This is a genomic window from Lelliottia sp. WB101 (assembly GCF_003051885.1).
GTDB lineage: Bacteria > Pseudomonadota > Gammaproteobacteria > Enterobacterales > Enterobacteriaceae > Enterobacter > Enterobacter nimipressuralis.
Genome location: NZ_CP028520.1, coordinates 2,874,608 through 2,931,669, shown reverse-complemented (window position 1 = coordinate 2,931,669; position 57,062 = coordinate 2,874,608). Strand labels below are relative to the sequence as shown.

Here is a 57,062-nt window from a genome sequence, read left to right as displayed (position 1 = left end):
TGATTTTATTCTGGAAGCGAACGCCAAATTTGCCGACGTAGCGCTGATTTATGGCCTCGACGAGGGGCTGAAGTATCGCGATAAACAGCAGACGCTGGGTGAGATTGTGCAGCAGCTGCTGGGTGCCGCGCCGGTCGTAGGCGACCAGGTGGAGTTTGCCGGGATGATCTGGACGGTGGCCGAGAAAGAGGATAACGCGGTGCGCAAGGTGGGCGTGCGTCCGATGGAGGACGAGGGGGCAGAATGATGTTTTGCCGGGTGGCAGCAATGCCACCCGGTATTTTAACGTTACACTGTCACTATTGGCACTCTCGGGGCCAGTGCAGTTAACATTTCATAGCCTACCGTTCCCGCTGCCGACGCCACGTCATCGACTTTCACCTCGTTCCCCCACAGCTCTACGGGCGAACCGATGCCTGCCTGCGGGCATGGGGTTAAGTCCACCGCCATCATATCCATTGAAATGGTGCCAACGGTACCGGTACGCACGCCATCGACCCACACCGGCGTGCCGGTTGGCGCAAGACGTGGATAACCGTCAGCATAACCGCCTGCCACGATACCAATACGCTGTTCGCCTGAGGCACGATAGCGGCTGCCATAGCCCACCGTATCGCCCGCTTTCAGCGTTTGAATGCCGATGATTTCACTGCGCAGGGACATAACCGGTTTCAGCCCGCTGTTGGCGATGTCCTGCCACTGACCGGACGGTGACGCGCCGTAGAGAATAATGCCTGGACGTACCCAGTCGTAATGGGCTTCCGGGTGCCAGAGCGTGGCGGCGGAGTTCGACAGCGAACGGGCGCACTCCAGCCCTTCTGCCGCCTGATTGATACGCACCATCGCCTCGGCAATGCCGTCCGGTTTTTCGGCATCGGCAAAGTGCGCCATCAGCGTCATCTCGCCGACATTTTTCAGGGCGCGCAGCTGCTGCCACATCGTGTGCACGCGCTCGGGCTGGAAGCCTAAGCGGTTCATACCGCTGTTGACCTTGAGATAGATATCCAGCGGTGCATGCAGTTTTGCGTTTTGCAGCGCTTTGATTTGCCAGTTGCTGTGGACGCTGGTGGTGAGTCGGTACTTGTCCAAAAGCGGCAGTTCGTCGGCGTGGAAGAAGCCTTCGAGCAGCAGAATCGGCCCTTTCCAGCCGCGTTCGCGCAGCAGGATCGCCTCTTCCAGATTCAACAGCGCAAAACCATCGGTGGCGCTCAGCGCGCTCCAGATGGACTCAATTCCGTGGCCGTAGCCGTTGGCTTTCACCACCGACCATACGCGAGAGCCCGGCGCAGCACGGCGGACAATCTGCAGGTTATTTTTTAACGCCTGCAGATCCAGCTGAGCCAGAATAGGACGGGACATGACAGCTCCTTGTTAATTATGCGCGCCATGCAGATGCTGCGGGCGAGATGGCGTAAATCCGGATTGATAGCGCGCGGCGCTTAAATCATCAAACGGAATTGCCGGGGTGCGGCCCGAGATCAAATCGCTCAGCAGTTGCCCTGAACCGCAGGCCATGGTCCAGCCCAGCGTGCCGTGGCCGGTGTTAGTCCATAAATTCTTGAACGGCGTACGGCCGACAATCGGCGTGCCGTCCGGCGTCATAGGACGTAATCCGGTCCAGAAGGTGGCCTGTTCGACAAAGCCCCCGCGCGGGAACAGATCGCGAACCACCATCTCAAGCGTTTCGCGGCGCGGTTGCAGCAATTCCGTGTTAAAGCCGACAATTTCCGCCATTCCGCCGACGCGGATCCGGTTATCAAAGCGGGTGATGGCGATTTTGTAGGTTTCATCAAGAATAGTTGAAACAGGGGCACCGTTGTCCTCTTTCACCGGAATGGTGAGGGAGTAGCCTTTCAGCGGATAGACCGGAATATCGAGCAGGCCCTTCAGCATCGCCGTGGAGTAGGAGCCAAACGCCATTACATAGGCATCGGCTTTGATCACTTCGTCGCCGCACTTCACGCCGTAGATTTTTTCGCCTTCTGACAGCAGTTTATCGACCGAGGTGTTGTAGCGGAACGTCACGCCCGCCTGTTCACACATCTTCGCCAGACGCTGAGTAAAGAGCTGGCAGTCGCCCGTTTCGTCATTTGGCAGGCGCAGCCCACCCGTCAGTTTGTGTGCCACTTCCGCCAGCGCCGGTTCAACCTGCGCCAGCTGGCTGGCTTCGAGCAGCTGATACGGCACGCCTGCATCTTCCAGCACGGCGATGTCGCGGGTGGCGTTTTCATACTGCTGCGCGGTGCGGAACAGCTGCAATGTGCCGCCCTGCCGCCCTTCGTATTCGATGCCGGTGGTGTTGCGCAGTTCTTTCAGGCAGTCGCGGCTGTACTCTGCCAGGCGCACCATACGGCCTTTGTTTTCCATGTAGTGGCGAGTGTCGCAGTTGCGCAGCATCTGCCACATCCACTTGAGCTGGAATTGCGTGCCGTCGAGGCTAATCGCCAGCGGCGCGTGACGCTGGAACATCCATTTGATGGCCTTCAGCGGTACGCCCGGTGCCGCCCACGGCGCCGCATAGCCTGGGGAGATCTGCCCGGCGTTGGCCGCGCTGGTCTCCAGTGCCGATCCCGGTTCGCGATCGATGACCGTCACCTCGTGTCCCGCCTGACTTAAATACCAGGCGCTGGTGACGCCGACAACCCCACTTCCCAGTATGACAACACGCATAGCCACTCCGTTATGTGCAAAAGAACAATCTTCTAATTACAGATTGATAACCTAGTTGAAAATATTATTCAACATACGACTTTTTTATGGTGACTTAACTCACATCTTCCCCAGCCAGCGGGGATGGCGCTTATTTAGGATCTTTTACTGCGCGCTCTTTTTAACCAGCAGAAAATTCTGCGAGACAGCCGTTTTCTCCGGGATCAAAATCGGAAATCGCAAAGAAAAAATTTCTGCGTCAGCACGCTTTTCAACGCGTTGTTCTATGCTTGAAAAGAGGTTCTCCAGACTAGAGAGAGCTATCAACAACGAGGGCGCGCTAATGGCTACACTTGACTCAATGAACAAGGACAGCACTCGTCTCAGCGATGGACCCGACTGGACCTTCGAGCTGCTGGATGTCTATCTGGCCGAAATCGACCGGGTGGCGAAGCTGTATCGACTGGACACCTACCCGCACCAGATCGAAGTCATTACCTCCGAACAGATGATGGACGCCTACTCGAGCGTCGGGATGCCGATCAACTATCCGCACTGGTCGTTCGGTAAAAAATTCATTGAAACCGAGCGACTCTACAAGCACGGCCAGCAAGGGCTGGCGTATGAGATCGTCATTAACTCCAATCCCTGCATCGCCTATCTGATGGAAGAGAACACCATTACCATGCAGGCGCTGGTGATGGCGCACGCCTGCTACGGGCACAACTCGTTCTTCAAAAATAACTACCTGTTCCGCAGCTGGACCGATGCCAGTTCGATTGTCGATTACCTGATTTTCGCCCGTAAATACATCACCGAATGCGAAGAGCGCTACGGGGTGGACGAGGTGGAAAAACTGCTCGACTCCTGTCACGCGCTGATGAATTACGGGGTGGATCGCTACAAACGCCCGCAAAAAATCTCCCTCCAGGAGGAGAAAGCGCGGCAGAAAAGTCGCGAAGAGTATCTGCAAAGCCAGGTGAATATGCTGTGGCGTACCCTGCCGAAACGCGAAGAGGAGAAAACGATCGCCGAAGCGCGGCGTTATCCGTCTGAGCCGCAGGAGAACTTACTCTACTTTATGGAAAAAAATGCGCCGCTACTGGAGCCGTGGCAGCGTGAAATCTTACGCATCGTGCGTAAGGTGAGTCAGTATTTTTATCCGCAAAAACAGACGCAGGTGATGAACGAAGGCTGGGCGACGTTCTGGCATTACACCATCCTGAACCACCTGTATGACGAAGGCAAAGTGACCGAGCGGTTTATGCTCGAGTTCCTGCACAGCCACACTAACGTGGTCTTCCAGCCGCCGTATAACAGCCCGTGGTACAGCGGGATTAACCCCTATGCCCTCGGCTTTGCGATGTTCCAGGATATTAAACGCATCTGTCAGTCCCCGACGGAAGAGGATAAATACTGGTTCCCGGACATCGCCGGTTCCGACTGGCTGGAGACGCTGCATTTCGCGATGCGCGACTTTAAAGACGAGAGCTTTATCAGCCAGTTCATGTCACCGAAAATCATGCGAGATTTCCGCTTCTTTACCGTTCTGGATGACGATCGTAATAATTATCTGGAGATATCGGCGATTCACAACGAGGAAGGCTACCGTGAGATCCGCTCGCGCCTCTCCTCTCAGTACAACCTGAGCAATCTTGAACCGAATATCCAGGTCTGGAACGTGGATTTACGCGGCGATCGCTCTCTGACGCTGCGCTATATTCCGCACAACCGTGCGCCGCTGGATAAAGGCCGCAAAGAGGTGCTCAAGCATGTGCATCGCCTGTGGGGCTTTGACGTGTTGATGGAGCAGCAAAACGAGGACGGGAGCGTGGAACTGCTGGAGCGCTGCCCGGCGCGGGGAAACACGCTGTAATCGCATTACCGGGTGGCGACGCATCTTCCCCGGCATTTGTATGACTCAGCTTCAGGCCCTTTTAAACGGGCAAAAAAAAGCCTCTCAATCGAGAGGCTTTTTCTGTTAATGACCGTGAATGGCTAAATCGCCCGGCAGATTTTTCTGCATCCGGTGCCAGATCTCGCCGCTGTCATGGCCGTAACGACGCACCGTTTCATAGACCTGATCGTGCTGGCCTTCGGTGCAAAGCTGGCTTAACTTGTGGTAGAAACCGAGCGCCAGGCTGCGCGCTTCCGGATTGGCGAAATAGTGGCGACCAATGCGGGTGTACAGCCCTTTCATGCCGTTAAGGATCAATCCATAAATCGGATTTCCCGACGCAAACGCCAGGCCACGGAAGATGTTGTAATCGAGGGTCGCAAACGCATCCGCGTGATCGTCAACCGCCGTCGCCGTCGCCAGCACTTCCAGCGCCTTTTCAGGATGCTGACGGAAGGCAGTACGGATAAAGATGGTAGAAATATTGGTGCGCACCGACAGCAAATTATCGATCAGCTGTGGAACGCTCTCGTGATCGAGACGGGCGAGCGTTTCAAGAATGTTCAGACCCGACGTTTCCCAGAAGTTATTCACTTTGGTCGGTTTGCCGTGCTGAATCGTCAACCAGCCATCACGCGCCAGACGCTGAAGAACTTCGCGTAAAGTGGTACGTGTTACGCCAATCAGTTCAGACAATTCACGTTCAGCGGGAAGAATCGTTCCAGGAGCGAAACGGTTATTCCAGATGCTTTCAATGATGTACTCTTCAGCGAAACCCGCCGGGCTTTGCGCCTTTATGACCATAGTGAGATTTCCATTACACAGCTTTAACTAATTCACTCATCATACCAGAGGCTGACAGTGGCAGATAGCGCAGCGACGCGGGAAAAAAGGGATCACCGTTTCATTTTTATCAAATACAGCATCCTGGTCGACAGCCGTTATTCATGCAAATTGTGCGTATAATAATGTTTTGCTTAACTTTGGCGAGGAAGGAACTCTCTGGTGGAAATGTCTTACGGACGCGCCCTGTGGCGCAATTTTTTAGGTCAGTCACCCGACTGGTACAAGCTGACGCTGCTCATTTTTCTGATCGCTAACCCGGTGGTGTTTATCTTCTCGCCTTTTGTGGCCGGCTGGCTGCTGGTGGCCGAGTTTATCTTTGCCCTGGCGATGGCGCTGAAATGCTATCCCCTGCTCCCCGGCGGGCTGCTGGCGATTGAAGCGGTGTTTATCGGCATGACCAGCGCAGAGCGCGTGAAAGACGAGCTGGCCACTAACCTGGAAGTGCTCCTGCTGCTGATGTTTATGGTGGCCGGTATCTACTTCATGAAGCAACTGCTGCTGTTTATCTTCACGCGGCTGCTGCTGAGTATTAGCTCCAAAACGGTGCTTTCCCTCTCCTTCTGTCTGGCTGCCGCGTTTCTTTCCGCATTCCTCGATGCGCTGACGGTTGTTGCGGTGGTGATAAGCGTCGCCGTCGGTTTTTACGGCATTTATCATCGAGTGGCCTCAACGAAGACTGAGAGCGATTTGCAGGATGACAGTCAGATTGACGTGCCGAAGCGCGACGTTCTGGAACAATTTCGTGCGTTCCTGCGCAGCCTGATGATGCACGCGGGCGTCGGCACGGCGCTCGGCGGGGTGATGACGATGGTCGGCGAGCCGCAAAACCTCATTATTGCAAAAGCCGCAGGCTGGAACTTTACCGAATTCTTCCTGCGCGTGGCGCCGGTGAGCGTCCCGGTCTTTGTCTGTGGGCTGCTGACCTGTGTGTTGCTCGAGAAAACCAAAAGCTTCGGCTATGGCGCCCAGTTGCCCGGCCCGGTTCGCGATGTGCTGCACGAATTTGATCTGAAAAGCCGCAGCCAGCGCACCCGTCAGGAAAAACTGGCGCTGATCGCCCAGGGTATCATCGGCGTGTGGCTTATCGTCGCGCTGGCATTCCACCTGGCGGAAGTGGGGCTTATTGGCCTGTCGGTGATTATTCTGGCGACGTCGTTTACCGGTGTGACCGACGAACATGCGATCGGCAAGGCATTTACCGAAGCGCTGCCCTTTACTGCCCTGCTGGCGGTGTTTTTTGCCATTGTAGCGGTGATTATCGACCAGCAACTGTTCTCGCCGATTATCGACTTTGTCCTGCAGGCATCACCCGACTCGCAGCTTTCGCTCTTTTATCTGTTTAACGGCCTGCTCTCTTCTATTTCCGATAACGTGTTTGTCGGATCGGTGTATATCAATGAGGCCAAAGCGGCGCTTGAACACGGGGCCATTAATATTAACCAGTTTGAGCTGCTGGCCGTGGCGATTAATACCGGCACCAATTTGCCGTCGGTGGCGACGCCAAACGGACAGGCGGCGTTTCTGTTCCTGCTGACCTCGGCGCTGGCTCCCCTGATTCGTTTGTCTTACGGTCGGATGGTGTGGATGGCGCTGCCGTATACGCTGGTATTAACCGTTGTCGGCTTGCTGTGCGTCAAATTTACCCTCATTCCTTATACGCAATGGTTGTTGCAAATAGGTATACTGGCCGCGCATTAAGTCCCTGAAATCGGGTGGTTCGCTGCCCGGTTTGACTTTCTGCATTATAAACATCCAATTACGTTTTATTTTGCCAGGAGCATCTGGCGCTAAAATCGTTTTGGTTTACACTGCGCTTTCTAAGCCTGTTCCAGGGAAATGATTATGTTGCGATTTTTGAACCAATGCTCTCGCGGTCGCGGAGCGTGGTTATTGATGGCCCTGACCGCCTTTGCGCTGGAAATGGTAGCGCTCTGGTTCCAGCATGTGATGTTGCTGAAACCCTGTGTGCTGTGTATTTACGAACGTTGTGCGCTGTTCGGTATTATGGGTGCAGGGCTGGTGGGTGCGATTGCGCCAAAATCCCCGCTGCGTTATGCCGGGATCGCCCTCTGGTTGTACAGTGCCTGGAAAGGCATTGAGCTGGCGTGGCAGCACACCATGATGCAGCTGCATCCCTCCCCGTTCCAGACCTGTGATTTTGCCGCCCGCTTCCCAGGCTGGCTGCCGCTGGACAAGTGGCTGCCGCAGGTGTTTGTGGCCTCCGGTGATTGCTCTGTTCGTCAGTGGGAATTCCTGACGCTGGAGATGCCGCAGTGGCTGGTCGGTATTTTCGTCGCCTACTTCGTGGTGGCGCTGCTGGTACTGATTGCCCAGCCGTTCAAACCGAAAAAACGCGATTTGTTCGGTCGATAAGCACAAACAGCACCCAACAAAAAACCCGCCTCGGCGGGTTTTTTTTATGCGTGTTTGGGATGGTTGAGAATATGGTCTTCCCAGTCCTGCACTTCGGATTCTTTCACCGCGATATGTCGCACCGAAATGCGCTCGCCGTGCATCGCCGCTTTTGAGCCAGTCAGCAGCGGATGCCAGTCCGGCAGCCCTTTCCCTTCCGCCAGCAGGCGATAGGCGCAGGTGTGAGGCAGCCATTCAAACGTCGGGAGATTGTCGCGGGTCAGCTTGATGCAGTCCGGCTCGTACTCGAAACGGCGCTCGTAGTTGCGGCACTGGCAGGTTTTGATGTTCAGCTGCTTGCAGGCGACGTTGGTGAAGTAGATTTCGTCAGTGTCTTCGTCCATCAGCTTATGCAGGCAGCACTGCCCGCAGCCGTCGCACAGCGATTCCCACTCCACGTCGGTCATTTCGTCGAGAGTCTTGCTTTGCCAGAAAGGGGTTTCGCTCATAAGGATGTCCACACGTCAAAAGAAAGCGCACCTTATAACCAGTCTGGCACGTGGATGCAAGTTTTGCCGCCGATTAACAGCGGCAAGGGCATTTTACAGCACGCGCGTCTTAACGGATTGTCCGTTAAAACCGATTTCCAGTTCGTCACCGCTCAGCAGTGGCCCAACGCCTTCTGGCGTACCGGTGAGGATCACATCGCCCGGCTTGAGGGTGAAGTAGCGGCTCATGTAGGCGATAAGCGGCAGGATCTTGTGGATCATGTCAGAGGTATTCCCCTGCTGGCGAATTTCGCCGTTCACCTTCAGGCTCAACGGGGTATTTTGCGGATCGGCGTGGAATTCGGCGGCCGGAATAAAACCGGAGAGCGGGCAGGAATTATCAAAGCCTTTGGCTTTTTCCCACGGCTGGCCGGCTTTTTTCATTTTGCCCTGCACATCGCGCAGCGTCAGATCCAGCGCAACTCCGTAGCCTGCGATGGCTTTCTGCACGTGATCCTCGGATGCCTGACGCAGCGTGCCGCCAATTAGCACCGCCAGTTCGACTTCATGGTGTACCGAACCCAGCCCCTGCGGTAGCGCCAGCGGCTGGCGAATATCGCAAATAGCGGTTTCCGGCTTGATAAACAACACAGGCTCTTCTGGCACGGCACTGCCCATTTCCTGAATGTGCTTCGCATAATTGCTGCCTACGCAGACCACTTTGCTTACAGGGTAATCCAGTAATGCGCCTTGCCAGTTGTGATGTTGATACATGCTCGTCCCCTACACGGTTGATATGTCACCCACGGAGTTGGCCGGGGTTATTTTTTTCCGTCACCTGCGAGATGCTGTTTTAATAAATTCTCAGGAGGTGGCGGAAGCTGTAAATAATAGCCTTGTTCTTTCAGGGCGGTTTTCACTTTATCCAGATCGGCATTCACCAGTTTTTTACGACCATCCAGCGGCAATAGCATCGCCAGCTGCGGAGTACCGAAGCCTTTCATTAATTCTTCCGGTACGCGGGAAAAATCGTCTTTTTTCTCGACATAAAGATAGGTCTGGTCGCGTTTAGTACTTCTGTAGATCACACAAAACATGTTTTTACTCTGAATTATCGGTGGTTGCTTGCCTCAATATACCAGTGACTATAACATGCCTGATACTCTTCGGAATATCGCAACGAATGTGCTGCGATTAACAGCAAATTGAGTAAGGCCAGGATGTCAAACACGCCCATCGAGCTTAAAGGCAGTAGCTTCACCTTATCAGTGGTTCATTTGCATGATGCAAAACCCGAGGTTATTCGTCAGGCGTTAGAAGACAAAATCGCGCAGGCACCCGCTTTTCTGAAACACGCCCCAGTGGTGGTGAATGTCAGCGGTCTCGACGCGCCTGTGAACTGGCAGCATCTTCAGCAGGCGGTCGCCTCGACCGGGCTGCGTATTGTTGGCATTAGCGGCTGCAAAGATGCCCGTCTTAAAGATGAAATCGAGCGTGCCGGTCTGCCCCTTCTGACTGAAGGCAAAGAAAAAACCGTCCGTTCTCCGGCGAAAGCCGCCCCGACGCCTCCACCGCCCGTGCAAACTGTTACTCCTATCACAAAAACGCGAATGATTGATGTGCCGGTTCGTTCCGGTCAGCGCATTTATGCACCAAACTGTGATCTGATTGTGACAAGCCACGTCAGCGCTGGCGCTGAGCTGATTGCCGATGGCAATATTCACGTCTACGGTATGATGAGAGGACGCGCGCTGGCCGGTGCCAGTGGCGATCGGGAAGCACAAATATTTTGTACCCATCTGACGGCGGAACTGGTTTCCATCGCAGGTGAATATTGGCTGAGTGACAAGATCCCAGCCGAATTTTATGGCAAAGCGGCACGCCTGCGACTCGCAGAGAACGCTTTGACTGTTCAACCGTTGAATTGATCCCTTTTTAACAAGGAATTTCTATGGCACGCATTATTGTTGTGACTTCGGGTAAAGGAGGCGTTGGCAAGACCACCTCCAGCGCGGCCATCGCTACTGGTTTGGCCCAGAAGGGAAAGAAGACAGTTGTTATCGATTTCGATATCGGCCTGCGTAACCTCGACCTGATCATGGGCTGTGAGCGTCGCGTTGTGTATGACTTTGTTAACGTCATTCAGGGCGATGCCACCCTTAACCAGGCGCTGATTAAAGATAAGCGCACGGAAAACCTCTTTATTCTTCCTGCTTCTCAGACGCGCGACAAAGATGCGCTGACCCGCGAAGGCGTGGAGAAAGTGCTCGACGAACTGAAAAAGATGGAGTTCGACTTTGTGGTCTGCGACTCCCCTGCCGGTATCGAAACGGGCGCGCTGATGGCGCTGTATTTCGCTGACGAAGCCATCATCACCACCAACCCGGAAGTCTCCTCTGTACGTGACTCTGACCGTATTCTGGGCATTCTGGCGTCTAAATCTCGTCGCGCGGAAAATGGTCAGGACCCGATTAAAGAGCACCTGCTACTGACCCGTTACAATCCGGGTCGCGTCAACAAGGGTGACATGCTGAGCATGGAAGACGTGCTGGAGATCCTGCGCATCAAACTGGTTGGCGTCATTCCGGAAGATCAGTCCGTGCTGCGCGCCTCTAACCAGGGCGAGCCGGTGATCCTCGATACGATGGCAGACGCGGGTAAAGCCTACGCTGATACCGTTGACCGTCTGCTGGGAGAAGAACGTCCTTTCCGCTTCATTGAAGAAGAGAAGAAAGGTTTCCTCAAACGCCTGTTCGGAGGATAAGTTATGGCATTACTGGACTTTTTTCTCTCGCGGAAAAAAAGCACCGCCAACATCGCGAAAGAGCGACTGCAAATTATCGTTGCGGAACGTCGCCGCAGCGATGCTGAACCACACTATTTGCCGCAGCTGCGCAAAGACATCCTGGAAGTGATTTGTAAGTACGTGCAGATCGACCCGGAGATGGTCACCGTGCAGCTGGAGCAGAAGGATGGGGATATTTCGATTCTGGAGCTGAACGTGACGCTGCCAGAAGCGGAAGAGTCACGTCCATAGCATTATGAACGTATCAATGCCGGGTAGCGCTTCGCTTACCCGGCAATTTTCTTACTGTGGATAGTCTGCCAGCAGGGTTTTCAGACGTTCGCCCATCAACTCCCCGCGCCAGCCCGCAATCAGTTCCGGCAGGCCATTTTGCGGTTTTAACTTCCAGTGCCAGTTCAGCAGCTGATTGATCTGACGCCGTGACGCCAGCAGCTCTGGGCTTATCTTGTTTTCCGTTCCCACTTCCAGCACCAGTGCTTTGATCTCTTTGAACGCTTTGCGATAGCCTGGCATATCCATCAGGTTCAACAGTGGATCCGGCAGTTCATCGTCCGGCAACTGCTGGGCTTTAGCGACCAGTGCCAGCAACGTTTTGCCGTGGAAGCGAATTTCACTGCCCGATAATCCGATACTGTCCAGTTCGCCCATGCTGCCCGGCATATAGCGCGCAACAGCCCACAGATGCTCTTCGCGTACGACAAAATTGACCGCCAGATCGCGATCGCGCGCTTTGCGCAGACGCCAGTCGGCCAGCAGCTGCAGGCAGGCAAGCTGACGGGTACGCAGCTGCCAGGCGTTGGTGATATCGCGCCAGGCGTCTTTCGGGTCGACCACTTCCTGACGGCGCTGCTGTGTCATACGGCATTCGTTGAGCGCCGCATCCAGCCAGCCGGCGTCTTCAGCCTCTTTCATCAGTTGGCCGCAAATCGGCAGCAGGTAAAAGACATCGGCAGCGGCGTAGTCCAGTTGACGTTCAGTCAGTGGACGCGCCAGCCAGTCGGTGCGCGACTCGCTCTTATCCAGCGCAATCCCGGTATACTCTTCGACCATCGCGGCAAAGCCCCAGGAGAGCGGACGGCCGGTGAAAGCGGCGAGAATTTGCGTATCAATCAGGGGTTCCGGCATCACGCCAAAGGTATTGAGGAACACCTCCAGATCTTCACTACCCGCATGCAGATATTTGGTCACGGCGGTATCGAGCAGAAGTTCACGCATCGGCGCCCAGTCCGTGATACCCAGCGGGTCAATCAGCGAGACCTTTTTGCCATCGTACATCTGGATCAAACCCAACTGGGGATAGTAGGTTCGCGTGCGAACAAACTCGGTATCCAGAGCAATGGCGGGAAAGTCGCGGGTGACGTTGCACAGCGTTGCCAGCTCGTCGTTGGTTGTGATCATCTGGTAATTCAAAACGGTTTCTCTCTGGTTTGCGCCCATAAAAAACGCCGGCTAACCGGCGTGTGGTGGCGACTCACTCGAAGCTTAGGCTTTATTGTCCACTTTGGAACGCGCTTCGTCACGTAATTCTCGTCGTAATATCTTCCCGACGTTCGATTTCGGCAGCTCCGTGCGGAACTCCACCAGCTTCGGCACTTTGTAACCGGTAAGCTGACGACGACAAAACGCGATCAGTTCATCTTCGTTCAGCGAGGGGTCTTTTTTGACCACGAATATCTTCACCGCTTCGCCGCTGCTGCCGGAGGGCACGCCGACGGCGGCTACTTCCTGCACCCCATCGTGCTGCATTACTACGTCTTCGATCTCATTAGGATAGACGTTAAAACCAGAGACCAGAATCATGTCTTTTTTGCGATCGACAATGCGCAGGAAACCTTCGTCGTCCATCACCGCGATGTCGCCCGTGTAGAGCCAGCCGTCTTTGATGATTTCATCCGTCGCATCTGGGCGCTGCCAGTAGCCGAGCATGACCTGCGGGCCTTTAACGCACAGTTCGCCCGGCTCACCGTGAGGCACTTCGTTGCCTGCGTCGTCGACCAGTTTGGCCTCCGTTGACGGCACCGGCAGACCAATGCTGCCGCTGTGATAATCGATATCATGCGGGTTAACGCTGACCAGCGGCGCGCACTCTGTGAGGCCGTAACCCTCTAGCAGATACTGCCCGGTGAGTTTCACCCAACGGTCGGCCACCGCCTGCTGAACCGGCATGCCACCGCCCGCAGAGAGGTGCAGCGTGGAGAAGTCGAGCTGCTGGAACTCTTTGTTGTTGAGCAGTGCGTTAAACAGCGTGTTCACCCCGGTCATTGCGGTGAACGGGTATTTCGCCAGCTCTTTCACCAGCCCCGGAATATCACGCGGGTTGGTAATCAGTAAATTCTGTCCGCCCAGCTCGATAAACAGCAGGCAGTTCATGGTCAGAGCAAAAATGTGATACAGCGGCAGCGCCGTGACCACCAGCTCTTTGCCGCGGTGTAGCAGCGGGCCGTAGGTCGCATTCACCTGCTCAAGGTTCGCCAGCATATTGCGGTGGGTCAGCATCGCCCCTTTCGCAACGCCGGTCGTACCACCGGTGTACTGCAAGAAGGCCAGATCGTCTGAGACCACTTCCGGCTTCACATACTGCATGCGATAGCCGCTCTGTAGTGCGCGGCGGAAAGAGATGGCATCCGGCAGATGGTATTTCGGCACCAGACGCTTCACATATTTGACGACAAAGTTAACCAGCGTCCCTTTGGCGGTAGACAGCTGATCGCCCATGCGGGTCAGGATCACGTGGCGGACCTGAGTTTTATCGACCACTTTTTCCAGCGTATGGGCAAAGTTGGAGACAATCACAATCGCCGCCGCGCCGCTGTCATTCAACTGGTGCTCCAGCTCGCGCGGAGTATAGAGCGGGTTGACGTTAACCACGATCATCCCCGCCCGCAAAATACCGAACAGCGCTACCGGATACTGGAGCAGGTTTGGCATCATCAGCGCGACGCGGTCCCCTTTCTTCAGGCCCAGGCCTTCCTGCAAATAGGCGGCAAAGGCCCGGCTGCGCTCTTCCAGTTTGCGGAAGGTCATCACTTCGCCCATGTTCACAAACGCAGGCTGATCCGCGTAGCGCGCGACCGAGTGCTCAAATAATTCAACCAGGGATTGATAACGGTCAGGATTGATCTCCGCAGGAACATCTGCGGGATAACGGTTAAGCCAAACCTTTTTCAATGCATCACCTCTGAAATGAGTGTTCGTCGTCATCACAACCCCGATAATAAACAGTTCGTTAACATTATATTAACTCAGCGTACCAGTTTATTAATTGTTCGAATTTAAGGTTGCGAAGCGCGTCACTCTTTTTTTTGTGTTATATCCGTAAAAAACAGAGACAGCGGCTGAGCCGCTGTCTCTTATCTAATAATAACAGTAAGTTATTCTGTAACGATGGTCTGAACCTGAGCCGGGCCTGGATTGTACCAGCCCCATCCACCGTAGCCGCCATAGCGGTACGGGTGCGGTCCCCACATCCATGGGTCGATAGGCTGCGGTGGCAGCATGACCTGTTGGGTCAGGTGCCAGCGTTTGTAGCCGGTGGCCTGCAGGGTCATAAATTTATACGGCGTGTTACCGATTTTCCCCTGTACCGTGCCGGTGATTGGCCCAACGACCGTCACCAGCTGGCCACGGAAATCGACCGGATCGAGGAAACCGTTCACATCTGCATAAATTCGCCCGCGCGAAGGTTCGCCCAGAACTGGCCGCGCCCCGCTGTCCAGCGGCACCGTCGCAATTTCCAGACGGGTTTTGCCCTGCTGGTTCTGGATGTCCACCACTTTGCCGCCGAAGCGTGCCTCCTGGCCGACGTAAAGCTCAGGCGCATTCATCACCCGCACCAGATCCTGCTGCGGTGTCGGACTGCTTCCTTTTATCGCGTCAGGAACGGTGACACATCCACTTAATGCCACAGCGATAGCGCCCGCTATGAAGAGGCGTACAACCTTTGTTTGAACCGCCATGATGCGACTCCCTTTTCTCAGTGCTTATTACTGAGATTCACGCCCTGCCCGGAAGTTTCTTCCAGGCCACTTCATTTCGCAAATAAACCGGCTCAGCGTGTTCAACGGCCACGGTTTTTCCCGCGCTCAGCAGCTGACAGGCGATCGGCAGCATATCTTCAGCATGGGGGAGTAACACCTGACCATCGACCAGCGTCAGACCGCTGTCATTTGCCATATCCGGCCAGGCTGGCCAGCCTGTACCCACAGTAGCCCACTCGCCGGAAAGTTGTTTCAACCGTTCAGCAACGGCGTCCGGTTTGAGCACCGACTCGGTCTCTTCACCCTGCCAGACGCCCTGCTCATCGCGCGTATACTCGCCCCAGTAGACTTCGCCCATGCGCGCATCAATCGCGGCCAACACACGCGTCGCGCCAGTGCTGCGCCATGCGCCCTGCGCCATGGTAGCGAGTGTGGAAACGCCAATCATTGGCAGATCGGCGCCCAGCGCCAGGCCCTGCGCGATACCAATGCCGATACGCACGCCGGTGAAGCTGCCCGGCCCACGGCCAAAGGCCAGCGCGTCGAGTTCAGTTAAAGTGGAGTTGCCCTGGTGAAGGATCTCTTTCACCAGCGGCAGAATACGTTGGGTATGTTCCCGGGGGCACTCTTCAAAATGGGCAAAGAGGGTACCGTTATCCCACAGGGCAACGGAGCAGGCCTCTGTAGCGGTATCAATAGCCAGAATTCGCATGGGTCTCGCGCTCTCGCAATGGGTAGTCACAAAATGGCGCGCATCTTAGCACACTCCAGGGCAAATTACTCCGCCGTTGGGTTCGCCAGGAAACGCACCGCGCGATTAATGTCCCGCGTGCGGGGCGCGGGTGGCAGACTGGCAAGGAATGTCGCGCCGTAAGGGCGCATCACCAGGCGATTGTCGCAGATCACCAGCACGCCACGGTCGTCCGTATCACGGATCAGACGCCCGACGCCCTGCTTCAGGGTGATAACCGCGTCCGGGAGCTGTACGTCGTCAAAAGGATCGCCCCCGCGCAGGCGGCAGTCTTCCATGCGCGCTTTCAGCAGCGGATCGTCCGGAGAGGTAAAGGGCAGTTTGTCGATGATCACCAGGGAGAGCGCATCCCCGCGCACGTCCACCCCTTCCCAGAAACTACTGGTTGCCACCAGCAACGCGTTACCGGCAGTGACGAACTGCTGCAACAGCTGGCCTTTACTGGTTTCGCCCTGCAACAGCACGGGTAAGGTCATGGTGGCGCGAAACTGTTCGGCCAGATCGCGCATCATGGCGTGGGAGGTGCACAGCATGAAGCAGCGGCCATTGTTGGCCTCGATCATCGGTTTGAGCATTGCCGCCAAATGTTTCGCCGCGCCCGGCTGGTTCGGCAGCGGTAAGTTGCGCGGCACGCAGAGCAGTGCCTGGGTTTCGTAATCGAACGGACTAGGCAGCAGCAGTGAATCTGACTCTTCAATCCCCAGTCGCTCCGTGAAGTGGTGCAGATCGTCGTTCACGGAGAGCGTCGCGGAGGTAAATATCCAGCTTCCCGGTTTCTGCGCCATCACCTCTTTGAATTTATCGGCCACGGTCAGCGGCGTGAGCGCCAGGGTGAACTGGCGCGCGGTGCATTCATACCAGTAGCTAAAGCCGGGCTGGTTGATCTCTTTAAGACGTTTCAGGCGCGTGCGGTACAGCGTGGCGCGCTCAAAAGCGGCGTCGAGCAAGGCGCTGCGCCCGAGGGACAGCTTAGCCACGTCATAACACAGCTCCAGCGCATCATCGAGCAGCAGCAGCGCGCGCTGAATATTGCTGTCGGCTAACAGTTCGCGCAGATTCCCGCGATAGCCGGGTTCGCCCAGCTGCATACGAAAATCCTGCGCGCTTTGCGCCAGCCGGTCAGCGCATTTCTGCAGCTGCTGGGTGTCGCGCAGTTCGGTGCGATAAGCAATGGTGAAATCTTTGGCGAGATCCTGGAGCTGACGGCTGGAGAGCGACTGACCAAAATACTGGCTGGCAATATCCGGCAGTTGATGGGCTTCATCGAAGATCATCACTTCCGCTTCCGGAATCAACTCACCAAAACCGCCGTCCTTAACCACCATATCCGCCAGGAACAGATGGTGGTTCACCACCACCACGTCGGCATCCATCGCGGTTTTACGCGCTTTGACGACAAAACAATCTTTATACAGCGGGCAGTCGCTGCCGAGGCAGTTGTCGTTGGTGCTGGTCACCAGCGGCCACGCCTGAGAGTCTTCGGCGACGCTGGCGCAGGTGCTGATATCCCCGTCAATGGTTTGATTCGCCCAGGCGCGGAGGATGATCACATCGCTCAGGGTCTGAACCGGCAAATCGCCGCCAGCCAGCGCCTGCTGTTCGAGGCGCTCAAGACAGAGATAGTTTGAGCGCCCTTTCAGCAATGCCAGGCGGCCTTTATAGTTCAGGGCTTTTGCCACCGTCGGCAGGTCGCGACTGTAGAGCTGATCCTGCAACGCTTTCGAGCCGGTTGAGATGATCACTTTCTTTTTCGCGCGCAGCGCAGGGGCAAGATAGGCGTAAGTTTTGCCCGTCCCGGTGCCTGCCTCGACCACCAGCGACTGGGTATTTTTGATGGCGCGGGTGACCGCTTCCGCCATATGTCGTTGCGGCTCGCGCGGTTTAAAACCGGGAATCGCCTGCGCTAACTGACCGTCTGCTGAAAAATCGTCTGCCACGTTGCTCTCTCACTGTATTTTTGCACAGGGATTATGTCAGCCCGCCCTCTCCTGTGCCAGTCGAAATAGACGTTGACGGAACATTATGGCAGTCTTGCGGCCTGAAACCATTTATGAGGAAAGGTTTATGACAATTGTGCGCATTGATGCGGAAGCCCGCTGGTCTGACGTTGTGATTCACAATCAGACGCTCTACTACACGGGTGTACCCGAAAACCTGGACGCTGATGCGTTCGAGCAAACGGCCAATACGCTGGCGCAAATTGACGCGGTTCTGGAAAAACAGGGCAGCGATAAATCCCGCATTCTGGATGCGACCATTTTCCTGGCGAATAAAGACGACTTTGCTGCGATGAATAAAGCCTGGGATGCGTGGGTGGTAGCGGGTCACGCGCCTGTACGCTGTACGGTACAGGCCACGCTGATGAAGCCGCAGTATAAAGTTGAAATCAAGATAATCGCGGCGGTGTAAGACGATTATTCGTCGTCTTCGTCATCCTCGAAACGCGCCACAATCCGATCGCCGGTATGGGTGGCGCGAATTTCCTGGGCTACGGTCGTAATCGCTTGTCCGCTGCTCATTCCCTGGGACATCAGTTCCTGAATACGCTCGACGGCTTTTTGCTGCTGTTCATGACTGAGGGAAGGTAAACCTGCAAACATTATCAACTCCTGCTAAATTATCTGCGCTAATAAATTCACGCTGCCCGGTAGTATGCCACACATGAACCCGTTACCCCCTACTGTCATTTCATTACCCTGGCGTCATGACGCCGCCGAATTCTGGTTTGCGCGCTTAAGCCATCTTCCGTGGGCGATGCTGCTGCACTCCGGGCATGCCGATCACCCTTACAGCCGCTTTGATATTCTGGTCGCCGATCCGCTCACCACCCTGACGACCCGCGGTGATTCCACGCAGATATCGTCAAGTGACGTTGTCACATCTACTGACGATCCGCTCGCCCTGCTTGAGCGCGAACTGAACGCCCTGCCGTTCAGGGCTGCAACGGATCCTGATTTGCCTTTCCAGGGGGGCGCGCTGGGGCTGTTTGGCTATGACCTGGGCCGCCGATTTGAAACGCTGCCAGAGCACGCGCAGAAGGATATTACGCTGCCGGATATGGCCGTTGGGCTGTACGACTGGGCGGTGATTGTTGATCATCATAAACAACGGGTTTCACTGCTGAGCCACAGCGACGCTGATGCCCGACTGGCGTGGCTCGACGCGCAGCAGCCCGTTCCGGCCATCGATTTTACGCTCACCTCCGCGTGGCGTTCCAATATGAGCGCGGATGAGTATGCGCAGAAGTTCGCGCAGGTGCAGGCGTATCTGCACAGCGGTGACTGCTATCAGGTGAACCTCGCCCAGCGTTTTCAGGCGACTTACGCGGGCGATGAGTGGCAGGCGTTTACGCGCCTGAACGCCAGTAATCGCGCGCCATTCAGCGCCTTCCTGCGTCTGGAACAGGGAGCAGTCCTGAGCCTCTCGCCGGAGCGTTTTATTCATCTCGCCGATGGCACTATCCAGACGCGCCCGATTAAAGGCACCCTGCCGCGCCTCACGGACCCTGACGCCGATCGGCTGCAGGCGGAGAAACTCGCCGCCTCGCCAAAAGATCGCGCCGAGAATCTGATGATTGTCGATCTGATGCGTAATGATATTGGCCGCGTCGCGGAGCCGGGCAGCGTGCGCGTTCCCGAGCTGTTCGTGGTGGAGCCATTTCCGGCAGTGCATCACCTGGTGAGCACGATTACCGCGCGTCTCCCGGCAAGCCGTTCTGCCTGCGATCTGCTGCGCGCGGCGTTTCCTGGCGGATCGATCACCGGTGCGCCGAAAGTGCGTGCCATGCAGATCATTGACGAACTGGAACCGCATCGCCGCAACGCCTGGTGCGGCAGCATCGGCTATCTGAGCCGGTGTGGCACGATGGATACCAGCATAACCATCCGCACCCTGACCGCCAGCGACGGGCAGCTCTACTGTTCGGCAGGCGGCGGGATTGTGGCCGACAGCCAGGCAAACGCGGAATATCAGGAAACGTTTGATAAAGTTAACCGCATCCTGCATCAACTGGAGAGCTAACATTTGGATACCCACGATCTGACCCTGGATGATTTTCTGTCGCGCTTTCAGCTTTTGCGCCCGCAGGTGAATCGTGATGCGCTGAACAGCCGCCAGGCGGCGGTGTTGATCCCGGTGGTACGCCGCGAACAGCCGGGATTGTTGCTGACCAAACGCTCGTCGCATTTACGTAAGCACGCAGGCCAGGTGGCGTTTCCCGGGGGGCAGTCGATGCCTCCGATGCCTCACTGATTGCCGCTGCCCTGCGCGAAGCCCAGGAAGAGGTGGCGATCCCGCCAGAATCCGTTGAGGTGATTGGCGTGTTACCGCCGGTGGACAGCGTGACCGGCTTTCAGGTAACGCCGGTCGTCGGGATTATCCCGCCCAATCTCCACTATCACGCCAGCGAAGATGAAGTGGCGGCGGTGTTCGAAATGCCGCTGGCGGAAGCCCTGCGACTGAGCCGATATCATCCGCTGGATATTCAACGGCGTGGACACGATCACCGGGTGTGGCTGTCGTGGTATCAGCATTATTTTGTCTGGGGCATGACGGCGGGCATTATTCGTGAGCTGGCACTGCAAATCGGCCTGAAGCCTTGACTATACTTTACATTCTGAATTTTTCTTCGGGTTTGCGAGGGGCGTCGCACCATTAGCAAAACAGGGGTTATTCATTAGTTTAATTCATGTGAATAGTTCAGCCGACCTGTAACTTCCCTCTTACACTATGCGCAGTTATAACATCGTTACTGGAACCCCGGTAACCCTGTCAGGAGTAAGAAAGTGATTAGTATATTCGACATGTTCAAAGTGGGGATTGGCCCGTCTTCTTCCCACACTGTAGGGCCGATGAAGGCCGGTAAACAGTTCGTCGATGATCTGGTCGAAAAAGGATTACTGGAAAGCACTACCCGTGTAGCCGTTGACGTTTACGGTTCACTCTCTTTAACGGGTAAGGGCCACCACACCGATATCGCCATTATTATGGGTCTGGCAGGTAACATGCCGGACACCGTGGATATTGACGCCATTCCGGCGTTTATCCGCGACACTGAAACACGCGGTCGTCTACTGCTGGCTAACGGCAAGCATGAAGTGGATTTCCCCCACGACGACGGCATGCGTTTTCGCAGTGATAACCTGTCACTGCACGAAAACGGCATGCAGATCCACGCCTTTAACGGCGACAAAGTGATCTACAGCAAAACCTATTACTCCATCGGCGGCGGTTTTATCGTCGACGAAGAGCACTTTGGCAAAGACACGGCGGGCGACGTTAACGTCCCTTATCCGTTCAAGTCTGCGCAGGAAATGCTCGACTACTGCAAACAGACCGGCCTGTCGCTCTCCGGCATGGTGATGCAAAACGAACTGGCGCTGCACAGCAAAAAAGAGATCGAAGACTATTTTGCTAACGTGTGGCAGACCATGCAGGCCTGTATCGACCGTGGGATCAATACCGAGGGCGTTCTGCCAGGACCACTGCGCGTACCGCGTCGTGCCTCTGCCCTGCGCCGTATGCTGGTAACGACCGATAAATTCTCCAACGACCCGATGAACGTGGTCGACTGGGTGAATATGTTTGCGCTGGCGGTGAACGAAGAGAACGCCGCCGGTGGCCGCGTGGTGACGGCACCCACTAACGGCGCATGCGGTATCGTTCCGGCGGTGCTGGCCTATTACGATCACTTTATCGAGCCGGTGACGCCTGACATTTACATCCGCTATTTCCTCGCAGCGGGTGCAGTGGGCGCATTGTACAAAATGAATGCCTCCATCTCCGGTGCTGAAGTGGGCTGTCAGGGTGAAGTGGGCGTAGCCTGTTCCATGGCGGCGGCCGGTCTGTCTGAACTGCTGGGTGCCAGCCCGGAACAGGTTTGCGTGGCAGCGGAAATCGGGATGGAACATAACCTTGGTCTGACGTGCGACCCGGTCGCAGGACAGGTGCAGGTACCGTGCATCGAGCGTAACGCCATCGCCTCCGTGAAAGCGATCAACGCCTCGCGTATGGCCATGCGCCGCACCAGCGAGCCACGTGTGTCGCTGGATAAGGTCATCGAGACCATGTACGAAACCGGCAAAGACATGAACGCCAAATACCGTGAAACCTCTCGCGGCGGCCTGGCGATCAAGGTGCAGTGCGACTAACCAGTTCGACTGTCCCCTGAATACGTCACGCCGCAGGACGTTTAAAACGGCGTGAAGTATGACGGGGATATGCCCATCTGCAACGGATGGGCGAATTTTCTCCGCTGTCTCGTCACCTTAACATTTCCCCACTACACTTTCTGTGTTGCCCCGGCGCCTGGTGCTGGCGGCTTATCGAGCGTCCTTTTCATGCAAACTGCGCAAAGGATCATTAAAAGCTATCGCCGAAACCGCATTATTGTCTGTGTGCTGGTGGCGCTTTTTACGCTCTTTTTGACCCTGAGCTTTCGGTTTATTTCACAGCGTAATGTAAATCAGGACCGTATTCACGCCTTTGCAAACCACTCTGTGAATGCACTGGACAGTATCCTTATTCCCCTTGAGAGTGGCCGCGAAAAACTGCAATCCCTGGTGGGTGCCCCCTGCGTTGATATCCATCTGTCGTTACGAAAACAGGCTGCAACTCTGCAAACCGTGCGCTCTATTGGGTTGATCAAAGACGGGATCCTCTACTGCTCCAGTATTTTTGGTATCCGCGACGTGCCGATCCGTCAGATACAACCGGCATTACCCTCAAGCCAGCCGCAGCTGGTGCTGTCGACGGATAAATCGCTGCTGAAAGGCAGCCCGATTTTAATCCAGTGGTATCCCGTCTCTGATAGCGGCGAAGACGGCGTGATGCAGGTTGTGAATATCGAGCTTATCACCCGCATGATGCTTGAGCCGCAGCCTCCGCTGATCACTGACGTGAGCTTAAGCGCGGGCAATAAATTTCTTCGCTACGGTCAGAATGTGACCGACACGCTCACCTATACCGATAACGCGATGATCCTGCGTCAGTCTTCGGCCCATTTCCCCTTCACCATTACCGTCAGCGGGCCTGGCGCGAGCCAGCTGGCGCTGAAAAATCTGCCCTCCCAGCTCCCACTGGCGGTGCTGTTGAGCCTGCTGCTGGGCTATATCGCCTGGCTTGCCACCGCCAGTCGCATGAGCTTCACATGGGAGCTTAACCTCGGCCTAGCTGCACGTGAGTTCGAGCTGTTTTGCCAGCCGTTACTCAATGCCCGCACGCAGAAATGCGTCGGCGTGGAGATCTTGCTGCGCTGGAATAACCCCCGCCAGGGGTGGATCTCCCCGGATGTTTTTATTCCGCTGGCGGAGGAACACAATCTAATTGTTCCTCTGACGCGTTACGTGATCGCAGAAACCGTCCGTCAGATTGGCTATTTCCCGGCCAATAAGGGCTTTCATATCGGGATTAACGTGGCGGCCAGCCATTTTCGCAATGGGATGCTGTTACAGGATTTGAACCGCTACTGGTTCAGCGCGCATCCCAAACAACAGCTGATTGTTGAACTCACCGAGCGGGATGCCCTGCTGGATATGGATTATCGCATTGTGCGGGAGCTACATCGCAAAGAGGTCAAACTGGCGATTGATGATTTTGGCACCGGCAGCAGCTCACTCTCCTGGCTGGAGAAACTGCGCCCTGACGTGCTGAAAATTGATAAATCTTTCACCACGGCGCTCGGGACGGATGCGGTGAATTCAACGGTGACGGATATGATTATCGCCCTTGGCCAGCGGCTGGATCTTGAACTGGTGGCGGAAGGGGTGGAGACGCAGGAGCAGGCGCGCTATTTGCGCGATCACGGCGTGACGATTTTGCAGGGATTTTTGTATGCGCGGCCGATGCCGCTGAAAGATTTTCCGCGGTGGCTGGCGGAAAGCTCGCCTCCACCAGCACCGCGGAATGGGCATATCGTTCCGATTATGCCCTTACGCTAAGCCTGATTACTCTTCTTCGTCGTGGGCGGACTGCTCTTTAACAATACGCACCAGGTCTACGCGGTAATCATTTGCCTGCATGATGGTGATTTGCAGCGGCGGCAGCTCAATGATATCGCCAACGCGCGGGATCTGGCCGTTCACGGCAATCACTAATCCGGCAACGGTCGCGATATCTTCTTCATCGTTGATGACGTTATCGAGACCCAGCGTGTGCTGCAGAGCGTGCAGATCGGTTGTCCCTTTGACCAGCCAGCCGTCGCCATCCGCCACGATTTCTGGCGTTTCATCGGCGTCCGGGAATTCACCGGCAATGGCTTCCAGCACGTCCAGCGGCGTGACCAGGCCCTGTACTACGCCAAATTCGTTAGTGACGATCACAAAGCTACCGCGCGCGCGACGCAGCACGCCCAGCAGGTTGATCGGGTCCAGCGTTTCCGGAACCACAATCGCCGGTGAGGCCGCCGCAATCGCTTCGACGTTAACGCCCTCTTCCAGCGCCACCAGCAACTCTTTGGCACGCACGACACCGATGATTTCATCCAGCTCACCGCGACACACCGGGAACAGGCTGTGCGGTGAGGAGAGCAACTGCTGGCGGATTTCATCGACGCTCAGGTTGGCATCGACCCAGCTGATTTCACCGCGTGGCGTCATAATGCCGCGCAATGAGCGGGAGGCCAGCGACAGCACGCCGTTAATCATGTAGCGCTCTTCTTCAACGAACGCCCCTTCCGGAACCGGAACCGGGTTATGGTTCGCGTTTTCCGGCTGGACGGTCGTCTGGCGGCGACCGCCCATCAGACGCAGGATGGCGTCAGCGGTACGCGCACGCAGCGGCTGATTCGACTGCTGCTTAATGAAGTTGCGACGCGCAATCTGGTTAAACAATTCGATAATGATCGAGAAGCCAATCGCGGCGTACAGGTAGCCTTTCGGAATATGGAAGCCGAAACCTTCTGCGACCAGGCTCAAACCAATCATCAGCAGGAAGCTAAGACACAGCACCACCACCGTTGGATGTTCGTTCACAAAGCGAGTCAGTGGCTTCGAGGCCAGCAGCATCACGGCCATCGCAATCACAACCGCAGCCATCATCACCGGCAGGTGGTTCACCATACCGACGGCGGTAATTACCGCGTCCAGAGAGAACACGGCATCGAGCACCACGATCTGTGCGACAACAACCCAGAAACTCGCATAGCCTTTACCGTGCCCGTCGTCGTGCTGGCGGTTCTCCAGCCGTTCATGCAACTCGGTGGTGGCCTTGAACAGCAGGAATAGTCCCCCCACCAGCATGATCAAATCACGACCGGAGAAGGTGAAATCCCAGACGGTAAACAGCGGTTTGGTCAGGGTAACCATCCACGAAATAACGGACAGCAGCGCAAGACGCATGATCAGCGCCAGCGAAAGGCCGATTAAACGCGCTTTGTCGCGCTGTTTAGGCGGCAGCTTATCCGCAAGGATGGCGATAAACACCAGGTTGTCGATACCAAGAACAATCTCTAGAACAACCAGCGTGAGTAATCCCACCCAGATTGACGGGTCCATTAAGAATTCCATGACAAGCTCCTGCTAAAGGAATGACAAAACGGCGCCCCGGAAAGCGTGGGCGAAATGGCGGTAGACATGTTCAACGAGTGGCGAGGATCGCCGGAGTGCGAGGCGCAAAATGGCCTGGAAGATGACTGACGTCGGTGACGGTCCATACAGTGGGCTGTAGCCCTATACTCCTGGTTATTAAACGGAGGCTAAACATATCAGAGACAATGGCTTTTTAGCAAAGATTTACTTTCCTTTGCAAAGATCTGTAACAGAGTCGATTTTCATTTGGGATAAATCTCCTCTGTGAAGCTAAATTACGGATCTTCATCACATAAATTATTTTTTCACTATCTAAAATAATTCACGGAAGTCTTCGTTAATTTAACTCTAACCCTTTATCTGAATCGATTCGGTACGCCGGGGAAGATTCTCAGTACATCTGCCTGGCAGATGTATTCATGATAATAAAAGGAGGTAGCAAGTGACCATTGCTATTGTGATAGGCACACATGGTTGGGCTGCAGAGCAGTTACTCAAAACCGCAGAAATGCTGTTGGGTGAGCAGGAAAACGTTGGCTGGATCGATTTCGTCCCTGGCGAAAACGCTGAAACGCTGATTGAAAAATACACTGCTAAGCTGGAGAAACTGGATACCAGCAAAGGCGTGCTGTTTCTCGTTGATACATGGGGTGGCAGTCCGTTTAACGCCGCCAGCCGCATTGTCGTCGATAAAGAGCATCATGAAGTTGTCGCTGGCGTAAACATCCCGATGCTGGTGGAAACGCTGATGGCCCGCGATGATAACCCGAGCTTTGACGAACTGGTCGCTCTGGCAGTCGAAACCGGTCGCGAAGGCGTGAAAGCGCTGAAAGCACAACCGGTTGAGAAACCGGCTCCGGTCGCAGCGGCAGTGAAAGCAGCGGTCCCGACAAAACCGATGGGCGCGAACGATTACATGGTGATCGGGCTTGCGCGTATCGATGACCGTTTAATCCACGGCCAGGTGGCAACACGCTGGACCAAAGAGACCAACGTGAAACGCATTATCGTCGTCAGCGACGAAGTGGCTGCCGATCACGTGCGTAAAACCCTTCTCACCCAGGTTGCTCCTCCGGGCGTTACCGCACACGTCGTGGACGTCGCCAAGATGATCCGCGTGTATAACAACCCGAAATATGCGGGCGAGCGTGTGATGCTCCTGTTCACCAACCCGACAGACGTCGAGCGCATTGTTGAAGGCGGCGTGAAGATCACCTCCGTCAACATTGGCGGTATGGCGTTCCGTCAGGGCAAAACGCAGGTGAATAACGCGATTTCAGTCGATGAAAAAGATATCGAAGCCTTCAATAAGCTGAATGCACGCGGTATTGAGCTGGAAGCCCGTAAGGTTTCCACGGATCAGAAACTGAAAATGATGGATTTGATCGGCAAAGTTGGGAAATAACCCAGGCGCTGATTTTTCACATAAAGCTTATGTTATAGGAGAAGTACAATGGAGATTACCACTCTTCAGATTGTGCTGGTGTTCATCGTCGCGTGTATTGCGGGTATGGAATCCGTACTTGATGAATTTCAGTTCCACCGTCCTCTGGTGGCCTGTACGTTGATTGGCGCCGTTCTTGGCGATATGAAAACCGGTATTATCATCGGTGGTACGCTGGAAATGATCGCCCTGGGCTGGATGAACATCGGTGCGGCGGTTGCACCTGATGCAGCGCTGGCATCTATCATCTCAACGGTTCTGGTTATTGCCGGTCACCAAAGCATCGGTGCAGGTATCGCACTGGCCATCCCACTGGCAGCAGCAGGCCAGGTTCTGACCATCATCGTTCGTACTATCACCGTGGCCTTCCAGCATGCGGCGGATAAGGCGGCCGATAATGGCAACCTGACGGCCCTCTCGTGGATCCACGTTTCCTCTCTGTTCCTGCAGGCCATGCGTATTGCTATCCCGGCGGTTATCGTGGCGATTTCTGTAGGTACCAGCGAAGTCCAGAGCATGCTGAACGCGATTCCAGAAGTCGTGACCGGCGGTCTGAACATCGCGGGTGGCATGATCGTGGTAGTCGGTTACGCGATGGTCATCAACATGATGCGCGCAGGCTACCTGATGCCGTTCTTCTACCTCGGCTTTGTTACTGCGGCGTTCACTAACTTCAACCTGGTTGCTCTGGGTGTGATTGGTGCGGTGATGGCGATTCTGTACATCCAGCTGAGCCCGAAATATAACCGCGTCGCGGGTGCACCAGCGCAGGCTGCTGGTAACAACGATCTCGATAACGAACTGGACTAGCAGGTGAGCGAAATGGTTGATATGACAAAAACTACCACTGAGAAAAAACTCACTCCGGGTGATATTCGTGGCGTATTCCTGCGTTCTAACCTGTTCCAGGGGTCATGGAACTTCGAACGTATGCAGGCGCTGGGCTTCTGCTTCTCCATGGTACCGGCCATCAAACGCCTGTATCCGGAAAACAACGAAGCGCGTCGCCAGGCGATTAAACGTCACCTGGAATTCTTTAACACCCATCCTTACGTTGCGGCTCCGGTTCTGGGCGTAACGCTGGCAATGGAAGAGCAGCGTGCGAACGGCGCAGAGATTGACGATGGTGCCATCAACGGTATCAAAGTCGGTCTGATGGGGCCGCTGGCAGGCGTGGGCGACCCAATTTTCTGGGGTACCGTGCGTCCGGTCTTCGCGGCTCTCGGCGCGGGCATCGCGATGAGCGGCAGCCTGCTCGGTCCACTGCTGTTCTTCATTCTGTTTAACGCCGTTCGTCTGGCGACCCGTTACTACGGCGTCGCGTACGGCTATCGCAAAGGTGTCGATATCGTTTCTGATATGGGCGGCGGCTTCCTGCAAAAACTGACCGAGGGGGCGTCAATTCTCGGCCTGTTTGTCATGGGGGCCCTGGTTAACAAGTGGACGCACGTTAACATCCCGCTTGTCGTCTCGACCATTACCGGTCAGGACGGACAAACGCGCGTGACTACCGTGCAGACCATCCTTGACCAGTTAATGCCAGGCCTGGTGCCGCTGCTGCTGACCTTCGCCTGTATGTGGCTGCTGCGTAAGAAAGTGAACGCTCTGTGGATTATCGTTGGCTTCTTCGTCATCGGTATCGTGGGCTACGCTATCGGCCTGTTGGGTCTGTAAGTTTTTGCTTTATCCGCCGGGGGCTTGCCCCCGGTTTTTTTATTCTGGAGGACGAATGACGGTTACGGACATCGTACTGGTTCTGTTTATTATTGCCCTTCTGGCGTACGCCATTTACGACGAATTCATTATGCCGCGCCGCCACGGCGAGACACTGCTTGCCATCCCTCTTCTGCGTCGCGGTCGGGTTGATGCGTTTATCTTCGCCGGTCTGCTCGCCATTCTGATTTACAACAATGCGATGAGCCACGGTGCTTTATTAACCACATGGTTATTATGTGCGCTGGCATTAATGGCGATTTATCTCTTCTGGATCAGAGTGCCAAAGATCCTCTTCAAAAGTCATGGCTTTTTCTTCGCCAATGTATGGATAGAATATAACCGTATTAAAGAGATGAATTTATCCGAGGATGGCGTACTGGTAATGCAATTAGAGCAGCGCCGGTTGCTTATTCGCGTAAAAAATATTGATGACCTTGAGAAAATATACAAACTAATGGTTAAAACTCAATAGGTTATCATTATAGCAATGGCTATATATTGTCTCCGACTCACCCGAACAATATATAGCCACAGCTATATTCCCTTCAGAATTAACTTATATTCCTTAACGTTATTCTCACCAATAAATCTAAATGAAAATCGTTATCAATTGGTTAATGGAATAATACCTTCCTGTTGTTGTTTTATATTCTCAAAATATGTTAAGGTTGCGCCGTCGTTGGGGAGTAGCCGATTTCCCGTCCCCGGGAAATGTACGTGTCAACATACTCGTTGAAAAACGTGGTGCGTACGGATCGCTTTCTGCACAGTCAGTTCATGTGCACTGAGATCAGGCGAGACCATTGAGACATCAACTGCTGTTTACTGGGGGCAGTGATGTGTCATATGGATATCCCCGGTCTGGACGCTTTAAATGAATATCTCTGCAACGATCCTTCTCGCTTTCGGCATGTCCATGGACGCTTTCGCTGCTTCCATCGGTAAAGGTGCCACACTCCACAAACCTAAATTCTCAGAAGCCCTTCGTACAGGTCTTATCTTTGGCGCTATCGAAACCCTCACCCCGCTGATCGGCTGGGCGCTTGGCATGCTCGCCAGTCAGTTTGTGCTGGAATGGAACCATTGGATTGCCTTTATTCTGCTGGCGTTCCTCGGTGGGCGAATGGTTATCGAAGGCTGCCGCGGTAATTCCGATGAAGATGACGCGCCGATCCATCGTCACGGCTTCTGGCTGCTGGTGACCACCGCGATCGCCACCAGTCTGGATGCGATGGCGGTCGGTGTCGGTCTGGCATTCTTGCAGGTCAATATTTTCGCCACAGCGCTGGCTATCGGCTGCGCGACGTTGATTATGTCGACGCTGGGAATGATGGTCGGACGATTTATCGGCCCCCTGTTAGGTAAGCGAGCCGAAATTCTGGGCGGTATTGTTTTAATCGGGATTGGCGGACAGATTCTCTGGTCGCACTTCTACGGTTAACTCTCGCGCTGCCAGCAGTGAAGACTAAAATCTGTCTGGCAGCCGAACACGTCTTGTTTTCCTAAGGTTTCCCACACTTCCGGTTTGGCCCGCCACGCAAATGGCGTCATCTGTAACAGCGCCACCGCCTCTTCACCCGTCAGGCTCATTTCATAGCCCAATGACTGCTCGTGGCGCAGCCTAAAACCGCTAAGCTGTTCAGAATGCGGCGCATGCAGGCGAACCTCATCGTAAATCAGCCCTTTCATTTCCATCAGGTGTTTTGGCCCTGGCGTTACCGTGATGACCCATCCGCCCGGTTTAACCACTCGCGCCAGCTCTTCTGCCTTGCACGGGGCGTAAATACGGATAATGGCGTCCTGGCTGGCATCGTCAAACGGCAGACGATGGCTGGAGGCGACGCAGAAAGTGACCTGCGGATAGCGCTTCGCCGCCGCACGGATCGCTGATTTCGACACATCCAGGCCGACTGTTTGCGCGCCTTTTTCGCTGGCTACCTGGGCAAATGCCGCCGTGTAGTAGCCTTCTCCGCAGCCAATATCGAGTACAGAAGTGGCGTTCTGCTCAAGCATTGTGGCGAGCCACTCAGCGACAGCGTCGCGCAACGGCTGATAATGCCCGGCGTCGAGAAACGCCCGGCGCGCCTGCATCATCTCAGCGGAATCACCCGGATCGCGGGAGCGTTTGTGCTGAACGGGCAGCAAATTCACATACCCTTCTTTCGCCTTGTCAAACCGGTGCCCCTGCGGACAGGTATAGCTATTTTCGTCGTGCGTCAGCAGCGCGTGGCATAAGGGACAACTGAATGACATGGTAACTCCAGGCAATATCAAAGGGCGAAAGTGTACCGCTATTCGCCCTGGTATAAAACGCCTGGCTTAACGCATCACGATAAGATGGTTCGAATCAGGCGGTAAACCGTCCGGCTCAACGTTCTCAATGCGCAAAACATCTCCCATAATCTGGCTGAATACCGGTGCAGAGACCGCCCCGCCGTAATAGCTGCCGTTTTGCGGGTCGTTGATCACCACGGCCAGGGCATACATCGGATGACTGGCTGGCGCCACGCCTGCCGTGTAAGCGACATATTTGTCGACATACTTTCCGTCGTCACCAATCTTTTTCGCGGTACCGGTTTTTATGGCCACCCGATAATCGCGTACCGCCGCTTTAATTCCGCCACCGCCCGGCAGCGCGACGCTCTCCATCATATGTTCCACCTGATGCACAATCTCTTCCGGCATCACCTGGTGCCCCATAACCGGTGGATCGATACGCGTAATAGACAGCGGCCGCTCCAGGCCATAGCTGCCGATAGTGGCATACACATGCGCCAGCTGCAGCGGCGTGACCATCAGACCATAGCCAAACGCGAAGGTGGCGCGATCGAGCTGACTCCAGAATTTACGTTGCGGTAACAGGCCGCTGCTCTCCCCGGTCAGCCCCAGCCCGGTGGACGTCCCAAAACCGAAGCCCTGATAGGTATCCAGCAGATGCTGAATCGGCATCGCCAGTGACAGGCGGGAGACGCCCGTATCGCTCGATTTTTGCAGGATGCCGGTGAGGGACAGCTCCGGATAGTAGCCGACGTCGCGAATGCGGTGGCCGTCGAGCGTATAGGGATGGGTATCAATCACGCTGTCGGGCTGGACGAGGTCCTGCTGTAGCGCGGTCATCAAAACCAGCGGTTTGACGGTTGAGCCAGGTTCGAAGGTATCGCTGATCGCCCGATTACGGAAATCATTCAGCGTGGCCCCTTCCCTGTTATTCGGGTTGAAATCCGGGAAACTCGCCATTGAGAGAATTTCCCCGGTTTGTACGTTGATCAACACCGCCGCGCCCGACTCGGCTTTATTCCATGCGACGGCGTTGTCCAGTGCGTCTTCGGTGATGGTCTGGAGTCGCTCGTCGATGCTCAGCTGGATATTGTGCGCAGGAACCGGCGAGACCTCCGTCAAATTCTCGATCACGTGACCGTAGCGATCTTCCCTGACTCGCCGCACGCCAGGTTTACCGGTCAGCTGCGCGTTGAAACTCTTTTCTACGCCTTCAATCCCCTGCCCGTCGATGTTAGTGAATCCGAGCAAATTGGCCGCCACATGCCCGGCGGGATAAAAACGGCGCGATTCGTCGCGCAGATTGATCCCCGGCAGGTTGAGCTTATCGATCCACTGCGCCTGAGAAGGGTCAACCTGACGGGCAAGGTAAATAAAGCGCCCCTGAGGGGTACTGTTGATCCGCGCAGCCAGGCTGCTCAGCGAAATATGCAGCGCACTGGCAAGCGCCTGCCAGCGGTCATCAAAGCCGACGCCGCCTTTCGCCAGCACCGTTTTCGGATCGGCCCACACTGCCTGTACCGGCACACTCACCGCCAGCGGACGGCCTTCGCGATCGGTGATCATCCCACGCGGGGCGTTTATCGCCACTTCACGCAGAGATCGCATATCTTCCTGTTTTACCAGGTTGTCAGGCTTGATGATTTGCAGCCATGCGACGCGTCCCAGCAGAAAGGCCAGACTGCCTAAAATGGCGATACACAACAGGACAAAACGCGCCGGGGTGAAGTTTCCGGCAGGATCAGAGGTTTTCTTTTTCACCCGGACTCCAGGTCAGATTAACAACGCCCTGATTTAACGGGAAAAACGTGACATTAGGTGCGAAAACAATGCTTCTAATCTCGCAGCTTTGCAACAAACTACGAACAGAAGCGAACGGGGTAACATTTTGAAAAAAGAGGATTAAAAAAGCCCCGCATACGCGAGGCTTGATGTCTGAGTGTGAGGCGCCGTAGCGCTTCTAAGTCAGCAGGGATTCGATCAGATAGCGGTTACGTTAACAGCAGCCGGACCTTTCTGGCCGTCCTGAATTTCGAACTCAACGTTCTGGCCTTCAGCCAGAGTTTTGAAGCCGTTACCCTGGATTGCAGAGAAGTGTACGAACACGTCTTTGCTACCATCAGCAGGAGTAATGAAACCAAAACCTTTAGACTCGTTGAACCACTTAACTTGACCTTTAATCTTTGCCATTTGCAAAATTCCTTAGATTGTTTTCTTAGCCCGCAGGCATTGACATAGATAAAACTGAGACATTACTGCTTGAGGCACTAATATAAGGTTCGGCAGAGAAGCGGTATTCAACGACAACGTGTTTACTCAGGACTTCTTTACTGAAAATGCCACACATAAACAGAACTGTACCTCGTTTGACCCAAAACGTGTTATTACATACAACGATAATTATGGCAAGCCATTTTTAAACGTGTCTAGATCCGCCGCACAAACTCCGATCTCAGCCTGCGACATTATGCACAACTGCATGCGCGCACTGCCGCCGCCAGACCAAAGCGAACCGCAAGACAGGCGCCAGCGTAGCGCCTGTAATCTAAAGCAATTTTACCTTAGCTCAATCTTTGATATAGATCCAGCCAGTGCCGAAAGTTTAATGAATGCAATGATTGAGTTAGAACAATTTGCGAAAAGTTATGCTGAAATCAACGTAAGGGTTTGAGTTTTACACTGAAATAAACCGGCTATAAATTGTGCGGCTTCATCATATATGTCGGAGATGACAGTTTGGTGTATTGCACCAAAATAATGAAACGTCTTTCATCCTGGTGCAAAAAAAAAACAAGAAAAACGTTTCGATGGAAATACATCTGAGGGACAGGGTTGGAATAGAGAATATATTCACCGAGGCGGTATTAGATCACAGGGATAAATATTGACCAATTTTCAATATTCTAAACTTGTCGTTAATCCCCGCTTCATTTTCCAGCGCCTGAGTAAGCTCCTGCACCGGCTCGTCGAGGGACTCATCGGCCAGCTCGAACACACCCCAGTGGATCGGAAATGCGAGCGGCATTCCCATCTGCTGCCAGAGCTTGATGGCAGATTGCGGATCCATATGATGGGCCGACATGAACCAGCGTGGTGCATACGCCCCGGCGGGCAGCGCGGCGGCGGTGATCTGCCCCAAGCGCTGCGGGATGGAGAGCAGCTCTGGTGTATAACCCGTATCACCGCTAAACCAAAAACGCTTATCTGCTTCCTCAAATACCCAGCCGCACCACAATGAGCGATTTCTGTCCCAGAAAGTGCGCATACTCCAGTGCTGGGCCGGAACGGCGGTCAGCGTAATCCCCTGAAACACAGCGCTCTGCCACCAGTCCAGCTCAAGAATATTTTTAGCACCGCGACGACGAAACCAGTCGCCGAGGCCCAGCGGCACAAACACAGTGAGTTCAGGGAAACGCCGCAACAGGTGGCGGACAGTAGCGGAATCGAGATGATCGTAATGGTTGTGGGAAATCACCAACGCATCAATGTATGGAAGCGTATCAACGGTTAAAACCGGGGGTGTCTTGCGTTGCGGTCCAAGAAAAGGGAGCGGCGAGGCGCGTCGGGAAAAAACAGGATCGGTCAGCAAATATTGCCCGCTTAAACGCAGCAGCACACTGGCATGTCCCAGCCACCAGACGCCATCTTCTGGCCGGTCGTTCAGTTCGGCAGGCTGCCACCACTGGCGGATAAATTCGTCATAACCCGGCGTGGGCGGTTTGGGTAATCCCGCCGCTTTGCGCTCCTTGCGCCACCGCTCGACGTCGCCGGGCTGATGGCCAGTAAAGTCGAGGTTGCGAAACCCATCGGGAGCATGATGTTTCAGGGAGGGGTTATACCAGGGATTTTTCCAGACCACAGCCACCTCCCCCGCTCATCCGTTAGCGTTCAGCCACCAGACGAATGAAATCATCTTCGTCTTCGTTTACCACTGCTTCAGCGGCTTTTGGGACTTCTTTCTCTTCCGGCTCGTTAGCTTCGCACAGACGACGCAGCAACGCATTCTGGCGTTTCTGCTGATCAAGCAACGCTTCCAGCAGTTCAATCTGCTCATCCGTGCGAGAACTGGCGCGATTCACAAAGAACCACAGCGCCAGGCCGATAATCATCACGACCAGAGAGATCGCCAGTGAGGCTACGTTTAGTAGCCCCGAATTCAGTAACTCACCCATTTTACCACCTCAATAAAAACGCCATTTTAGCACTGACGCAGAGGAAGGGTACCATCTGTTAGAAAAATGAATACTACCAGGGGATGAATTGATTTATTGCGCAAATGCCGCTAAAAAACTGTACATCCTGATCGCACATGACATTGATCGTCTGTGTCCACAAAATGACACAGGCAATCAGTACAACAACCAGAATTACCCAGCGAAACTTTTTCACTCCACACTCCGTCTTTTGACCTGATATGACCAGGTTATCACGGTTATCTTAAACAAGGGCTAACTGTACCTGCATCAGAAAATTTTCGGAATCATGCACTTGTTTCATAGAGTAAAACTATTACGCTTAATAGCATTATTAGCAAAAAAATGAGGCATTCATGCGCATCATTATTCGGACAATTATTGTCCTGGCCATTTTATGGATTGGTTTATTACTGACGGGATACGGCGTGCTGGTGGGAAGCACAGAAAATGCGGCAGGACTGGGGATTCAGTGTAAATATCTGACTGCCCGAGGCACCAGTACCGCGCAATATCTCCACAGCGACAGCGGAATTATTGGTTTATCAAACTGCCCGGTTCTGCGCAAAAGCGAGACAGTGATCGACAACGGATAAGTCGATTGACTCACGGATACAGAAACGCCGCATTTTCAGCGGCGTTTTTTATTGTTGGATTCAGAACGGATAGTCGTTGTAACCCATTTGTTCTGAAATCTTGCGTGCTGCGGTGTGCAGCATGGCAACATACTCGTGCAGACGCTCTTCAGAGAAGCGCAGCGTCGGGAATGAAATACTCAGGCCGGCAATGACGACACCGAAGCGGTCAAACACTGGAACGCCGATACAACGCAGCCCCTCTTCCTGCTCCTGATTGTCTTCGCCGTAACCCTGCTCACGCACGTGATCCAGCACGGCCAGCAACTCTTCGGTGCTGGTGATAGTGCGCTCGGTGCTGCGTTTGTATTCCACACCTTCAAGGATCTCTTTGACTTCCTCGCGATCGCGCCACGCCAACAGAACTTTACCGATGGCGGTACTGTAGAGCGGGTTACGACGACCAATGCGCGAATACATGCGCAGGTTGTACATAGAGTCGATTTTATGGATATAGACAATGCTGTCTTCATCCAGCGCGCCCAGGTGGACGGTCTCTTTCGTTAAGCGTGAAAGCTCGCGCATCTGAATATCCGCGCTGCGGATCAGATCGACGTTTTGCAGCGCGCGGGCACCGAGTTCGAACAGTTTCAGGGTCAGAGAATATTTCTCTGATTCACCTTCCTGTGCGACATAACCCAGAGATTTCATGGTTTGCAGAAAGCGATAAACGGTGCTTTTTGACATCATCACACGCTGCGATAACTCTGTAATACCAATTTCGCGCTCTTCACCCAGCGCCTGTAAGATGCCAAACACCTTCAGCACGGAAGAAACAGAATCTGGCTGCTTATCCAAATCTGCGATTGCCATTTATCACCTCATTGAGAGTGTTTTATAAAAATCAGAACCGGTTTTTATTATAAATTCGTGACCGAGATGCTGCAATCAATCTGCGTTTACTTCGTTACAAATCTGCGACATAAAACCGAAATAACAGTGCTAAAATAGTGATTCTGATAATAATATCACTCTGAGCGTTTCATTTCCCATGGAAAAACTGTCCTCTGATGGCTTGCCCTTACCGCAACGGTACGGCGCGATCGCGACCATTATCATTGGTATTTCAATGGCGGTGCTTGATGGTGCCATAGCCAACGTGGCGCTCCCGACCATCGCCAGCGACCTGCACGCGTCTCCCGCCAGCTCCATTTGGGTGGTCAATGCTTACCAGATCGCCATCGTAGTTTCACTGCTTTCATTCTCGTTTCTCGGCGACATGTTCGGCTATCGCCGCGTCTACCAGTGCGGGCTGGTCGTCTTTACCCTGACCTCTCTTTTTTGCGCCCTGTCCGACTCGCTGCATACCCTGACTTTCGCGCGTATTGCGCAGGGGTTCGGCGGGGCTGCGCTGATGAGCGTCAATACCGCACTGATCCGCCTGATATACCCTCAGCGCCAGCTTGGGCGCGGGATGGGGATTAACTCTTTCATTGTCGCAGTCTCGTCTGCCGCCGGGCCGACTATCGCGGCAGCGATTCTCTCGGTGGCGTCGTGGCAGTGGCTGTTCCTGATTAACGTTCCGCTGGGGATTATCGCCCTGCTCTTTGCTCTGCGCTATTTGCCTGAAAACAGTGCTAAGAGCGCGATGCCGCGTTTCGATCTTCCCAGCGCAGTGATGAATGCCCTGACCTTTGGTCTGCTGATAACGGCGCTTAGCGGATTTGCTCAGGGGCAATCGCTCACGCTCATTGTGGCTGAAATCGTTGCGATGCTGATCATCGGCTACTTTTTCGTGCGCCGTCAGCTGGCGTTGCCCGTCCCTCTTTTGCCTGTTGATCTGCTGCGTATTCCGCTCTTTTCTCTTTCCATCGGGACGTCCATCTGCTCGTTCTGCGCCCAGATGCTGGCGCTGGTTTCGCTGCCCTTTTTCTTGCAAGGCGTGGTTGGACGAACGGAAGTGGAGACCGGGCTGCTGCTGACCCCCTGGCCGCTGGCAACCATGGTGATGGCACCGCTTGCGGGCTATCTCATTGAACGCGTTCATGCGGGTTTACTGGGTGCGTTAGGACTGGTGGTGATGGCAACCGGGCTATTCGCGCTGGCGATGTTGCCTTCTGCGCCAACGGATCTGGATATTATCTGGCGAATGGTGCTGTGCGGAGCCGGTTTTGGTCTGTTCCAGTCACCGAACAACCACACCATCATTACTGCCGCACCGCGCCATCGCAGCGGCGGCGCCAGTGGAATGCTCGGCACCGCGCGCCTGTTAGGTCAAAGCTCTGGTGCCGCACTGGTGGCGCTGATGTTTAACCTTGCCGGGCAGAATGGCACGCATCTGGCCCTGTTTACCGCCGGAACGCTGGCGACTATCGCCGCCATTATCAGCGGCCTGCGCGTGACGCAACCCCGAGCTCAGGCATAAAAAAAGCCGGGCGGCAATGTCTGCTCAACCCGGCTTCTTTCTCATACTGCTCGCTTACTTGATGTATTCCCCACTGCGCAGCGCTTCGATACGTTTATCCAGCGGCGGGTGAGTCATGAACAGTTCGCTCAGCGATTTCGATTTACCATTGATGCAGAATGCCATCATGCTGGTCGCTTCCTGCGGTTCGTAGCTGGTTTTCAGACGCTGCAGCGCAGCAATCATCTTCTCGCGGCCCACCAGTTTTGCCGAGCCCGCATCCGCATGGAACTCGCGATGACGGGAGAACCACATGGTAATAATGCTCGCCAGAATACCGAACACCAGTTCCAGCACTGTCGCTACAGCGAAGTAAATCAGCGGGTTGCCGTTGCTCTCTTCACCTTCATCACGATTTCCGCCCATAAATCCGGCAGCAATCTGCGCCAGGATACGAGAGATGAAGATAACGAAGGTGTTTACCACGCCCTGAATCAAGGTCATGGTGACCATGTCACCGTTGGCGATGTGGCTGATTTCATGGGCAATAACCGCTTCCGCTTCGTCACGGCTCATGTTCTGCAACAGACCGGTGCTCACGGCCACCAGCGAGGCATCGCGGCGCGCACCGGTGGCAAAGGCGTTTATGTCAGGCGCGTGGTAAATCGCCACCTGCGGTATAGCGATACCCGCCTGGCGAGACTGTTGTGCCACCGTGTTCATCAGCCACTGTTCCATATCGTTACGTGGCTGCTCGATCACTTCCCCACCGACCGATTTCAGTGCCATCCACTTGGACATCAGCAGCGAAATAAACGATCCACCAAAACCGAACAGCAGCGCCATAATCAGCAGACCTTGAACGCTGCTCGATTGGATCCCTGTCAGGCTTAGCACAAGCCCGAAAACCACCATAACCGCAAGGTTGGTGACCAGGAAGAGCGCGATTCGCATCATAATTTTCTTTTAACCTCTGTTTAACAAAACGCACTATGCGATTACCCACATCGTATGGGTATTGTGGCCATTTTCAAGGATTCAGGGGGCGTAAGTCACCAGAAAGACACAACTTTACATTGTTTATGGGCTTGCTGACGGGAGGATGCAGAACTTAAAAAAACAGGCACAATTTCTTGTGCCTGTTGAGGTGTTATTTTGCCGGAGCGGGCTGAACGGCGGGCTTGCTCTTTTCCTGGTTTGCCAGGTCGAGAGCGATATGCACCGTCTCATCCAGATACGGATCAGGCTCCTGGTAATCCTTCGGCAGGTCATCCAGGTTTTTCAGTAACGGCTTGCCTTCACGTTTAAAACGATCGTTGATGCGTGCCAGACGCGTGGCATCATCTTCGTTGTTCTCTTTTTCACGCTGAGCGAAGTTAAGCGAGACGATATTCCGTTTTTCTTTCAGGGCATTAAAGCGAGCAATGTCCTTCATGATGTACTGGAATTCCGGATCTTTCGCGATGCGATCGTTATGCGCTTTCAGCAGCTCAGGACCAAACTGGGTCATGTCGCCCGCTTTCACGAAGGTGGCAGCATTTATGCTGTCCCACGGCAACGCGTTGTCTTCAAACTTCTCGCCCGTTTCCGTCTCTTCGGTACCGGTCGGCATCATGATGTCCGGGGTCACGCCTTTACGTTGCGTACTGCCACCATTCACGCGATAGAACTTCTGAATGGTGTACTGTACGGAACCCAGCGCAGGCCACTCAGGACGCAGCATCTGATCGTAAATACGGTTAAGGGAACGGTACTGCTGCACCGTGCCTTTACCGAAGGTTGGTTCACCCACAATCAGCGCACGACCATAGTCCTGCATCGCCGCGGCAAAGATTTCTGATGCTGAGGCGCTAAAGCGATCGACCAGCACCACCAGCGGACCTTTGTAGTACACGACGCCATCGGTATCGGCGTCTTCACGCACTTTACCGTTGTTATCGCGAACCTGAACAACCGGACCCGATGGGATAAACAGACCAGAAAGCGAAACCGCTTCGGTCAGTGCTCCACCGCCATTGGTACGCAGGTCGATAATCACGCTGCTGACATTCTGCTTTTCAAGCTTCTGCAACTGGACTTTGACATCGTCTGTCAGGCCAACGTAGAAGCCCGGAATATCAAGCACGCCAACTTTTTCTTTGCCGACGGTTTTCACGGACATTTTCACGGCGCGATCTTCAAGACGAATGCGCTCACGCGTCAGGGTCACGATACGGGTTTTGGTGCCTTTACCCGCAGGCAGGATCTCAAGGCGAACCTTGCTGCCTTTCGGGCCTTTGATCTGCGCGACCACGTCATCCAGACGCCAGCCGATCACATCGACCATGTTCTGGCCCGTTTGACCGACGCCGACGATACGATCGCCCACGCTAATCGCTTTGCTTTTCGACGCCGGGCCGCCTGCCACCATGGAGTTGATGACCGTATAGTCTTCATCCATTTGCAGCACCGCACCAATCCCTTCCAGAGACAGGCTCATCTCAGTATTGAATTGTTCAGTGTTGCGTGGGGAGAGGTAGTTCGTGTGCGGGTCGATTTCGTGAGCAAAGGCGGTCATCGCCAGGGAGAACACGTCTTCACTGTTGGTCTGTGCCAGACGACGAATGGCTGATTTGTAACGACGGGTCAGCGTTTCGCGGATCTCTTTCTCATCTTTACCGGTGAGTTTGAGGCTCAGCTCATCGAATTTCACTTTGCCGTCCCACAGCGCATTCAGCTCGGCTTCGTCTTTCGGCCAGGGCGCTTTGCTGCGGTCAAGATTAAAGTTGTCGTTGCCGGTAAAGTCCATTGGACGTTCCAGCACTTTCAGCGCGTATTGATAACGTTCAAAACGACGCTTCTGAGATAGGTTGTAGAGATCGTAGAACAGGTCGAGTTTACCGCTGCGCAGCTCATCGCCCACGTCGGTTTTACGTTTTGCGAACTGTTCAATATCACTGGCCAACAGCACGTTGTGGCTGTAATCCAGCAGGTTCAGATACCGATCGAAAATCTTAGCCGAAAAGGCCTGATCGAGATCGAACTGACGATAATGTGAACGGGTGAAGCGCGAAGTGACGCGCTCACTGACCGTTGCGTGCTGGGTCTCTTCCTTTAAAACCGGGATTTGATCCGCACGCGTTATATCGTCCACTGCGAAGGCGTGGCCTGTTATCGCAAACAGGCCAGCCAGCGCGGTGATCTTAAAAAGAGTGTTCATGCCAGGCTTGGCCTCCGTTTCAGAACACCAGGTGTTCTGCGCGTACAATCATTGACATACCAGAAGTCAGCTGTACACGAACGCCATCTTTGGTGATTTCGAGTACGGTGGCGTCCATCGCATTGTTACCCGCTTTCACCTTCAGAGCCTGACCGACGCTCAGGGCGTTGATGTCAGAAACTGGAGTGTGGCGTTGTTCTTCGCGAGGCGCACGCTGTGCTTTAGCGGCTGGTTTATCAGCACGCGGTTTGCGATCGCTGTTCTCACTACGACGTGGAGCAGGACGCGGTTTACGCTCACGGCGAGGCGCTTCTTCCTGACCATTTGCCGCAGCAGCTTCGCGTTTTTTCGCCTGCTGCTCAGCACGCTGTGCCTGAACACGCGCTTTGGCCTCTTCAAGCTGCTTACGTGCGTGCTCAACGTGCTGCTCGTCCAGCTCACCGCAAGGGTTGCCGTCGAGATCGACACGGGTCGCGCCCAGCTTGATACCGTAAAGGTAACGCCAGCTTGAAGTATAAAGACGTAAGGCAGAACGCAGTTGAGTTTTGCTGAGATTCATCTCACCCTCAACGCGCGCTACCAGATCCTGAAAAATACCAATTTTCAGGGGACGAGCTTCGCCTTCAGCAGTGAAACACTGTGGGAAACGCTCAGCCAGAAAGGCAATGACTTCTTTACTACTGTTCAACTTAGGTTGATTTTCCATGAAATTTCCTGATTACAACGGACGTTGCCAACTAGCCGCAGGCATGAACAGGCGACATTATAATGACGCCATCAGTAAATGCTACGTTATCCGTTGATTATCCTGCGACGCTCGCAAAGAATTTTTGATAATCGGTCGCGTTTAATACGTTTTCGAGATTAGCGACCAGTTCACGCAGCCCTTGTTCGTCCTCGGCGCTAAAGCGTCCAAAGACCGTGCTGTCGATATCCAGTACGCCAATAATCTGATTTTTCACGGTCAGCGGCAGAACGATTTCGGAGTTACTCGCCGAATCGCACGCAATGTGCCCGTCGAAGGCATGCACATCTTCAACACGCTGAACCTGATTTTGCGCCACCGCAGTTCCACATACACCACGCCCCACAGGGATCCGCACGCAGGCAAGCTTGCCCTGGAATGGTCCGAGCACCAGCGTTTCCCCTTCCAGAAGGTAGAAACCAGCCCAGTTCACATCCGACAGACGCTCAAACAGCAGCGCACTGGTGTTTGCCAGTGTCGCTAAAAAACTGGTCTCACCTGTCATCAATGCCTGGAAATCGCGGTTCAAATCCGCGTAGAATTCTGTTTTGTTCATTAATCAATCACTTGGTTGTCGTACAAAAAAGAGAGCATAGCCTAATAAAATAAACATTAAATGCGCTCATTCTCAAGATGAATCCCAAGATGAGTTAATATAACGTTAATTAATCCTTTAATGCGCGACTGATGGCACTCAATACTCCAAGAATTACGCCGGCAAAAAAGATCACTGTCCACTCGGTCAGCGATGCGCTGCCTCGTGAACATTATCAGCGTTGTCCGCAGTGCGATACGCTTTTTATGTTGCCGAAGATGAAATCGCATCAGAGCGCGTATTGCCCGCGCTGCGACGCTAAAATTCGCGATGGACGCGACTGGTCTCTCACCCGTCTGGCGGCGATGGCCGTCACCATGCTCCTGCTGATGCCCTTCGCATGGGGCGAACCGCTGCTCAAATTGTACCTGCTCGGCGTGCGTATCGACGCCAACCTGCTGATGGGGATCTGGCAAATGACCCAGCAGGGCGATCCTCTGACCGGCGCAATGGTGCTGTTTTGCACCGTCGGCGCGCCGTTAGTACTGGTGGCTGCCATTGCCTATCTCTGGTTTGGCAATATTCTGGGCATGAATCTCCGCCCGGTCCTGTTGATGCTCGAGAAGCTCAAAGAGTGGGTGATGCTGGATATCTATCTGGTCGGCATCGGCGTGGCGTCAATCAAGGTACAGGACTACGCTTTTTTACAGCCCGGCATCGGCCTGTTTGCCTTTGTCGCGCTGGTATTACTGAGCATCATGACGCTGATCCATCTGAATGTGGAACAACTCTGGGAACGCTTTTATCCTCAGCGCCCGGCGACGCGGCCTGATCCCAGTCTGCGCGTCTGCCTCGGCTGTCATTTTACCGGCCTGCCCGACGCACGAGGTCGCTGCCCGCGCTGTCACATTCCGTTACGTCTGCGCCGTAAGCAAAGCCTGCAAAAATGCTGGGCCGCACTGATTGCCTCCATCGTGCTGCTGCTTCCCGCTAACCTGTTACCGATTTCGATCATTTACGTTAACGGTGCGCGGCAGGAAGACACTATCATGTCGGGGATTGTGTCACTGGCGAGCAGTAACTTTGCCGTGGCGGGAGTGGTCTTTATTGCCAGTATCCTTGTGCCCTTTACCAAAGTTCTGGTTATGTTCACCTTGCTCATCAGCATTCAGTTTAAGTGTGAGCAAGGGCTACGCACACGGATCCTGTTACTGCGGTTTGTGACCTGGATTGGCCGCTGGTCGATGCTCGATCTGTTTGTTATTTCGTTGATGATGTCGCTGATCAATCGCGATCAGTTACTCGCTTTTACCATGGGACCCGCGGCTTTTTATTTCGGCTCTGCGGTGATATTGACTATTCTTGCAGTGGAATGGCTGGATAGCCGCTTACTTTGGGATGCACATGAGTCAGGAAACGCCCGCTTCGACGACTGAAGCGAGAATTAAAACAAAACGCCGCATTTCGCCATTCTGGTTGCTGCCCGTCATCGCATTGATGATTGCGGGCTGGCTGATCTGGACGAGCTACCAGGATCGCGGCAATACCATCACCATTGACTTCCAGACGGCGGACGGCATCGTCGCAGGGCGTACCCCTGTGCGCTTCCAGGGCGTCGAAGTGGGAACCGTCGAGGATATCCGGCTCGGGAAAGATCTGAACAAAATTCAGGTTCGCGCCAGTATTAAAGCCGATATGCAAGACTCCCTGCGCAGTGATACGCAGTTCTGGCTGGTGACACCTAAAGCCTCTCTGGCGGGCGTTTCCGGGCTGGACGCGTTGGTCGGCGGGAACTATATCGGCATGATGCCCGGTAAAGGTGAGCCGCAGGACCATTTCACCGCGCTGGACACCCAGCCAAAATACCGACTGAACAATGGCGATCTGATGATCCACCTGCATTCGCCGGATTTAGGCTCGCTCAACAGCGGATCGATCGTCTACTTCCGTAAAATTCCGGTTGGGCGCGTGTATGACTACGCCATTAACCCCAACAAACAGGGCGTGACTATCGACGTGCTGATCGAGCGGCGCTTCACCGGCCTGGTGAAAAAAGGCAGCCGCTTCTGGAATGTGTCAGGCGTGGATGCCGACGTCAGTTTCAGCGGCGCGAAAGTGAAGCTCGAAAGCCTGGCGGCGCTGGTTAATGGGGCTATCGCCTTCGACTCACCGGAGAACTCTGATGCAGCCACTGCCGATGATAACTTCGGGCTGTACGCCGATCTGGCCCACAGCCAGCGCGGCGTCATTGTCAAACTGGCCCTCTCAGACGCCAAAGGGCTGAACGCCGGTTCAACGCCGTTAATGTATCAGGGATTGCAGGTGGGCCAGCTCACCAAACTGACGCTGAACCCTGGCGGTTCCGTGACCGGCGAAATGACGGTGGACCCGAGCGTGGTCGACCTTCTGCGTGAAAAAACGCGCATCGAGCTGCGGAACCCGAAAATCTCGTTGAGTGACGCCAGCATCAGCAGCCTGCTGACGGGCAGCACCTTTGAGTTGATCCCAGGGGAAGGCCAGCCTAACAACAATTTCGTTATCGCCCCCGCCGATAAAGCCTTACTGCAAAAACCCGGCGTAATGACACTGACCCTGACGGCACCTGAAAGCTACGGTATCGAAGCCGGTCAGCCGCTGATTCTGCATGGCGTGCAGGTCGGCCAGGTTCTGGAACGCAAGCTGACGGAAAAAGGCGTCACCTTCTCCGTCGCCATCGATCCGCAATACCGGGATCTAGTACACGGCGACAGCAAATTTGTGGTTAACAGCCGGGTAGACGTTAAAGTCGGGCTGGACGGCGTCGAGTTCCTCGGGGCCAGTGCCAGCGAATGGATCAACGGCGGCGTTCGTATTCTGCCAGGGCAGAAAGGTGAGATGCGCGACAGCTATCCGCTGTACGCCAATCTGGACAAAGCGATTGAAAACAGCCTGAGCGATATGCCGACCACCACCCTCACCCTACGCGCCGACACGCTGCCGGACGTGCAGGCCGGGTCCGTGGTGCTGTACCGCAAGTTTGAGGTGGGCGAAGTGATCACCGTGCGCCCACGCGCCGACGCGTTTGATATCGAACTGCATATTAAACCGGAGTACCGCAATCTGCTGACCGCCAACAGCGTCTTCTGGGCCGAAGGCGGTGCGAAAGTGCAGCTTAACGGCAGCGGCCTGACTGTGCAGGCCTCTCCCCTCTCCCGCGCGCTGCGGGGTGCCATTAGCTTTGATAATTTAAGCGGCGCAGGGGCCAATCAGCGTAAAGGCGATAAACGCATTCTCTACCCATCAGAAACGGCGGCGCGCGCAGTGGGCGGCCAGATTACGCTCCACGCCTTTGATGCGGGCAAACTCTCTGAAGGGATGCCGATTCGCTATCTGGGCATTGATATCGGGCAGCTCCAGAAGCTGACCCTGATTACCGCGCGTAACGAAGTGCAGGCCACTGCGGTGCTGTATCCGGAGTACATGCAAAACTTTGCCCGCAACGGCACGCGTTTCTCGGTGGTGACACCGCAGATCTCTGCCGCCGGCGTTGAGCATCTCGATACCATTCTCCAGCCGTACATTAACGTCGAGCCGGGTAACGGAAACGTGCGCCGCGACTTTGAGCTGCAGGAAGCGACCATCACTGACTCGCGTTATCTGGACGGGCTAAGCATTGTGGTCGAAGTCCCGGAAGCCGGTTCAATGAGTATCGGCACGCCGGTGCTGTTCCGTGGAATTGAAGTGGGTACCGTCACCGGCCTGACGCTGGGAACTCTGTCAGATCGCGTGATGGTGGGTCTGCGCATCAGCGAGCGCTACCAGCATCTGGTGCGCAACAACTCCGTCTTCTGGCTGGCATCGGGATACTCCCTCGATTTCGGTCTGACCGGCGGCGTGGTGAAAACCGGGACCTTTAATCAGTTCATTCGCGGCGGGATCGCCTTTGCGACTCCACCAGGCACACCGCTCGCACCGAAAGCGCAGCCGGGCAAACACTTCCTGTTGCTCGAAAGCGAACCGAAAGAGTGGCGTGAATGGGGCACCGCGCTGCCACGTTAATCATCAGCTCCGGTGTCAACGCACCGGAGCCTTTATGGTACACTGCGCGCCTTATCTACTCCCTGTGGTACGCCCGTGGCTCAACATTCTGCTTTTCTTCCTGACGAATTCCTGGCGCAAATGCGCGAGGCACTTCCCGCTCATCTCTCAATGGATGATTTTATTGCCGCCTGCCAGCGTCCGCTGCGTCGCAGCATCCGCGTCAATACGCTTAAAATCAGCGTGGCCGATTTCCTGGCACTGGTTTCGCCCTACCGCTGGCAACTGACGCCGGTGCCCTGGTGTGCGGAAGGATTCTGGATTGAGCGTGATGACGAAGAGGCCCTGCCGCTGGGAAGCACCGCCGAACATTTAAGCGGACTGTTTTATATTCAGGAAGCCAGCTCCATGCTGCCCGTTGCCGCACTGTTTGCCGACGAAAATCAGCCGCTGCGCGTGATGGACGTGGCGGCCGCACCAGGGTCTAAAACCACACAGATCGCCGCCCGCATGGGTAATCAGGGCGCAATTCTCGCCAATGAGTTTTCGGCGAGCAGGGTTAAAGTTCTGCATGCGAATATCAGCCGCTGTGGGATCAGCAACGTCGCCTTGACCCACTTCGATGGCCGCGTCTTTGGTGCCGCCGTGCCAGAATCTTTCGATGCCATCCTGCTGGACGCCCCGTGCTCGGGCGAAGGCGTGGTGCGTAAAGATCCCGATGCGCTTAAAAACTGGTCTGTCGCCAGCAATCTTGAGATCGCCGCCACCCAGCGCGAGCTGATTGACAGCGCCTTTCACGCTCTGCGCCCGGGTGGAACGCTGATTTACTCCACCTGCACCCTGAACCGCGATGAAAACGAATCCGTGTGCCTGTGGCTAAAAGAGCAGTATCCGCAGGCCGTCGAATTCCTGCCGCTGAATGCGCTTTTCGAGGATGCCAAAGCGGCGCTGACTCCCGAAGGTTTCCTGCACGTGTTCCCGCAGATTTTCGACTGTGAAGGGTTTTTCGTCGCGCGACTGCGTAAAACAACGGCGATCGACGCCTTACCGGCACCTAAATTTAAAGTTGGCAATTTCCCGTTCGCCCCGCTGAAGGGCCGCGAAACCGCGCAGATCACCGAAGCGGCACAAAAAGTCGGCCTTCACTGGGAGGAAAACCTTCGCCTGTGGCAGCGCGACAAAGAGATCTGGCTCTTCCCGGTCGAGATCGAACCGCTGATTGGCAAAGTGCGCTTCTCCCGTATCGGCATGCGCCTGGCCGAAGTGCATAACAAAGGCTATCGCTGGCAGCATGAGGCCGTTATCGCCCTTGCCGGTAGCGACAATACGTTTGCACTGACCCACAAAGAGGCAGAAGAGTGGTATCGCGGCCGCGACGTCTACCCGGAGCAGACGCCATCGGCTGACGAAATGATCGTCACTTATCAGGGCTTCCCGCTGGGTCTGGCGAAGAAAGTCGGCTCACGCCTGAAGAACAGCTACCCGCGTGAACTGGTTCGCGATGGTCGCCTGTTTACCGGTAACGATCTCAGCGAATAAAAAACAGCACATTTTCACTGGCACTTTTGCTCTCCTGCACTACGCTGAAAAATGGGCGACAACACTGGTCGTACCAGATTTTCAGCAAACCTGCGGAGAGCATTATGACGAAAACCAGCGTGCGTATTGGCGCTTTTGAGATCGACGATGCAGAATTGCGCGGCGATAATCAGGGCGATCGAACGTTAACCATCCCCTGTAAATCCGATCCCGATTTATGTATGCAGCTTGATGCCTGGGACGCTGACACCAGCATTCCGGCTATCCTGGATGGCGAACATTCCGTGCTATACCGTGAACATTACGATCAGCAGTCCGATGCCTGGGTCATGCGCCTTGCCTGATGCCAATAGAACCCGCCCGAAGGCGGGTTATTTATGCCCCTGATTTCCCCTGCGACAAATCCTCCCCTACACTAACCATTCGGAAGCCAGATTCAGAGGATGAGATGTTCGCACTGGTACTGTTTGTTTGTTACCTGGACGGCGGCTGCGACGACATCGTGATTGATGTCTACAACACCGAGATGCAGTGCGTTGCCTCGAAAAAAGAGCAGCGAATTCGTCACGGCGGTTGTTACCCTGTCGAGGAGTTTATCGATAGCTTCTGGACACCGGCTCAGGAGTACAGTGACTTTTAGCTACTGGAGCTGGGCGAGCGTCAGCGTGCCGCCAAACACGGCACCGGTGTCGATATAGTGCAGATTGTCGAAATCACAGCGCTTCGCAAGCGGCGTGTGACCAAACCAGAAATGATCCGCGCCGCTAATCCCTTCACCTTTGCCCGCCATCAGGCCCGTTAACCGCGAGCGTTCCCACAGCACACGGTGCTGACTGACGGGCTTACCGCGCAGATAAGTGTCCGCTGGGTAATCGGCATGAGCCACCACATTTATCCCGTGGGTGCAGATTATTTCAATAATTAGCGGTAATTGCCGGCACGCATCGAGCAATGCAATGGCGTCTAATTTTTGCGGGTTCGTCAGACGGGAAAACCATATACCTCCATTGAGGGTCCAGAGAGCAAAATCGTTATTACTGAGCGCGTCAATCGCCATTTGCTCATGATTCCCTCGCACCGCGCGAAACCATTTTTCGCGTATAAGTTGCAGAGATTTAACGCTCTCCGGCCCGCGATCGATCAGGTCGCCCACCGAAATAAGTAAATCCTCATAGGGATTAAAATGGCGCTGTTTTAATTCATCCATAAGCGGGTGGTAGCAACCATGAATGTCGCTCACGACCCAGATATGACGCCACTGTTGACCATCAAGTATTTGGTACATAGCCCCTCCATAAAGAAGTATAGCGAATACCCGATTTTCAGGATCTGGCGTCATGACACAGCTAACTTCAATCGAAATTAAACGAAACCGAAATAAAGGTTTAGCAGCTCTTAAATCGTTACATCCTGACCCTTAGAATAGAACCAGAATTCTAAAGAGGTCACCATCGTGTCGAACACCAGCCTGCAAAATGATGTGCCAGAGGCACAGCCTGCCAATATTATTTCCTCTCTGACAACGGGTCAGCTTATCCCAGGCCCAATCTGGAGAAAGCGCGATTATCGGATTAAGTTCTTTCTTCGCTCACTGCTGTTCTGGTCTTCGACAAACCGCATGCTAAGTGCGCTTGCTCATCGCGCCGATTTTGACCGTTTGCTGGCAGCGCAGGTCACCCTGCCGAGCAAAACCCATCGTCAGTACCTGACGCGCGGGATAAATGCGAATCAGCGTGCCGAGGCGATCGTTCGCCACTATGAATGGATCGATGCCCTGCCGGATACCCGTCTGGCGAATGCCTTCACTCATCCGGTGGCTCAGCCGGTGGTTCACTTCCAGGCCAAAGATGACGCGCGCTACAGCGTTTATGCCTCGTCCGCCAGCAAAGCGGAGCGCGAAGGTGAGAGCACCCTGTGGCTGCGTGATGAAGAGGACACCCTGCTGGCAAGTCTCACCTTCAGCGTGGTTCCTGAGCGCGAGCATTCGGCGCTGGTCATTGGCGGACTGCAAGGCCCGCGTCGCGGCGTGACGCGTGAAACGATCAAGAAAGCGACCCGCGCCTGCCACGGCCTGTTCCCGAAACGGGTGCTGATGGAGGTCATTTTTAACCTCGCCGCTCACAGCGATATAAAATCCATTTATGGCGTCAGCGACGAAGGGCACGTCTTCCGCGCCCTGCGCTATCGCCTGAGCAAAGGCCGCCATTTCCACGCCAGCTACGACGAATTCTGGGCCTCCATCGACGGGCAGAAAGTCTCCAGCTTCCGCTGGCAGTTGCCGCTGCAGATGGAGCGTAAATCTCTGGAAGAGATTGCCAGCAAAAAACGCGCAGAATATCGCCGCCGATTTGGCCTGCTGGATGAAATTGCCGATGCGATTAACGCTCGCTTTTAATCTGCGTGGTGGCGTTCGCCTTCGCACAAAAATTTAACAAAACCGCCAAAAAGCGCTGGACTTTCGCCCGTCTGATTGTGGTATGGTTAAATCAGAGGCGCAGGACGTTCCTCATCTGTCATGAGTGAGAGCAGGAAAAGACTTTTACTTTCATGCAGATAAAAAGAGACCGAATACGATTCCTGTATTCGGTCCAGGGAAATGGCTCTTGGGAGAGAGCCGTGCGCTAAAAGTTGGCATTAATGCAGGCTCAAGTCGCCTGACACTTTAAGAATAGATGACGACGCCAGGTTTTCCAGTCCGCAGCAAAAGTGGCCGGAAAATTTCACGTTCGAGCATCCTGAAACGAAAAAACCGCAGTACTTCCTGTAAGAAGACTGCGGTTTTTTTATTGGAAAGCAGAGACTAGCAGAGCGTCTCAGCTCGCTCGATAAAGGGTGCAAGACTCATCTTCTGGCTCGGGTTTTGCGGGTCGTCAATCTGGATGATACTGATAGGCTGACCGTTGCTTTTGCCGCTGGCGACCTGCTTCTCGGCGACGTCATTCAGCGGATACTGCACCAGCGTGCTCGGGTTGATGGCGTACAGCGCATGGCCCGGACGGCAGGTCAGCATCACCTCTTCACGGTTAAAGGCCCATTTGTCTTTACCCACCTCGAAGCGACTCACGGTAATCACCTGTGGGGCGGCAAACGCGGAACCGGCGCACGCCAGCAATACGAGAGAAAGGACTGTTTTTTTCATACGTTTTAAACCTTGTCAGAAAGGCTCCCAGGTCGCGAAAAGACTGACGATTGCCAGCACCAGCGCGCCCAGAACCACCTCAGCCTGTGTCATCCAGATAAAGAATTGTTGTTCGCGCCCCGATTCAGGACGAAATCGTGGCACCAGAAAATACCGATTCAGCAGCGCAATTACCACCATCATCGCCACCAGCGCACATTTCAACAACAGCAGTTGCCCGTATTCCGTGCGCCACGGCCAGTTCAGCCCGAGGATCAGCAGCATATTGACGATTCCGGTCAGGATCACGCCAGCCACGGCATAATGTCCCACGCGGGAAAAACGCATCATGGTATAGATAGCCGGAACGCGCCAGCGCCCTTTCGCCAGCCGCATACAAAAGACGAGTGGCAGTAATGCGCCCACCCAGGTGGCTGCGCTGAGCAGATGGATCGCGTGGTTCAGTCGCTGCACGATCCCCGCAACTCCATCACGCATCGCCGCATGGCCGACTCCCGCCAGCAAAATAAACTGGCCGATAGCAAGCAACAGCAGCAGACGCGCGCTTTTCGCAGGTGCGATCCAGGCCGCACAAGCGGTCAGGACCGCAAAGACGATTTGCCACAGCCAGACGCCGCCAAAGCGGGTGCTGGCCACTGCGTGCCAGATCTGCGGCTGGATAACATCACCCCAGCCGTCGCCCATCAGCCCGCCCTGCACAGCCAGCATCAGCAGCGCCGTCGCCAAACTCACCAGTGCCGCGATTTTTTGCTGCCACTGGAAGCGGCGCGTCATCAGCCGTTGCAGGGAAAAGGGAGCCAGGCACGCGCTGTAAAACGCATTGCCAAAAATCAGCATCAGCGCCGCAAATGGACAAAGCGCAGGGCGACGTAACTGAACGCCAGCATGTTATTTCACGCTAAAGTGATAGCTGCCTTTGGTTTTGTGGCCGTCGACCGAAACGACATGCCAGTCCACGGAATAGGTCCCCGGCGTTAATGCCTGTTCGAGGGGAACAATCAGCTGGGTATTGTCATTCTCTGCGCGCTTCACGACACCGGTTTTAACGATCTGTTGTTTATCGCCGGTGATCGACACGCCGCTGAATTTCGGTTCGATGCCTTCCGAGAAATTGAGCGTCAACGCCTGCGGCGCAGCCGTCACCGCCGCATCGGCGGCCGGGTACTGATGTTTCAGGTGGGCATGAGCCAGTGCAGCAGGAGCCGTTGCGACGGAAAGCAGAAATGCCAGAGCGCAAGCCGCGCGGGATGCGGTGAATACCATATCAATCATTCCTTTTGGTTATGTCTATATGACAGAGGATAACGCTGTATAATATCGGAGTCGAGGATGATCCTGCGCGGGCTTGTCAACGCAGGGTAACCGCGGTAACGTTGGCGCCGCATAAACAGGAGAAGGCAATGAACATTAATCTGGCTACCCTCCCCCAGGATGAGATGGACAAAGTGAATGTCGATCTCGCCGCTGCGGGTGTGGCATTTAAAGAGCGCTATAACATGCCGGTGATCGCCGAAGTGGTTGAGCGCGAACAGCCCCCTCATCTGCGCGACTGGTTTCGCGAGCGCTTGATCGCCCATCGCTTGAAATCCGTGACCCTGTCGCGTTTGCCGTACGAACCTAAAGTTAAGTAAACCCGGCGCGTCGTTACATTTCCTTACATGGATTATGGCAGGATAAGAAAACCCTGAAGTATTCAGGTGTATTATCAATAACCCTGCGACTAGTGTATAAGGAAGTCACGATGTCCCAATGGAATATTGCCGCCGCGCAGTATGCCTCCCGGCATAACTGCATCGATGCCCACGTGCAGCATCATCTTCGCTTTATCGACGCTGCTGCCCGCCAGCAGTGCAATCTGTTAGTTTTCCCTGAGCTTTCACTGACCGGCCCTGCCACATATAACACCACCTTACCCGAACCGCCCAGCGAGCAGGCCCTGCAGCCACTAGTTGACGCCGCGCACGCGCTGGCCATCACGGTGATTGCAGGTATTACTCTTGAGACTGACGGCGCACGTAAGAAAGGTCTGGCGCTATTTTGTCCTAATCAGCGCCAGACCATGCGTTACCCGCAGGGCAGCGGCGCGTGTCTGATCCCCGGCAATCCGCAGCTGACGATTGTTGAGGGGAAAACGGAGCTGTTGAATATCGATCCGCTGGCTGCGCTGTATACCTGCAGCCAGGCGGTAGGCGAAACGCGCTGGCGAGACGCCATCAACCGCCTGCAACGCTTTGCGCATAAATATGCGATCACAGTACTGATGGCGAATTCAGACGGGCACAGTGCGCTGTGGGATTCGAGCGGCCAGCTCATTGTTCGCGCAGATCGGGGCGAGCTGTTATTAACCGGAACATGGGGTAAGCAGGGTTGGCAAGGTGATATCATTCCATTACGCTAACGTTTTTACGGCCAGGAGTGAGCCATGCTGCGTGTAATCGACACCGAAACCTGTGACCTTCAGGGCGGGATTGTAGAGGTGGCGTCTGTTGACGTTATTGACGGACAGATCGTCAACCCCATGAGCCATCTCGTTCGGCCTGACCGCCCTATCAGCGCGCAGGCGATGGCTATCCACCGCATCACAGAATCGATGGTGGCCGACAAACCCTGGATTGAGGATGTCATCCCGAACTATTTCGGCAGCCAGTGGTACGTGGCACATAACGCCAGTTTCGATCGGCGCGTGCTGCCGGAGATGCCAGGCGAGTGGATTTGCACCATGAAACTGGCGCGTCGGGCGTGGCCGGGGATTAAATACAGCAATATGGCGCTGTATAAATCCCGTAAGCTCAGTGTGAAAACGCCGGAAGGTTTGCACCACCACCGTGCCCTGTATGACTGCTATATCACGGCGGCGTTGCTCATTGATATCATGAATACCACCGGCTGGACGCCGGACGATATGGCGACCATTACCGGCCGTCCGGCGCTGCTGACCACGTTTACCTTTGGTAAATACCGCGGCAAACCGGTGTCCGAAGTGGCTGAGCGCGATCCGGGCTATCTGCGCTGGTTATACAATAACCTCGACCGCATGAGCCCGGAGCTGCGCCTTACACTTCGTCACTACCTCGACGACGCTTAATCTGTCGCAACATGGCCTGGCAGCGTCTCCTGCGCCAGGCCAATCAGAAAGGCATACTCCAGCGCCACCCCTTCATAAGATTTAAATCGCCCCGATTTCCCGCCGTGGCCGGAATCCATATCCGTACACAGCAGCAGCAGATTATCGTCCGTTTTCAGTTCCCGCAGTTTTGCCACCCATTTTGCCGGTTCCCAGTACTGCACCTGCGAATCGTGCAGGCCCGTCGTCACCAGCATGTGCGGATAGGCTTTCTCTTCGACGTTGTCGTAGGGGCTGTATTCCTTCATGTAGCGGTAATAGGTTTCGTCCTGCGGATTGCCCCACTCTTCAAATTCACCGGTGGTTAGCGGGATAGATTCGTCGAGCATGGTCGTGACGACGTCGACAAACGGCACCTGCGCGACGATGCCTTTAAACAGCTCGGGACGCTGGTTAATAACCGCCCCCATCAGCATGCCGCCTGCGCTGCCGCCCATGCCAAAGCACAGGTGCGGATCGCCGTAACCCTGCGCAATCAGCCCGTCGCACACGTCGAGATAGTCGTTAAAGGTATTTTTCTTCTTCAGGAATTTCCCCTCTTCGTACCAGTGCTGACCCAGCTCGCCGCCGCCGCGCACGTGGGCAATGGCGAAGACAAATCCCCTGTCGAGCAGGCTCAGCCGGCTGCTGCTGAAATCCGCGTCCATGCTGGCGCCGTACGAGCCGTAGCCGTACACCAGCAGCGGATTTTTACTCTTGTGAAAATGATCTTTGTGATACACCAGCGACACCGGCACTTCCACGCCATCGCGCGCGGTAATCCACAGGTGTTCGCTGCGATAGCAGCTGGCATCGAAACCGGCCACTTCAGCCTGTTTCAGCACGCGCCGCTGCCCGGTATTCATATCGAGTTCAAACAGCGTGTCGGGAGTGGTCATCGACGAATAGCCGTAGCGCAGCCGCGACGACTCCGGCTCCGGGTTGTAGCCAATCCAGGTGACATACGCCGGATCGTCAAAGGCTATGCCCACCACTTCGCGGGTTTTGCGGTTGATCTGGCGAATACTGGTTAGCCCGCGCTGGCGCTCTTCCACCACCAGCCAGTCGGTAAACAGAGTGAAACCTTCGAGCATCACCTGCTCGCGCGCCGGGATCAGCACTTCCCATTTGCGTTCATCGCGTACTTTGGTTTTATACAGGCCAAAGTTTTTGCCCTCGCGGTTAGAGCGCAGGTAGAAGGTGTGCTGGAAATGGTCGAGGCTGTACTCGTGATCTTTGCGGCGCGGCAGGAAACAGAGCGGCTGCGCGTCGGGCAGTTCCGCGTCCAGCAGCAAGACTTCGGTGGTCGTCGCACTGGCCAGCGAGATAATCACATAGTGGCGCGAAGTGGTTTTATGCAGGCTGACGTAGAAGGTTTCGTCTTTCTCCTCGTACACCAGCTCATCGTTGCCTGAAGATGTGCCCACCGTGTGCCGCCATACCTGATAAGGCAGCAGCGTTGAGGCATGCTTTTTAACGTAATAGACGGTTTCGGAGTCGTTCGCCCAGACAAAATCAGACGAGACGTTATCCAGCATTTCCGGATACCAGTTTCCGCTTTCCAGATTACGAAACCGCAGACCGTACTGGCGGCGTGACAGATAATCCTCTGCCAGCGCCATAATGGTGTTATCAGGCGAAATACCTAGCCCACCGAGCGTATAGAACTCACTGTGCGCCGCGCGCTGATTGGCATCGAGCAGCGTCTCCCACTCATCCCATTCGGCGCTAAGCACCGATTGACGCTGGTAAATCGCATACTCACTGCCCGGCTCGTAGAGATGGCGATAGCGGTAGCCGTTTTTAGTCCAGGGGGCGGAAATATCGCGCTGTGGCACGCGCGCCACCATTTCACCGAGAAGGCTGTCCTGAAGCGCCTGCTGTGAAGACATCACCTTTCGGCCGTAGTCATTTTCCTGATGCAGGTAATCAAGCACTTCTGGCTGCGAGCGATCGTCGTCCCGCAGCCAGTAGTAATTATCGATGCGCGTATCACCATGGGTGGTGATCGCTTTGGGAATGCGTCGGGCTTTTGGCAGCATGTCAGTTTTTCTTTTTGGTTTTACACCCTATAAGGGTGGCAAAACACACGCACGATGCAAGCGAAACGTGACAACCGCCGAATATTACTAGCCCGGTAATGCCTGTTTTTGCTGCTTAATATCCTGTTCAATCCCGTCGCGTACGTCCTGCGGAATTTTCAGCGCGTCGCCGAGCGCGTTCAGATAGCTGCGCTCCATAAAGTGATCGATATCGATGGCCGCACAGCTCAGGAAATAGAGCTCCAGCGCCTCTTCCTCGTTTTTCACGCTCTGCGCCAGACGCATCGGGTCGAGCGGTTGTTCAATCGCCTGCGCCACCAGCGCCCGTCCCTGCGCCTCAACGCCCGCTTCCCGCATCTGCTGTTCGATGGCGGCGCGTTCATTATCGTCGATATGACCGTCACTTTTGGCGGCAAACACCAGCGCCAGGATCAGCCGTTCAGTGCGCACATCCAGCGACGAGGCCTGTTGACCAAACTGCGGCTCGTCCTGATGGGCAGTGCGTACTCTGTCTTTATACTTGTTCCACAAAACCGTTCCGGCGATTGCCCCGCCGCCCGCCAGCAGTGCGCCAGTGCCGTATTTCGCCAGCAGTTTGCGGGAGGATTTATTGGCGACCAGCAGACCCGCCAGCCCCCCCAGCGCCCCCGGTACCAGCAGCTTGCTCAGTCCTTGCTCACTGGACGACGACGCTTTCTGACCTAACATGGACTGCAGTTGATTTAACCAGCCTGACATAATATTCCCCACTCTACGGTTCGTTATGGTTACAGCCTATGCGAGGCGATGTCAGGAAATGTCTGCCCGCACTAAAGAAGCGCAAATTTCCCCCTGCGCTCAGGAC

At 54.9% G+C, this 57,062-nt stretch carries 57 protein-coding genes and 3 pseudogenes (1 of these 60 cut by a window edge); 29 read left to right on the top strand and 31 right to left on the bottom strand.

Annotated elements, in window-relative coordinates:
• Positions 1-247, top strand: partial view of a potassium/proton antiporter gene (locus DAI21_RS14075; protein WP_107703385.1) — the 3' portion only. It extends 1,490 nt beyond the left edge of the window; 247 of the gene's 1,737 nt are visible here — the last part of the coding sequence; its start codon lies off the left edge, out of view; it ends in the stop codon at positions 245-247.
• 41 nt (positions 248-288) lie between these two features.
• Here the strand turns inward: DAI21_RS14075 and dadX are convergent, their stop codons facing one another.
• Positions 289-1,359: a catabolic alanine racemase DadX gene (gene dadX, locus DAI21_RS14070; RefSeq protein ID WP_107703384.1), complete on the bottom strand. Its 1,071-nt coding sequence runs from the start codon at positions 1,357-1,359 to the stop codon at positions 289-291.
• 12 nt (positions 1,360-1,371) lie between these two features.
• On the bottom strand, positions 1,372-2,670 hold the full coding sequence (locus DAI21_RS14065; RefSeq protein WP_102103949.1) for a D-amino acid dehydrogenase: 1,299 nt from the start codon (positions 2,668-2,670) through the stop codon (positions 1,372-1,374).
• A 322-nt stretch (positions 2,671-2,992) separates the two neighbouring features.
• Between DAI21_RS14065 and DAI21_RS14060 the strand changes: the two genes are divergently transcribed.
• Positions 2,993-4,525 (top strand): SpoVR family protein, encoded by a 1,533-nt coding sequence (locus DAI21_RS14060; RefSeq protein ID WP_100779842.1) that lies wholly within the window; start codon positions 2,993-2,995, stop codon positions 4,523-4,525.
• Between the two features lie 105 nt (positions 4,526-4,630).
• On the opposite strand, the gene fadR is transcribed toward DAI21_RS14060, so the two are convergent.
• Positions 4,631-5,350 (bottom strand): fatty acid metabolism transcriptional regulator FadR, encoded by a 720-nt coding sequence (fadR, locus tag DAI21_RS14055; RefSeq protein ID WP_100779841.1) that lies wholly within the window; start codon positions 5,348-5,350, stop codon positions 4,631-4,633.
• A gap of 201 nt (positions 5,351-5,551) precedes the next feature.
• On the opposite strand from fadR, the gene nhaB reads away from it, so the two are divergent.
• Positions 5,552-7,090, top strand: coding sequence for a Na(+)/H(+) antiporter NhaB (gene nhaB, locus DAI21_RS14050; RefSeq protein ID WP_107703383.1), 1,539 nt, complete (start codon positions 5,552-5,554; stop codon positions 7,088-7,090).
• Between the two features lie 144 nt (positions 7,091-7,234).
• Positions 7,235-7,765 (top strand): disulfide bond formation protein DsbB, encoded by a 531-nt coding sequence (dsbB, locus tag DAI21_RS14045; protein WP_100779839.1) that lies wholly within the window; start codon positions 7,235-7,237, stop codon positions 7,763-7,765.
• A gap of 44 nt (positions 7,766-7,809) precedes the next feature.
• Here dsbB and DAI21_RS14040 read toward each other — a convergent pair whose 3' ends face one another.
• The 3 genes from DAI21_RS14040 to DAI21_RS14030 form a co-directional block, all read right to left on the bottom strand.
• On the bottom strand, positions 7,810-8,253 hold the full coding sequence (locus DAI21_RS14040; protein WP_100779838.1) for a YcgN family cysteine cluster protein: 444 nt from the start codon (positions 8,251-8,253) through the stop codon (positions 7,810-7,812).
• Between the two features lie 93 nt (positions 8,254-8,346).
• Entirely contained in the window at positions 8,347-9,006 is a 660-nt protein-coding gene (locus tag DAI21_RS14035; RefSeq protein ID WP_107703382.1) for a fumarylacetoacetate hydrolase family protein, read from the bottom strand.
• A 47-nt stretch (positions 9,007-9,053) separates the two neighbouring features.
• Positions 9,054-9,329 (bottom strand): YcgL domain-containing protein, encoded by a 276-nt coding sequence (locus DAI21_RS14030; protein WP_102103952.1) that lies wholly within the window; start codon positions 9,327-9,329, stop codon positions 9,054-9,056.
• Between the two features lie 123 nt (positions 9,330-9,452).
• Here DAI21_RS14030 and minC point away from each other — a divergent pair, with 123 nt between their 5' ends.
• From minC to minE, 3 genes are read left to right on the top strand one after another with little or no spacing between them, the layout of a single operon-like run.
• Positions 9,453-10,160 carry a septum site-determining protein MinC gene (gene minC / locus DAI21_RS14025; RefSeq protein WP_107703381.1) on the top strand — a complete coding sequence of 236 codons (708 nt, stop codon included), beginning with the start codon at positions 9,453-9,455 and terminating at the stop codon, positions 10,158-10,160.
• A 23-nt stretch (positions 10,161-10,183) separates the two neighbouring features.
• Positions 10,184-10,996, top strand: a complete 813-nt coding sequence (minD, locus tag DAI21_RS14020; protein WP_100779834.1) for a septum site-determining protein MinD — start codon at positions 10,184-10,186, stop codon at positions 10,994-10,996.
• 3 nt (positions 10,997-10,999) lie between these two features.
• Positions 11,000-11,269, top strand: coding sequence for a cell division topological specificity factor MinE (gene minE / locus DAI21_RS14015; RefSeq protein ID WP_010432714.1), 270 nt, complete (start codon positions 11,000-11,002; stop codon positions 11,267-11,269).
• Between the two features lie 51 nt (positions 11,270-11,320).
• Here the strand turns inward: minE and rnd are convergent, their stop codons facing one another.
• From rnd to DAI21_RS13990, 5 genes are all read right to left on the bottom strand, one after another.
• Entirely contained in the window at positions 11,321-12,448 is a 1,128-nt protein-coding gene (rnd, locus tag DAI21_RS14010) for a ribonuclease D (RefSeq protein WP_107704255.1), read from the bottom strand.
• 72 nt (positions 12,449-12,520) lie between these two features.
• The gene (gene fadD / locus DAI21_RS14005; protein WP_129036324.1) at positions 12,521-14,206 is read right to left on the bottom strand and encodes a long-chain-fatty-acid--CoA ligase FadD; all 1,686 of its coding nucleotides are present in this window, start codon (positions 14,204-14,206) and stop codon (positions 12,521-12,523) included.
• Positions 14,207-14,409: 203 nt separating this feature from the next.
• The gene (locus DAI21_RS14000) at positions 14,410-14,994 is read right to left on the bottom strand and encodes a Slp family lipoprotein (protein WP_100779831.1); all 585 of its coding nucleotides are present in this window, start codon (positions 14,992-14,994) and stop codon (positions 14,410-14,412) included.
• 37 nt (positions 14,995-15,031) lie between these two features.
• The gene (gene tsaB, locus DAI21_RS13995; RefSeq protein WP_102103955.1) at positions 15,032-15,727 is read right to left on the bottom strand and encodes a tRNA (adenosine(37)-N6)-threonylcarbamoyltransferase complex dimerization subunit type 1 TsaB; all 696 of its coding nucleotides are present in this window, start codon (positions 15,725-15,727) and stop codon (positions 15,032-15,034) included.
• A 65-nt stretch (positions 15,728-15,792) separates the two neighbouring features.
• Positions 15,793-17,703, bottom strand: a complete 1,911-nt coding sequence (locus DAI21_RS13990) for an ATP-dependent DNA helicase (protein WP_100779829.1) — start codon at positions 17,701-17,703, stop codon at positions 15,793-15,795.
• A gap of 127 nt (positions 17,704-17,830) precedes the next feature.
• Between DAI21_RS13990 and DAI21_RS13985 the strand changes: the two genes are divergently transcribed.
• Positions 17,831-18,175: a RidA family protein gene (locus DAI21_RS13985; protein ID WP_107703380.1), complete on the top strand. Its 345-nt coding sequence runs from the start codon at positions 17,831-17,833 to the stop codon at positions 18,173-18,175.
• A gap of 5 nt (positions 18,176-18,180) precedes the next feature.
• On the opposite strand, the gene DAI21_RS13980 is transcribed toward DAI21_RS13985, so the two are convergent.
• The gene (locus tag DAI21_RS13980) at positions 18,181-18,366 is read right to left on the bottom strand and encodes a YoaH family protein (RefSeq protein ID WP_100779827.1); all 186 of its coding nucleotides are present in this window, start codon (positions 18,364-18,366) and stop codon (positions 18,181-18,183) included.
• Between the two features lie 61 nt (positions 18,367-18,427).
• On the opposite strand from DAI21_RS13980, the gene pabB reads away from it, so the two are divergent.
• The 4 genes and pseudogenes from pabB (at position 18,428) to DAI21_RS13960 (ending at position 23,703) form a co-directional block, all read left to right on the top strand.
• Positions 18,428-19,786: an aminodeoxychorismate synthase component 1 gene (gene pabB / locus DAI21_RS13975; protein ID WP_107703379.1), complete on the top strand. Its 1,359-nt coding sequence runs from the start codon at positions 18,428-18,430 to the stop codon at positions 19,784-19,786.
• A gap of 3 nt (positions 19,787-19,789) precedes the next feature.
• Positions 19,790-20,367, top strand: a pseudogene (locus tag DAI21_RS13970) (CoA pyrophosphatase).
• 183 nt (positions 20,368-20,550) lie between these two features.
• The gene (sdaA, locus tag DAI21_RS13965) at positions 20,551-21,915 is read left to right on the top strand and encodes an L-serine ammonia-lyase (RefSeq protein WP_100779824.1); all 1,365 of its coding nucleotides are present in this window, start codon (positions 20,551-20,553) and stop codon (positions 21,913-21,915) included.
• A gap of 189 nt (positions 21,916-22,104) precedes the next feature.
• Entirely contained in the window at positions 22,105-23,703 is a 1,599-nt protein-coding gene (locus DAI21_RS13960) for an EAL domain-containing protein (RefSeq protein ID WP_107703378.1), read from the top strand.
• Between the two features lie 6 nt (positions 23,704-23,709).
• Here the strand turns inward: DAI21_RS13960 and yoaE are convergent, their stop codons facing one another.
• Entirely contained in the window at positions 23,710-25,269 is a 1,560-nt protein-coding gene (yoaE, locus tag DAI21_RS13955) for a CNNM family cation transport protein YoaE (protein WP_100779822.1), read from the bottom strand.
• A gap of 463 nt (positions 25,270-25,732) precedes the next feature.
• On the opposite strand from yoaE, the gene manX reads away from it, so the two are divergent.
• The 5 genes from manX (at position 25,733) to mntP (ending at position 29,891) form a co-directional block, all read left to right on the top strand.
• Entirely contained in the window at positions 25,733-26,695 is a 963-nt protein-coding gene (gene manX / locus DAI21_RS13945) for a PTS mannose transporter subunit IIAB (protein ID WP_107703377.1), read from the top strand.
• Between the two features lie 48 nt (positions 26,696-26,743).
• Positions 26,744-27,544: a PTS mannose transporter subunit IIC gene (manY, locus tag DAI21_RS13940; protein ID WP_022648448.1), complete on the top strand. Its 801-nt coding sequence runs from the start codon at positions 26,744-26,746 to the stop codon at positions 27,542-27,544.
• Between the two features lie 12 nt (positions 27,545-27,556).
• Positions 27,557-28,408, top strand: coding sequence for a PTS mannose transporter subunit IID (locus DAI21_RS13935; protein ID WP_154125742.1), 852 nt, complete (start codon positions 27,557-27,559; stop codon positions 28,406-28,408).
• 55 nt (positions 28,409-28,463) lie between these two features.
• Positions 28,464-28,922: a DUF986 family protein gene (locus DAI21_RS13930; protein ID WP_107703376.1), complete on the top strand. Its 459-nt coding sequence runs from the start codon at positions 28,464-28,466 to the stop codon at positions 28,920-28,922.
• Between the two features lie 402 nt (positions 28,923-29,324).
• A complete protein-coding gene (gene mntP / locus DAI21_RS13920) occupies positions 29,325-29,891 on the top strand; it encodes a manganese efflux pump MntP (protein WP_107703375.1) in 567 nt (188 codons plus the stop codon).
• Here mntP and rlmA read toward each other — a convergent pair.
• The 4 genes and pseudogenes from rlmA to DAI21_RS13900 form a co-directional block, all read right to left on the bottom strand.
• The gene (gene rlmA / locus DAI21_RS13915; RefSeq protein WP_107703374.1) at positions 29,888-30,703 is read right to left on the bottom strand and encodes a 23S rRNA (guanine(745)-N(1))-methyltransferase; all 816 of its coding nucleotides are present in this window, start codon (positions 30,701-30,703) and stop codon (positions 29,888-29,890) included. The two genes, mntP and rlmA, sit on opposite strands and share 4 nt — an antisense overlap.
• A gap of 66 nt (positions 30,704-30,769) precedes the next feature.
• Entirely contained in the window at positions 30,770-32,488 is a 1,719-nt protein-coding gene (ftsI, locus tag DAI21_RS13910) for a peptidoglycan glycosyltransferase FtsI (protein ID WP_107703373.1), read from the bottom strand.
• Positions 32,489-32,707: 219 nt separating this feature from the next.
• Positions 32,708-32,917, bottom strand: coding sequence for a transcription antiterminator/RNA stability regulator CspE (gene cspE / locus DAI21_RS13905; protein WP_001062678.1), 210 nt, complete (start codon positions 32,915-32,917; stop codon positions 32,708-32,710).
• Between the two features lie 12 nt (positions 32,918-32,929).
• Positions 32,930-33,074: pseudogene (locus DAI21_RS13900) on the bottom strand (DUF2627 domain-containing protein).
• On the opposite strand from DAI21_RS13900, the gene DAI21_RS23070 reads away from it, so the two are divergent.
• Positions 33,036-33,398 carry a hypothetical protein gene (locus DAI21_RS23070; protein ID WP_107703372.1) on the top strand — a complete coding sequence of 121 codons (363 nt, stop codon included), beginning with the start codon at positions 33,036-33,038 and terminating at the stop codon, positions 33,396-33,398. The pseudogene DAI21_RS13900 and the gene DAI21_RS23070 overlap by 39 nt on opposite strands.
• 198 nt (positions 33,399-33,596) lie before the next feature.
• Here the strand turns inward: DAI21_RS23070 and DAI21_RS13890 are convergent, their stop codons facing one another.
• The 3 genes from DAI21_RS13890 to mgrB form a co-directional block, all read right to left on the bottom strand.
• Positions 33,597-34,586 (bottom strand): MBL fold metallo-hydrolase, encoded by a 990-nt coding sequence (locus DAI21_RS13890; protein WP_107704254.1) that lies wholly within the window; start codon positions 34,584-34,586, stop codon positions 33,597-33,599.
• Between the two features lie 22 nt (positions 34,587-34,608).
• Complete coding sequence (locus DAI21_RS13885; protein ID WP_107703371.1) at positions 34,609-34,899, bottom strand: YebO family protein; 291 nt, start codon at positions 34,897-34,899, stop codon at positions 34,609-34,611.
• 73 nt (positions 34,900-34,972) lie between these two features.
• Positions 34,973-35,116, bottom strand: coding sequence for a PhoP/PhoQ regulator MgrB (gene mgrB, locus DAI21_RS13880; RefSeq protein WP_100779813.1), 144 nt, complete (start codon positions 35,114-35,116; stop codon positions 34,973-34,975).
• Between the two features lie 160 nt (positions 35,117-35,276).
• On the opposite strand from mgrB, the gene DAI21_RS13875 reads away from it, so the two are divergent.
• The gene (locus DAI21_RS13875; RefSeq protein WP_100779812.1) at positions 35,277-35,516 is read left to right on the top strand and encodes a YobH family protein; all 240 of its coding nucleotides are present in this window, start codon (positions 35,277-35,279) and stop codon (positions 35,514-35,516) included.
• Between the two features lie 60 nt (positions 35,517-35,576).
• Here the strand turns inward: DAI21_RS13875 and kdgR are convergent, their stop codons facing one another.
• Entirely contained in the window at positions 35,577-36,368 is a 792-nt protein-coding gene (kdgR, locus tag DAI21_RS13870) for a DNA-binding transcriptional regulator KdgR (RefSeq protein WP_100779811.1), read from the bottom strand.
• A gap of 178 nt (positions 36,369-36,546) precedes the next feature.
• On the opposite strand from kdgR, the gene DAI21_RS13865 reads away from it, so the two are divergent.
• Positions 36,547-37,920: an MFS transporter gene (locus tag DAI21_RS13865; protein ID WP_107703370.1), complete on the top strand. Its 1,374-nt coding sequence runs from the start codon at positions 36,547-36,549 to the stop codon at positions 37,918-37,920.
• A gap of 54 nt (positions 37,921-37,974) precedes the next feature.
• Here the strand turns inward: DAI21_RS13865 and htpX are convergent, their stop codons facing one another.
• From htpX to DAI21_RS13845, 4 genes are all read right to left on the bottom strand, one after another.
• Positions 37,975-38,856, bottom strand: coding sequence for a protease HtpX (gene htpX / locus DAI21_RS13860; protein WP_107703369.1), 882 nt, complete (start codon positions 38,854-38,856; stop codon positions 37,975-37,977).
• Between the two features lie 193 nt (positions 38,857-39,049).
• Positions 39,050-41,098, bottom strand: a complete 2,049-nt coding sequence (gene prc / locus DAI21_RS13855) for a carboxy terminal-processing peptidase (protein WP_100779808.1) — start codon at positions 41,096-41,098, stop codon at positions 39,050-39,052.
• A gap of 19 nt (positions 41,099-41,117) precedes the next feature.
• Positions 41,118-41,804 (bottom strand): RNA chaperone ProQ, encoded by a 687-nt coding sequence (proQ, locus tag DAI21_RS13850; protein ID WP_100779807.1) that lies wholly within the window; start codon positions 41,802-41,804, stop codon positions 41,118-41,120.
• A 97-nt stretch (positions 41,805-41,901) separates the two neighbouring features.
• Positions 41,902-42,399, bottom strand: coding sequence for a GAF domain-containing protein (locus DAI21_RS13845; protein WP_100779806.1), 498 nt, complete (start codon positions 42,397-42,399; stop codon positions 41,902-41,904).
• Between the two features lie 131 nt (positions 42,400-42,530).
• Here DAI21_RS13845 and yebS point away from each other — a divergent pair, with 131 nt between their 5' ends.
• The 5 genes from yebS (at position 42,531) to DAI21_RS13820 (ending at position 48,574) form a co-directional block, all read left to right on the top strand.
• On the top strand, positions 42,531-43,814 hold the full coding sequence (yebS, locus tag DAI21_RS13840; protein WP_100779805.1) for a membrane integrity lipid transport subunit YebS: 1,284 nt from the start codon (positions 42,531-42,533) through the stop codon (positions 43,812-43,814).
• Positions 43,783-46,416, top strand: coding sequence for a PqiB family protein (locus DAI21_RS13835; protein WP_100779804.1), 2,634 nt, complete (start codon positions 43,783-43,785; stop codon positions 46,414-46,416). Before yebS ends, DAI21_RS13835 begins: the two co-directional genes overlap by 32 nt.
• A gap of 75 nt (positions 46,417-46,491) precedes the next feature.
• Entirely contained in the window at positions 46,492-47,934 is a 1,443-nt protein-coding gene (gene rsmF / locus DAI21_RS13830) for a 16S rRNA (cytosine(1407)-C(5))-methyltransferase RsmF (RefSeq protein ID WP_107703368.1), read from the top strand.
• Between the two features lie 104 nt (positions 47,935-48,038).
• Positions 48,039-48,278, top strand: a complete 240-nt coding sequence (locus tag DAI21_RS13825) for a YebV family protein (RefSeq protein ID WP_100779802.1) — start codon at positions 48,039-48,041, stop codon at positions 48,276-48,278.
• A gap of 104 nt (positions 48,279-48,382) precedes the next feature.
• Positions 48,383-48,574 carry a YebW family protein gene (locus tag DAI21_RS13820; protein WP_100779801.1) on the top strand — a complete coding sequence of 64 codons (192 nt, stop codon included), beginning with the start codon at positions 48,383-48,385 and terminating at the stop codon, positions 48,572-48,574.
• On the opposite strand, the gene pphA is transcribed toward DAI21_RS13820, so the two are convergent.
• Positions 48,575-49,219 carry a protein-serine/threonine phosphatase gene (gene pphA, locus DAI21_RS13815; protein ID WP_107703367.1) on the bottom strand — a complete coding sequence of 215 codons (645 nt, stop codon included), beginning with the start codon at positions 49,217-49,219 and terminating at the stop codon, positions 48,575-48,577.
• Positions 49,220-49,387: 168 nt separating this feature from the next.
• Between pphA and DAI21_RS13810 the strand changes: the two genes are divergently transcribed.
• On the top strand, positions 49,388-50,329 hold the full coding sequence (locus DAI21_RS13810; RefSeq protein ID WP_107703366.1) for a VirK/YbjX family protein: 942 nt from the start codon (positions 49,388-49,390) through the stop codon (positions 50,327-50,329).
• A gap of 405 nt (positions 50,330-50,734) precedes the next feature.
• Here the strand turns inward: DAI21_RS13810 and DAI21_RS13800 are convergent, their stop codons facing one another.
• The 3 genes and pseudogenes from DAI21_RS13800 to yobA all read right to left on the bottom strand — a co-directional run bounded on the left by DAI21_RS13800 (position 50,735) and on the right by yobA (position 52,336).
• A complete protein-coding gene (locus DAI21_RS13800) occupies positions 50,735-51,073 on the bottom strand; it encodes a YebY family protein (RefSeq protein ID WP_100779798.1) in 339 nt (112 codons plus the stop codon).
• Between the two features lie 15 nt (positions 51,074-51,088).
• Positions 51,089-51,960 (bottom strand): annotated as a pseudogene (copD, locus tag DAI21_RS13795) (copper homeostasis membrane protein CopD).
• Position 51,961: 1 nt separating this feature from the next.
• Positions 51,962-52,336: a CopC domain-containing protein YobA gene (gene yobA / locus DAI21_RS13790; RefSeq protein ID WP_100779796.1), complete on the bottom strand. Its 375-nt coding sequence runs from the start codon at positions 52,334-52,336 to the stop codon at positions 51,962-51,964.
• A gap of 137 nt (positions 52,337-52,473) precedes the next feature.
• Between yobA and DAI21_RS13785 the strand changes: the two genes are divergently transcribed.
• The 3 genes from DAI21_RS13785 (at position 52,474) to exoX (ending at position 54,158) form a co-directional block, all read left to right on the top strand.
• The gene (locus DAI21_RS13785) at positions 52,474-52,704 is read left to right on the top strand and encodes a DNA polymerase III subunit theta (protein ID WP_100779795.1); all 231 of its coding nucleotides are present in this window, start codon (positions 52,474-52,476) and stop codon (positions 52,702-52,704) included.
• Between the two features lie 110 nt (positions 52,705-52,814).
• A complete protein-coding gene (locus DAI21_RS13780; protein ID WP_107703365.1) occupies positions 52,815-53,471 on the top strand; it encodes a carbon-nitrogen hydrolase family protein in 657 nt (218 codons plus the stop codon).
• A gap of 24 nt (positions 53,472-53,495) precedes the next feature.
• Positions 53,496-54,158, top strand: coding sequence for an exodeoxyribonuclease X (gene exoX, locus DAI21_RS13775; protein WP_100779793.1), 663 nt, complete (start codon positions 53,496-53,498; stop codon positions 54,156-54,158).
• On the opposite strand, the gene ptrB is transcribed toward exoX, so the two are convergent.
• Together ptrB and DAI21_RS13765 are read right to left on the bottom strand one after the other, a co-directional pair.
• Positions 54,155-56,218, bottom strand: a complete 2,064-nt coding sequence (ptrB, locus tag DAI21_RS13770) for an oligopeptidase B (RefSeq protein ID WP_100779792.1) — start codon at positions 56,216-56,218, stop codon at positions 54,155-54,157. The two genes, exoX and ptrB, sit on opposite strands and share 4 nt — an antisense overlap.
• A gap of 87 nt (positions 56,219-56,305) precedes the next feature.
• Complete coding sequence (locus DAI21_RS13765) at positions 56,306-56,956, bottom strand: tellurite resistance TerB family protein (protein ID WP_102103977.1); 651 nt, start codon at positions 56,954-56,956, stop codon at positions 56,306-56,308.
• Positions 56,957-57,062 lie beyond the last annotated feature (106 nt).

Excerpts from the sequence above, each read along its gene's own strand:
- DAI21_RS13980 (WP_100779827.1), bottom strand. The coding sequence starts at position 18,366 with ATGTTTGCAGGTTTACCTTCCCTCAGTCATGAACAGCAGCAAAAAGCC.
- kdgR (WP_100779811.1), bottom strand. The coding sequence starts at position 36,368 with ATGGCAATCGCAGATTTGGATAAGCAGCCAGATTCTGTTTCTTCCGTG.
- htpX (WP_107703369.1), bottom strand. The coding sequence starts at position 38,856 with ATGATGCGAATCGCGCTCTTCCTGGTCACCAACCTTGCGGTTATGGTG.
- minE (WP_010432714.1), top strand. The coding sequence starts at position 11,000 with ATGGCATTACTGGACTTTTTTCTCTCGCGGAAAAAAAGCACCGCCAAC.
- DAI21_RS14000 (WP_100779831.1), bottom strand. The coding sequence starts at position 14,994 with ATGGCGGTTCAAACAAAGGTTGTACGCCTCTTCATAGCGGGCGCTATC.
- yobA (WP_100779796.1), bottom strand. The coding sequence starts at position 52,336 with ATGGTATTCACCGCATCCCGCGCGGCTTGCGCTCTGGCATTTCTGCTT.
- minD (WP_100779834.1), top strand. The coding sequence starts at position 10,184 with ATGGCACGCATTATTGTTGTGACTTCGGGTAAAGGAGGCGTTGGCAAG.
- pphA (WP_107703367.1), bottom strand. The coding sequence starts at position 49,219 with ATGTACCAAATACTTGATGGTCAACAGTGGCGTCATATCTGGGTCGTG.
- exoX (WP_100779793.1), top strand. The coding sequence starts at position 53,496 with ATGCTGCGTGTAATCGACACCGAAACCTGTGACCTTCAGGGCGGGATT.
- DAI21_RS13960 (WP_107703378.1), top strand. The coding sequence starts at position 22,105 with ATGCAAACTGCGCAAAGGATCATTAAAAGCTATCGCCGAAACCGCATT.
- DAI21_RS13825 (WP_100779802.1), top strand. The coding sequence starts at position 48,039 with ATGACGAAAACCAGCGTGCGTATTGGCGCTTTTGAGATCGACGATGCA.
- dadX (WP_107703384.1), bottom strand. The coding sequence starts at position 1,359 with ATGTCCCGTCCTATTCTGGCTCAGCTGGATCTGCAGGCGTTAAAAAAT.
- DAI21_RS13780 (WP_107703365.1), top strand. The coding sequence starts at position 52,815 with ATGTCCCAATGGAATATTGCCGCCGCGCAGTATGCCTCCCGGCATAAC.
- DAI21_RS13930 (WP_107703376.1), top strand. The coding sequence starts at position 28,464 with ATGACGGTTACGGACATCGTACTGGTTCTGTTTATTATTGCCCTTCTG.
- dsbB (WP_100779839.1), top strand. The coding sequence starts at position 7,235 with ATGTTGCGATTTTTGAACCAATGCTCTCGCGGTCGCGGAGCGTGGTTA.
- tsaB (WP_102103955.1), bottom strand. The coding sequence starts at position 15,727 with ATGCGAATTCTGGCTATTGATACCGCTACAGAGGCCTGCTCCGTTGCC.
- manY (WP_022648448.1), top strand. The coding sequence starts at position 26,744 with ATGGAGATTACCACTCTTCAGATTGTGCTGGTGTTCATCGTCGCGTGT.
- rlmA (WP_107703374.1), bottom strand. The coding sequence starts at position 30,703 with ATGTCATTCAGTTGTCCCTTATGCCACGCGCTGCTGACGCACGACGAA.
- DAI21_RS13785 (WP_100779795.1), top strand. The coding sequence starts at position 52,474 with ATGAACATTAATCTGGCTACCCTCCCCCAGGATGAGATGGACAAAGTG.
- DAI21_RS14060 (WP_100779842.1), top strand. The coding sequence starts at position 2,993 with ATGGCTACACTTGACTCAATGAACAAGGACAGCACTCGTCTCAGCGAT.
- DAI21_RS13885 (WP_107703371.1), bottom strand. The coding sequence starts at position 34,899 with ATGGGTGAGTTACTGAATTCGGGGCTACTAAACGTAGCCTCACTGGCG.
- yoaE (WP_100779822.1), bottom strand. The coding sequence starts at position 25,269 with ATGGAATTCTTAATGGACCCGTCAATCTGGGTGGGATTACTCACGCTG.
- ptrB (WP_100779792.1), bottom strand. The coding sequence starts at position 56,218 with ATGCTGCCAAAAGCCCGACGCATTCCCAAAGCGATCACCACCCATGGT.
- yebS (WP_100779805.1), top strand. The coding sequence starts at position 42,531 with ATGGCACTCAATACTCCAAGAATTACGCCGGCAAAAAAGATCACTGTC.
- DAI21_RS14040 (WP_100779838.1), bottom strand. The coding sequence starts at position 8,253 with ATGAGCGAAACCCCTTTCTGGCAAAGCAAGACTCTCGACGAAATGACC.
- cspE (WP_001062678.1), bottom strand. The coding sequence starts at position 32,917 with ATGGCAAAGATTAAAGGTCAAGTTAAGTGGTTCAACGAGTCTAAAGGT.
- DAI21_RS13865 (WP_107703370.1), top strand. The coding sequence starts at position 36,547 with ATGGAAAAACTGTCCTCTGATGGCTTGCCCTTACCGCAACGGTACGGC.
- minC (WP_107703381.1), top strand. The coding sequence starts at position 9,453 with ATGTCAAACACGCCCATCGAGCTTAAAGGCAGTAGCTTCACCTTATCA.
- DAI21_RS14065 (WP_102103949.1), bottom strand. The coding sequence starts at position 2,670 with ATGCGTGTTGTCATACTGGGAAGTGGGGTTGTCGGCGTCACCAGCGCC.
- DAI21_RS13800 (WP_100779798.1), bottom strand. The coding sequence starts at position 51,073 with ATGAAAAAAACAGTCCTTTCTCTCGTATTGCTGGCGTGCGCCGGTTCC.
- DAI21_RS14030 (WP_102103952.1), bottom strand. The coding sequence starts at position 9,329 with ATGTTTTGTGTGATCTACAGAAGTACTAAACGCGACCAGACCTATCTT.
- pabB (WP_107703379.1), top strand. The coding sequence starts at position 18,428 with ATGAACCCGTTACCCCCTACTGTCATTTCATTACCCTGGCGTCATGAC.
- DAI21_RS13820 (WP_100779801.1), top strand. The coding sequence starts at position 48,383 with ATGTTCGCACTGGTACTGTTTGTTTGTTACCTGGACGGCGGCTGCGAC.
- mntP (WP_107703375.1), top strand. The coding sequence starts at position 29,325 with ATGAATATCTCTGCAACGATCCTTCTCGCTTTCGGCATGTCCATGGAC.
- DAI21_RS13845 (WP_100779806.1), bottom strand. The coding sequence starts at position 42,399 with ATGAACAAAACAGAATTCTACGCGGATTTGAACCGCGATTTCCAGGCA.
- DAI21_RS13765 (WP_102103977.1), bottom strand. The coding sequence starts at position 56,956 with ATGTCAGGCTGGTTAAATCAACTGCAGTCCATGTTAGGTCAGAAAGCG.
- fadR (WP_100779841.1), bottom strand. The coding sequence starts at position 5,350 with ATGGTCATAAAGGCGCAAAGCCCGGCGGGTTTCGCTGAAGAGTACATC.
- prc (WP_100779808.1), bottom strand. The coding sequence starts at position 41,098 with ATGAACACTCTTTTTAAGATCACCGCGCTGGCTGGCCTGTTTGCGATA.
- proQ (WP_100779807.1), bottom strand. The coding sequence starts at position 41,804 with ATGGAAAATCAACCTAAGTTGAACAGTAGTAAAGAAGTCATTGCCTTT.
- DAI21_RS13985 (WP_107703380.1), top strand. The coding sequence starts at position 17,831 with ATGACAATTGTGCGCATTGATGCGGAAGCCCGCTGGTCTGACGTTGTG.
- DAI21_RS13835 (WP_100779804.1), top strand. The coding sequence starts at position 43,783 with ATGAGTCAGGAAACGCCCGCTTCGACGACTGAAGCGAGAATTAAAACA.
- DAI21_RS13875 (WP_100779812.1), top strand. The coding sequence starts at position 35,277 with ATGCGCATCATTATTCGGACAATTATTGTCCTGGCCATTTTATGGATT.
- DAI21_RS14035 (WP_107703382.1), bottom strand. The coding sequence starts at position 9,006 with ATGTATCAACATCACAACTGGCAAGGCGCATTACTGGATTACCCTGTA.
- DAI21_RS13935 (WP_154125742.1), top strand. The coding sequence starts at position 27,557 with ATGGTTGATATGACAAAAACTACCACTGAGAAAAAACTCACTCCGGGT.